The sequence below is a fragment of the Saccharothrix mutabilis subsp. mutabilis genome, from assembly GCF_039521145.1.
GTDB lineage: Bacteria > Actinomycetota > Actinomycetes > Mycobacteriales > Pseudonocardiaceae > Actinosynnema > Actinosynnema mutabilis.
Window position 1 is genome coordinate 1 of sequence record NZ_BAAABU010000012.1, and the last position, 56,360, is coordinate 56,360.

Here is a 56,360-nt window from a genome sequence, read left to right on the forward strand (position 1 = left end):
CCACCCGATCACTCTAGCCTCAACGCCTCCGCCGCCCCTGGCCACAGTCGATACGTCGGACCTTCCGATCATCATGCCGCTTAAGTAAGCGGCATTGGCCCGAAGGGCTACCGCACTTTCCCGGGGTTGGGCCAAAAAGTTTTGCGAGGAACGAGCAAAAGTTTTTCGACCAACCCCGGGAAAGTGTGGTCGGCTGTGCCAGGTCATGCGGCGGGGGAACCGACGCTCTTCCCCCCACTGGAGGCCTCCCCAGCCGCTTTTGGCTTGAGAGCGCGCCAGCGCGTGGCTTGAGAGCGCGCAGCGCGTCTGTTCGAAAAGCTTGAAAAAGCTTGAAAAGATTAAAAGAGCCTCGCCGGCGGGCAGGCCGCCAAAGATGACACAAAAGCAAAGAAAGAGCGGGGGCTTCTTGCTTGTGTCATCTCCGTATGGCCTGGCGGAGCCAACCACAGATTTCCCCGGGTGCCGCTAAAATTTTTGCTCGTTCCTCACAAAAATTTCGGCTGCACCCGGGGAAATCTGTGGTAGCCCTTCGGGCAGGCCATACGGAGATGACACAAGCAAGAAGCCCGGGTTGGGTTGTGACCCGGCGGGGCCCGCGAACGGGGCGGGGCCCCGCGAACGGGGCGGAGCCCCGCAATGGGATGGGGCCCCGCCGGTCGGTGTCAGAGCTTGACCGGGTAGTGGGGCTCGGGCACGACGGGGCGGATTCGGCCCTCGATGAAGATGCCGTGCCAGATCATGAAGACCAGCAGTGCCCAGATGCGGCGGCTGTTGTCGGCCACGCCCGAGCGGTGTTCCTCGATGACGCGCAGCACCGCGTTCTTGTCGATGTACTGGTCGGTCTGGCTCTTGTGGACGTGGTCCACCGCCCAGTCGTGCATCTCGTCCTTCAGCCAGTGCCGGATCGGCACCGGGAAGCCCAGCTTGCGGCGGTTGAGCACGTGCGGCGGGACGATGTCGCGGATCGCCCGGCGCAGGGCGTGCTTCGTCGTCTCCTTCGTCAGCTTCAGCTCCGACGGGACCTGCGAGGCGATGCGGAAGACCTCCGGGTCCAGGAACGGCACCCGCAGTTCCAGGGAGTTGGCCATCGTCATCTTGTCGGCCTTGACCAGGATGTCGCCGCGCAGCCACGTGAACAGGTCCACGTGCTGCATGCGGGTCACCGGGTCCCAGCCCTGGCTCTCGCGGTACGGCTGGGCCGTCACGTCCTGGTGCGACACGTTCGGGTCATAAGACCGCAGCACCTGGCGGAGCTGGTCGTCCAGGAAGATGCGGGCGTTGCCGTAGTAGCGCTCCTCCAGGGTCAGCGCGCCCCGGCGCAGCAGGTCCTTGCCGCGCACGCCCTGGGGGATCTTGGTCGAGACCTTGCCCATGGCCTTGCGCAGGGCGCCCGGCACCTTCTCGAACGGGGCCAGCGACAGCGGCTCGCGGTAGATCGTGTAGCCGCCGAACAGCTCGTCCGCGCCCTCACCGGACAGGACGACCTTCACGTGCTCGCGCGCCTCGCGGGCGATGAACCACAGGGGGACCAGCGCCGGGTCGGCCACCGGGTCGTCCAGGTACCACGTGATGAGCGGCAGGGCGTCCATCATCTCCTGCGCCGTCACGGCCTTGACCACGTGCTTCACGCCGATCGCCGCCGCCGACTCGGCCGCCACGTCGATCTCCGAGTAACCCGCGCGCTCGAAGCCGGTGGTGAACGTGATGAGGTCCGGGTTGTGCTCCTTGGCCAGGGCCGCGACCACGGTCGAGTCGATGCCGCCGGAAAGGAACGAGCCGACCGTCACGTCCGCGCGCATGTGCTTGGCGACGGAGTCGCGCAGCGCCTCGGTGATCTCGTCGTAGAGCCGGTTCGCGTCGGCGTCGCCGTGCACCGCGCGGGGGCGGAACGTGGCCGGGAAGTACCGCTCGACCACCGGGCGGCCACCCGGCGTCACCGTGAACGACGTGCCCGACTCGACGCGGTGGATCTGGGTGTGCAGCGACTCCGGCTCGGGCACGTACTGCAGGATCAGGTAGTGCTGGAGGGCCTTGCGGTCCAGCTCGGGCCGGATGCCCAGGGTCCGGGTCAGCTCCAGCAGCGACTTCTTCTCGCTGGAGAACGCCACCCCGCCGGGGCCGGTCGCGTAGTACAGCGGCTTGATGCCGAACGGGTCGCGCGCGCCGAAGACCACCTTGCGCTGGTTGTCCCAGATCAGGAACGCGAACATGCCGCGCAGCTTCGCCACGGCCGCCGGTCCCCAGTGGTGGTAGGCCGCGACGATGGTCTCGGTGTCGCCGTCGGTGGCGAACGCCGTGCCGAACTCCTTGGTCAGCTCGGCGCGCAGCTCCAGGTAGTTGTAGATCTCGCCGTTGAAGTTGATGGTGTAGCGACCCGGCGCCTCCGGCGGGCCCCAGTGCAGGGGCTGGTGGGAGTGCTCGATGTCGATGATGGCGAGCCGGTTGAAGCCGAAGACGACCTCGCCGCCCTGCCAGGTGCCCGTCTCGTCAGGGCCGCGGTGGCGCTGGCAGCGCATCGCGTGCGCCACTGCCGAGCGCGCCTGCTCCGCTTCGTTCTCGCCAGGGCAAACCAGTCCAAGCAGGCCGCACACGCCGTCGCACCTTTCGTGGGGTGTGGAGAAGCTCCCAGTATGCCGGGGTGCCTTTGTGTGACCGAAACTGCACCGCTCGGAGGCTCCCCCCGAGGGGTGGGACCCACCGTGCTGAGCTACGCTCCCGCATGATCCGGCGAGGGTGCCGCAACACCCCTGCCTGTGTCTGATGCCGCTCCCTTTGGCGGCGGTGAGCTTTCAACGAGGAGGCGGCGAGCAGTGGGCCTGAAGGAGGGCACCAGGGCAGCGCGGCTGGCCAAGGTCGTCGGGCTGGTCGGCCTGGTCGGCGTCGGGGCCACGGGTTGCTCCACGGAAGAGGTGCTGCGCTTCGGCTGGCCGGTGGCCGTGACGCCGCAGGCGGAGCGGATGCGCGAGCTGTGGACCTGGTCGGTCATCGCCGCGCTCGCGGTCGGTGTGATCGTCTGGGGGCTGATCCTCTGGTCGGTGGCGTTCCACCGCAAGAAGAGCGAGGAGCTGCCCCGCCAGGTTGCCTACAACCTGCCGCTGGAGCTGGTGCTCATCGTCGTCCCGACGGTCATCGTCGCGGTGCTCTTCTACTTCACCGCGGTCACCCAGAACTACGTCACGAAGAAGTCCGACAGCCCGGACGTGACGGTCGACGTGATCGCGTTCCAGTGGAACTGGGAGTTCCGCTACCCGGACTACAAGACCGACCGCGACAACACCCCGGTGAGCACCGTCGGCACGTCCGGCGAGATCCCGCTGCTGGTGGTCCCGGCGGACCGGTCCATCCGGTTCAACCTGGAGTCCACCGACGTCATCCACTCGTTCTTCGTGCCGGAGTTCCACTTCAAGCGGGACGTCTTCCCGGACCCGAAGAAGAACAACCAGGACAACGCGTTCGAGATCACCAAGATCGACCGCCCGGGTTCGTTCGTGGGCCGCTGCGCCGAGCTGTGCGGCGTGTACCACGCGGTGATGAACTTCGAGGTCCGCGCCCTGGAACCGGCCCTGTTCGACCGCTACATGTCGTTGCGCGAGAAGAACAACCCGAAGACGGGTCAGCCCTACAGCGCCGCCGAGGCGCTGGCCGAGCTGAACTGCGGCGAGCTGTGCACGCCGTACGCGGTCACGACCAAGCCCTTCGACACCGACCGGACCGTCCGCGAGGCGTCCGGCGGCGGGAAGTAGGAGGACGCTGCGATGAAGGTCGAAGCCCGCATTTTTGACTTGGTGATGGCGTTCTCGTTCCTGATGGCCGTGGTGTACGGCTACTGGACGTGGGCCGACACGGGCGCCGTCGAGCCGACCGGCACGGTCGCGCTGGCGCTGTCCGGTGGCCTGGCGCTCATCGTCGGCACGTACTTCCGCTTCGTGGCGCGTCGCATCGAGGTGCGGCCGGAGGACAACGCGGACGCCGAGGTGTCCGACGGTGCCGGTGAGCTGGGCTTCTTCAGCCCGGGTTCGTACTGGCCGGTGGGCCTGGCGGCGGCGGCTGCCGTGTCCGGTGTGGCTGTCGCGTTCTGGCACGTGTGGCTGCTGGTGATCGGCATCGTGCTGGTGCTGATCATGGTGGGCGGCCTGGTCTTCGAGTACCACACCGGTCCGAACCACGACTGACCTGCGCTGACGCTGGAGAAGGGCCGTCTCCCGGGTTCGGGGGCGGCCCTTTTCGCGTTGCGGGGTGACGCTGCGTGGTCGGGTGCGCGGGTGCGCGCGGGTGCGCGGTTGCGCGGTTGCGCGCGGGTGCGCGGGTGGGGCAGTGGGGGACGGGCGGCGGGGTTCCCCGTCCGCCCGGGTTCCGTCTCGCGTCAGGCGGCGTCGAGGCCGGCTTCCTGGCTGGCGGACTTCTGGTAGCTGTCGACGTACTCCTGCTCCGACAGCTCCAGGATCCGGTACACGATCTCGTCGGTCACCGAGCGCAGCACCGGCAGCGACTCCTGCATCCCCGCGTACCGCGAGAAGTCGAGCGGCTCGCCGAAACGGATGGTCACCGGACGGATGCGAGGCAGTTTCGCGTCCACCGGCTGGACCTTGTCCGTCCCGATGATGCCCACCGGCACGACCGGGGCGCCGGACTCCAGGGCCATGCGCGCCACGCCGGTGCGGCCCCGGTGCAGGCGGCCGTCCAGGGAGCGCGTGCCCTCGGGGTAGATGGCGAAGGCGTCGCCACGGGCCAGGATCGCCGCCACGGTGTCCAGGGACGCCCGCGCCGCCCTACCGACACCCCGCTGTACCGGAACGTGCCCCAGCGAGCCGAAGAAGTACCGGGAAAGCCGTCCCTTGACGCCCTTGCCGACGAAGTACTGCGCCTTCGCCAGGAAGTACACCCGGCGCGGCACCACCATCGGGATCACGATGCTGTCGATGAACGACAGGTGGTTGGACGCCAGGATCACCGGCCCGTCCGCCGGGATGTTCTCCAGACCCTCGACCCGGGGCCGCCACACCAGCCTCGCCGTGGGCGCGACGACCCGCCTCATCACCGTGTAGAGCATGGGAACAGCATCCCCCGTCGAAGTTACCGCCGGGTCAAAAAGGTGGCTCAGAACTCAGGATTCCGCCAGTTGAGCCTTCAGCTCGGTCGACCGCGCCGCCCACCGCCGCAGCAGCTCGGCCGCCGCGCCGGAGTCCACCGCCGACGCCGCGCGCACCAGCCCTGCCCGCAGGTCCGCGTGCAGGTCGCCGCCGAACCCGGAGTGCGCCGCGACGGCGCCGGCCGCGTTGAGCAGCACCGCGTCCCGCACCGGCCCCGGCTTGCCACCCACCAGCTCGCGCACGACCTCGGCGTTGACCGCCGCGTCGCCGCCCTTCAGGTCCTCCGGGGTGGCCACCGCGATGCCCAGTTCCGACGGGTCGATCCGGTCCTCGCGCACCGCCCCGTCCGACACGACCCACACGGTCGTGGTGGTCGTGGTGGTGATCTCGTCCAGGCCGTCGTCGCCGCGCACGACCAGCGCCGTGCTGCCGCGCCGCGCGAACACGCCCGCCATCAGCGGGGCCGCCGCGGCCCGCGCGCAGCCGATCAGGCCGACCGCCGGCTGGGCCGGGTTGGTCAGCGGCCCGAGCAGGTTGAACGACGTCGGGATGCCCAGCTCGCGCCGGGGGCCCAGGGTGTGCCGGAACGCCGGGTGGAACACCGGCGCGAAGCAGAACCCGACCCCCAGCTCCTCGACGGTCGTCTGCACGCCCAGCGGCGGCAGGTCGATCGCCACGCCCAGGGCCTCCAGCACGTCCGCCGTGCCGCACTTGGACGACGCCGCCCGGTTGCCGTGCTTGACCACGGGCACGCCCGCGGCGGCGGCCACCAGGGTCGCCATGGTGGAGATGTTCACCGAGCCGGAGCTGTCGCCGCCCGTGCCGACGATGTCGGCCGCGCGCCCGTCGACGGTGAACCGGCGGGCGTGCTTGAGCATCGCCGCCGCCAGGCCGTCGACCTCCTCCGGCGTCTCGCCCTTGGCCCGCAGGGCCACCGCGAACGCGCCGATCTGGGCCGGGGTCGCCGCGCCGGACATGATCTGGTCCATCGCCCAGCCGGTGTCCTCCTCGCCGAGGTCGACCCGGTCGATGAGCCGGTTGAGCAGCAGCGGCCAGGTCCGGTCCCCCACCGGGGTCACCCCCGGACCGCGGGCACGCCCGTGGACCGCAGCACCTCGGCGACGGTCTCGGCGGCGGCCAGCGGGTCGAGCGGGTGGACGATGACGGCGTCCGCCTGCGACCACGTGGCCAGCCACCGGTCGTCCTTGCGGCGGACCGCGACGACGATCGGCGGGCAGTCGGTGATCTCGTTCTTGAGCTGGCGGGACAGGCCCATGCCGCCGGTCGGCTGCGCCTCGCCGTCCAGGATCGCCAGGTCGACGCCGCCGTTGTCCATCTCGTAGAGGACGTCGGCCACGCCGCCCGCCTCGACGTACTCCACGCGCGGCAGGTCGGGCGCGGGACGGCGGCCCACCGCGGTGATGATCGTCTCACGCACCTCGGGGCGGTGGCTGAACACCAGGATCCTGGTCGTCTGCGTGCTCATCTGCGCGATCCTCCGGCGGGTCGGGTGCCAGGTGGAAGGTGATGTTATCCGCCCCACTCAGGCGGACCCCTGCGGGACCTGGAGAGCGTCCCAACCGATCCAGTCGCCGCCCAGCCGCTGCGCCAGGCTCGCCATCCGCGACCGCTCCTGCGCGCACGACAGCGCGGTCAGCACCTGCACCCGCAGGGCGTGGGAAACCTCACCGGGAATCAACGCCCAGCCGTCCGGCGCGAGCAGCTCGCGGGCGCGTTCGACCTGGTCAGGGGGCAGGGTGAGGTGGTGGCGCAGCACCGCCGGGTCGGTCGTCCGGAGGTCGGGCGATCGGGCGAGCACGGCCGAGTCGGCCTCCGCGATGTCGAAGGCCTCGGCGACCACCACCAACCCGGGTGAATCGATCTCCAGTGCGGGTTCGCCCTTGCGGGACAGGCGATCACGCAACCGACCCAGCAACCCCATGGCGCCCCTCACCGACCGTGTGACCCAGATGACCACTGCTCTTGCCCCGGACCCGATGGGCGGGGCGAAAACCTGCAAGCAATAATGCGTCGTGTGACAACGGCAGCGCCCTCCATCGGCCCGCGCGTGCACTCGCTGAACCGCCCGAACATGGTCAGCGTGGGCACGATCGTCTGGCTGTCCAGTGAACTGATGTTCTTCGCCGGCCTCTTCGCCATGTTCTTCACGGTGAAGGCCCAGAACGAAGGACCGTGGCCCCCCGCGCCGACGCACCTCAACGTGCCGTACGCGCTGTTCTTCACGATCATCCTGGTGGCCTCGTCGTTCACCTGCCAGTGGGGCGTGTTCGCCGCCGAGCGCGGTGACGTGTTCGGGCTGCGCCGGTGGTACACCGTCACGCTGATCATGGGCGCGATCTTCGTGGCCGGTCAGGCCGGTGAGTACATCAACCTGGTCCACGAGGGCACCACGATCCCCGGCTCGGCGTACGGCACGGTCTTCTACCTGACGACCGGCTTCCACGGCCTCCACGTGATCGGCGGTCTGATCGCGTTCGGCTACCTGCTGGTCCGCACGAAGCTGAGCAAGTTCACCCCGGCCCAGGCGACCTCCGCGATCGTCGTGTCGTACTACTGGCACTTCGTGGACGTGGTCTGGATCGGCTTGTTCGCCGTCATCTACATCGTGCCCTGACCAGGCTCGCACCACCGACGAGCAGCACGAACCCCGAACTCACACCAGCAAGGGTTGCCGCACACATGACCACCAACACCACACGGGCCCGGAAGCGCGGCACCAAGCTGCGCCGGCGGATCTCGGGCCTCCTCGCCCTGGGCTTCGCGCTGCTGTCCGCGGGCTTCCTGTTCAGCGCGCTGGCACCGCAGCCGCAGACCGCGCAGGCGCAGGACGACCCGGCCCAGGTGCGGCTGGGCGAGCAGCTCTACAACAACACCTGCATCTCCTGCCACGGCAAGAACCTGGACGGCGTCGAGGACCGCGGCCCCAGCCTGATCGGCGTGGGCGAGGCGGCCGTGTACTTCCAGGTCTCCTCCGGGCGCATGCCGATGGCCCGCCAGGAGGCGCAGGCCCAGCGCAAGCCCGCCGTGTTCACGGCGGAGGAGATCGACGCCATCGGCGCGTTCATCCAGACCCGCGGCGGCGGCCCGGAGACCCCCGCGGAGCGCGGTGAGCAGCTGCGCGGCGAGAACTCCGCCCGCGGCGGCGAGCTGTTCCGGCTCAACTGCGCGGCGTGCCACAACTTCACCGGTCGCGGCGGGGCGCTGTCGTCCGGCAAGTTCGCACCCGTCCTGGACGGCGTGACCGAGGAGCAGCTCTACACGGCGATGCTCACCGGTCCGCAGAACATGCCGAAGTTCTCCGACCGGCAGCTCACGCCGGAGGAGAAGAAGGACATCATCGCGTACATCAAGTCGGTGACCGACGGGAACAACAACCCCGGCGGCGCCCCCCTCGGCGGCTTCGGGCCGGTTTCGGAGGGTCTGATCGCGTTCATCGTGGGTATCGCCGCCCTGATCGGCGTGACCCTCTGGATCGGAGCCAAGGCATGAGCGGCGAGAAGCCGAACGACCTGCCGAGCGAGGCGGAGCTCGCCGGCATGAGCAGGGACGAGCTGGTCAAGCTCGGCACGAAGCTGGACGGCGTCGAGCTGGTCCACTACGAGGACCGGTGGCCCGTCAAGGGCACCCGGGCCGAGCGCCGGGCCGAGCGGCTGGTCGCCCTGTGGTTCATCATCGCCGCGCTGGGCGGCCTGGCGTTCCTCGCCGCGTTCCTGTTCTGGCCGTGGCGCTACGAGGCCCCCAACACCGAGCACCACTTCCTGTACAGCCTCTACACGCCGGTCATCGGCCTGACCCTGGGCATCGCGATCCTGGGCCTGGGCGTCGGCGCGCTGCTCTACACGAAGAAGTTCATCCCCGAGGAGCTGGCGGTCCAGCAGCGCGGCGACGGCGGCTCGGCGGAGGCCGACAAGGCCACCATCGTCGCCCAGCTGGCCGACGTCGGCGAGCGCTCCACCCTCGGCCGCCGGTCGCTGATCAAGCGGACCGCGGGCCTGGGCGCGGGCGTCATGGGCCTGGGCGTGCTGGCGCTGCCGCTGGGCAGCCTCATCCGCAACCCGCACGCCGACAGCGAGACCAAGGAATCGCTGTGGCACACCGGCTGGAAGTCGGAGAACGGCGAGAAGGTCTACCTGCGCCGCCACACCGGCAACTTCCACGAGGTGGCCCTCATCCGGCCCGAGGACCTCGACGCCGGCGGTTTCGAAACGGTGTTCCCGTTCCGCGAGTCGGAGCGGAACGACGAGCACGCCCTGGTCGCGGCCCTGAAGCGGGCCGACAACCCGGTCATGCTGATCCGCCTGCGCCCGGGCCAGTCCGTGGTCAAGCGGGACGGCCAGGAGGACTTCAACTACGGGGACTTCTACGCGTACTCGAAGATCTGCACCCACCTGGGCTGCCCGACCTCGCTGTACGAGCAGCAGACCGGTCTGCTGCTGTGCCCGTGCCACCAGTCGCAGTTCGACGTCTTCCACTACGGCAAGCCCCGGTTCGGCCCGGCGACCCGTGCCCTGCCCCAGCTTCCGATCACGGTGGACGAGGACGGATACTTGATTGCCCGCAGCGACTTCACCGAGGCTGTGGGTCCGGCGTTCTGGGAGCGTAAGTCATGAGCGGCATCACCACGCCGACAAAGCGGCAGAACGCCGCCGCCCGCGTGGCGGGTGGTGCGGCGAAGTGGGCGGACGACCGGTACCACATGGCCAAGGGCCTGCGGCACCAGATGAACAAGGTCTTCCCGACGCACTGGTCGTTCCTGCTCGGCGAGATCGCGTTGTACAGCTTCATCGTCCTGCTGCTGTCGGGCACGTACCTGACGCTGTTCTTCGACCCCTCGATGGAGGAGGTCGTCTACCAGGGCGCGTTCGTCAACCTGCAGGGCATCGAGATGTCCCGGGCGTTCGAGTCGACCCTGGAGATCTCGTTCGAGGTCCGCGGCGGCCTGTTCGTGCGCCAGGTGCACCACTGGGCGGCGCTGCTGTTCATGGCCGCGATCGTCGTGCACATGTTCCGGATCTTCTTCACCGGCGCTTTCCGGCGTCCGCGTGAGGTCAACTGGGTCATCGGCATCCTGCTGTTCATGCTCGGCGCGATCGAGGGCTTCCTTGGCTACTCGCTGCCCGACGACCTGCTCTCCGGCACCGGCCTGCGGGTCATGGCGGCCCTGCTGATCTCGTTCCCGGTCATCGGCACCTGGCTGAACTGGCTGCTGTTCGGCGGCGAGTTCCCCGGCACCGAGGTCATCCCGAGGCTGTACTCGCTGCACATCCTGCTGATCCCGGCCATCATCCTGGCCCTGGTCGCGGTGCACCTGGGTCTGGTCTGGTACCAGAAGCACACCCAGTTCCCGGGGGTGGGCCGCAAGGAGACCAACGTCGTGGGCGTCCGGATCATGCCGGTGTTCGCGGCCAAGGGCGGCGGCTTCTTCGCCATCGTCGTCGCGGTCACCGCGATCATGGGCGGCATCTTCCAGATCAACCCGGTGTGGAACTTCGGCCCGTACAACCCGGCGCAGGTCTCGGCGGGTTCGCAGCCCGACTGGTACATGGGCTGGACCGACGGCCTGGTCCGCATCTGGCCGGCGTGGGAGCTCTACCTGGGCGACTACACGGTGCCCGCGCCGTTCTGGCCGTTCATGCTGGGCCTGCCGCTGCTGACCGGCATCGCGGCGGTGTACCCGTGGATCGAGCGCAAGATGACCAAGGACTACGCGCACCACAACCTGCTGCAGCGCCCGCGCGACGTGCCGGTCCGGACGTCGCTGGGCATGATGGCGATCTCGTACTTCATGGTGCTGCTGGTCATGGGCGCGAACGACATCTTCGCCTACCAGTTCGACATCTCGCTGAACGCGACGACGTGGATGGGCCGCATCGGCCTGCTGGTGATCCCGCCGATCACGTACTTCATCACCTACCGGATCTGCATCGGCTTGCAGCGCGGCGACCGGGAAGTGCTGGAGCACGGCGTGGAGACGGGCATCATCAAGCGCCTGCCGCACGGCGAGTTCATCGAGATCCACCAGCCCCTGGGCCCGGTCGACGACCACGGCCACCCGCTGGAACTGGCCTACCAGGGCGCTCCGGTGCCCAAGAAGATGAACAAGCTCGGCTCGGCCGGCCACCCGGTCCCGGGCAGCTTCCTCACCCCGGACTCGCCGGAGGAAACCGCGGCCCTGGCCCGGGCCCGCGGCGAGCACGGCGGCCCGAAGGACGCGCTGACGGCGGAGAACAAGCCGTCGGGCGAACTGGCCGGGAAGCCCTCCCAGCCGGAGGACTGAGCAGCACGCAGTGGAAGGCCCCGCACCACCCGGTGCGGGGCCTTCCGCTTTTAGCGCGCAGCGCCTGCTTTCCGGGCGCGCAGCGCCCCCGCTTTTCGGGCGCGCAGCGCCCCCGCTTTCCGGGCGCGCAGCGCCCCCGCTTTTGGGCTTTTCCGTCCTCCCCGTATGGCCTGCCCGAAGGGCTACCGCAGATTCGCCTGGGTGCAGCCGAAATTTTTGTGAGGGACGAGCAAAAATTTTAGCGGCACCCAGGCGAATCTGTGGTCGGCTCCGCCAGGCCATACGGGGAGGACGGAAAAGCCCCCTCTTTTGCTCTTCCTCCCCGGCGGCCTGCCCGCCGGCGAGGCTCTTTTATCTTTCAAGCGCTTCAAGCGATGCGCTGGCGCGCTCTCAAGCCACGCGCTGGCGCGCTCTCAAGATCAAAAGCTTAAAAGCGGCTGGGGAGGCCTCCAGTGGGGGGAAGGGCCTGCGTGTTCCCCACCGCATGACCTGGCGGAGCCGACCACAGATTGCCGGGGTCGGTCGAAAAACTTTTGCTCGTTCCTCGCAAAACTTTTTGGCCCGACCCCGGAAATCTGTGGTAGCCCTTCGGGCAGGTCATACGGTGGGGAACACGAAGGCCCCTTGTGGCTGGGAGCCCAAACCAAAAGCACGCCGCTGCGCGGCGGGGCCGCGCTTTGCGCGGAGTGGTGCGCGGCGGGGGTTGCTAGGCGTCTTCGAGACCGACTTCGAAAGCGGCCTCGGTGTCCCGCTTCGAATAAGACCGGAACGAGATGTGGGTGTCCGTGTTCAGCACGCCGGGGACCTTCGAGATGCGGCCCGGCACCAGGTCGGCCAGGTCCTCGTGCTTGGCGACCTTCACCAGGGCGATCAGGTCCACGTCGCCGGCGCACGAGTACACCTCCGTGACGCCCTCGATGTCGGCGATCGCCTGTGCCGCGTCCGGGATGGTCTCGGCGGCGGCCTGGATCAACACGATCGCGGTGATCACGGCGGTCCTCCTGGTCATGTCGACGGTGGTCCACATGCTAGTGGGCCGGGTCTCGGTAGAGATCTCGGCCGGCTTCCGCGCGTTCCACCCACGCGCGCCACGTCGCCGCCGCCTGGGCGGGGGACGACCAGGGCTGGTCGCAGTACACGAGCCGGGTGCCGGGGCGGTCCAGCCAGCGGAGGATGACGCCGGTTTCCTCCGGGGGCGCGCCGTGGAGGGGGCCTTCGCCGGGGACCACCGTCTCCGCCGCTGCCACCAGGGCGTCCACTACCGGCATCGGGCGGATGCCGCGCTTGGCCACGCCGGCGGATGCGAGCCTGCCGTGGCGGACCACCGCGAACTGCCAGCCGCCCTCGCCGTCCGGGCGCGCGGCCACCAGTTGGGGCAGAGCGGCCAGGCCGGCCAGGCGTTGGCCTCGGTCCAGGGCCCGGACCAGGCCTGCCAGGCGGTCGCGGTGGGTGGCGGCGTCCTCGAAGCGGTGGACGTCGGAGAGCACGTCCAGGTGGGTGGCCATCACCCGCAACGGGGCGGTGTCCCGGCCCGCGACCAGCGCGCGCAGGGCGGTCACGGCCGGGGTGTACTCGTCCACCGACTGGAGGCCGGCGCACGGGGCCTTGCAGCGACCCATCTCGAAGCGGGCGCACGGGGTGCCGGTCGGGCGGCGGGCGGAGATGCGTTGGGAGCACGAGCGCAGGGGGACCGCGTCCAGGAGGGCGTCCAGCGCCGTCTCGGCCTGCCGGCGGGAGCGGAACGGGCCGATCGCGCCCGCGCGCGGCGTGCGGACCAGGGACAGGCGGGGGAACGCCTCGTCGGTCAGGGTCAGCCACCACGAGCCGGCCTGGTTCTTGGACTTGCGGTTGTACGCCGGCTTGTACGCGGTGATCAGGCGCAGTTCGCGGACCTCCGCCTCCAGCGGGTGCGCGCACACGATCCCGTCCACCCGGACGGCCAGCGCCACCATCTCGCGCAGCCGCCGGCGGCCCTCGGAGGCGGTGAAGTACTGCCGGACCCGTCTTCGGAGGTCGGACGCGGTGCCGACGTAGAGGACCTCCTCGCTCGGCCCCCGGAACAGGTAGACGCCCGGTTCGGACGGCAGGTGCGCGGCCATGTGCCGCTTGCGCCGCTGCTCGGGCGTCACCTCGGGCAGGTAGGCGAGCAGTTCCTCCAGCGAGTGCACGCCGAGGTTGCCGACGCGCTCCAGCAGGTGGTGCAACACCTCGACGGTGGCCTGGGCGTCGGTCAGCGCCCGGTGGTTGGGGATCGTCGAGACGTTGAACAGCTGGGCCAGCGCGGAGAGCCGGCAGCTCGGGGCCTCGTCGCGGGACAGCACCCGCCGGGCGAGCTTCACCGTGCAGACCACGGTCGGCTTCGGCCACCGGTACCCGTGCCGCTCGCAGGCGGCCTTGATGAACCCGACGTCGAAGCCGGAGTTGTGGGCGACCAGCACCGCGCCGGCGGCGAACTCCAGGAACGCGGGCAGCACGGCCGCGAGGCGCGGCGCGCCGGTGACCATGATCTGGGTGATCCCGGTCAGGGCCACGACCTGCGGCGGGATACCACGTTCGGGATCGACCAGGGTGGAGAAGGTGCCGAGCACTTCGCCACCCCGCACCTTCACCGCGCCGATCTCGGTGACGGCGTCCTCGGTGTTGCTGCCCCCCGTGGTCTCCAGGTCGAACACCACGAAGGTGGTGTCGCGCAACGGGGTGCCCAACTCGTCGAACGAGAGCTGGGACGGGGCCGTGGTGGTCATCGGAAGGCACCCTAGCGGTGGGGACCGACAGAAAATGACCACTCGGCGGAGTCGCAGGTGAGACGCGGTCGGTGCGTGGTCGGGCGGGGCCATACCCTGTACGGGTGCAAGACCCGATAGCGCCCGCCGACGAGCCCGTCACCGGGGAGACCGGAGAGCCGGACGCGCCCGTCGAGTCCACTGTGGACTGGGGGGTGCTGCCGGAGCCGTTGCGCGCCCGGCTGGCGGAGCTCAGCGCCGACGCGCTCGGCGACCTGGCGAAGGTCGACGTGCCGCAGCAGCTGCGGGCGGTCGCGCGGTTCGCGCCGACCAAGCGGGCCCGGTTGGGGGCGGCGGTGCTGCTCAGCGGGCTGAAGAACTCGTCGACCTTCCGCGCCGCCGTCGTGGAGTGGTTGCAGCGCAACCGGCCGGCCGCGCTGGAGACCACCGCGCCGGACCCGGTCGCGGCGGGCGCGGCGGCGATCCTGCAGAACGAGGAGGTCGCGCCGCACTACGTCGAGCTGGTCACCCGCCGCGCCACCGAGGCGCACCTGCGGACCGAGCGCGACACCGCCGTGCAGCGCGCCGAACGGCTGGAGCAGGAGCTGGAGCGGCTCAAGGCCGAGCGCGCCGAGTCGACCGGGATCGCGGACAAGATCCGCGAGGAGGCCGACGTCGAGCTGGAACGGCTGCGCAAGCGCCTGCGCGAGCAGGGCGTGCGGCTGCGCGAGGCCAAGGACGCCGCCGAGGCGGCCAAGGCCCAGGCCGAACGGGTGCGCGCGGCGGCGGAGGACGAGGTGCGCAGGCTGGCCGCGGAACGGGACCGCGAACGCGAGCGCGCCGAGACCGAGCGGGCCAAGGCGCAGCGGGCCGAGGCCGACGCCGAGGTGGCCCGCCAGTCCGCCAAGGAGGCCCGCCAGGCCGACGAGGTCCGGCTGGCGCTGCTGGTGGACACCCTCGACGGCGCGGTCAACGGCCTGCGCCGGGAACTGGCGCTGGGCGGCGCGGGGCCGCGCCCGGCGGACCTGGTGCGGGGCGCGAGCGCGGCGCAGGGCGCGGTGGGCCGGGTGGAGGACCCGGCGGCGCTGGACCGGCTGCTGGCGCTGCCCGCCGTGCACCTGATCGTGGACGGCTACAACGTCACCAAGACCGGCTACCCGGAGCTGTCGCTGTCCGACCAGCGCGACCGGCTGGTGCACCAGCTCGCCGTCCTGGCCGCGCGCACCGGGGCCGAGGTGACGCTGGTGTTCGACGGCGCGGGCGTGGTGGCCGTGCCGACCAGCGCGCCGCGCGGGGTGCGGGTGCTGTTCAGCGACCCCGGCGTGCTGGCCGACGACGTGATCCGCGCGCTGGTGACGGCCGAGCCGGAGGGCCGTCCGGTGGTCGTGGTGACCTCCGACCGGGCGGTGGCGGACTCCGTCCGGCGGCGGGGCGCGCACCCCGTGCCCTCGGCGGTGCTGCTGGCCCGGTTGGGCCGGGTGTGACACGCGTCGTGTTTTTCACACCACGGGCGGTCACACCCCGAGGTCAACGGTGGGCCGTTCGGGGAAATCGGTCAAGGGGAACGGTTTTCCGGACCCCGTGGCTGGACGTGGGGCCTCACCTTTCGTAACCTGGCCGAGATCTCGCGGCGGGCAGCCGTCCAGCCTGGCCGGCGACGCGAGTTCACCGCCGAATCGGCCTGTCGGGGTGCCGAGCCGGTCCAAGCGAGTTCGGGACTGTCGGGTAGCCGCGCGTGCGCGCGCCCGTCCGGTAGGCGGTTGAAGACCCGTTAGGAGTGACACGCGACTGTGGCGTCGCAACGACTCAAGCGCGGTGTGCGCGGGGCGATCGCGGCCACGGCGGTGGCCGCCGCTGCGGTGGGCCTCACGGCACCCGTTCCCGCCGGTGCGCAGCCGAACACGGCTTCCGACGCGCTGAAGAAGTACAACGAGCTGGCCGAGGAGGCCACCAAGCTCAACGAGGAGCTGCTGCGGGCCGAGGAGACGCGCGAGAAGAACCAGGCCGCCCTCGACCAGGCCAACGCGCAGCTCGCGCAGGCCGCCGCGGCCGGTGACCAGGCCCGCAAGGACGAGGAGGCCTTCCGCGTCCAGGTCGACAAGCTGACCGAGGCGTCGTTCGAGGGCGCGCGGTTCAACCAGCTCTCGGCGTTGCTGGTCAGCGACTCGCAGCAGGACTTCCTCAACCGCATGTCGGCGCTGGGCGTGCTGGCGGCGGACAACAACGAGGCCCTGGGCAAGCTGTCCGGCGCGGTGCAGGCGGCCGAGCAGGCGCGCTCCAGCGCCGCCGACGCGCAGGCCAAGGCGCAGCACGCGACCGACGAGGCCGCGAAGATCGCCGAGGACGTCAAGAAGCGCCAGGAGGCGCTGGAGGGCCAGATCACCGAGGTCAAGGCCCAGCTCAACCGCTTGACCGCCCAGGAGAAGGGCGTGCTGCGCAACCCCGGCGACATGTCCAACATCGCCGTGCCCGCGGGCGCGGCCGGTCAGGCGCTGGCGTTCGCGCTGGAGCAGCGCGGCGACATGTACCGCTACGGCGCGACCGGCCCGGACCTGTGGGACTGCTCGGGCCTGACGTCCAAGGCGTACGCGTCGGCGGGCGTGACGATCCCGCGCACCTCCAACGGCCAGGCGGGCGCCGGCCGTCCGGTGAGCCGCGGCGAGGTCACCGCGGGCGACCTGATCGTCTACAACGGCGGCAACCACGTCGCCATGGCGGTGGACAACGCCCGCGTGGTGCACGCGTCCACCGACGGCGTGCCGGTGAAGATCGTGAACCTGGAGGACCCGGGCTCGATCTACGCCATGCGCCGCATCGCGGGCTGACAGGCGAGGCCGCGTCGGCTTGTCGCGGTGCCTTTCCCACCGATCAGCTCTTCCAATCGGCGGGAAAGGCACCGCGATGGGCCGACTTCCAGGCGGCCTCGCCGCGACGCCGGAGGCGGCGCTATGCACACAGTGGGGCGCTTTCGGGTGCTGTTGGCCATCGCGGTGGCGATGACCTTCCTGACCGGGCTCGGGCTGGCCGTGACCCCGGCGGAGACGCCCGCGCCGCCGGTTGCTGTCGCCGACCCGCGTGAGCAGGCCGTCCGCGACCTGCTGGAGCGGCGGGCGCGGGCCGTGCTGGAGCGGGACGAAGCCGCGTTCGCCGCCGACCTCGACCCGGAGGCCGACCCCGACTTCGCGCGCCGGCAGCGGGAGCTGTTCCGCAACCTCGCCGCCGTGCCGCTGGGGGAGTGGGAGTACCGGCTGGAGGGCGAGACGAACCTGGCCGGCATCACCCCGCCCGCCGCCGACCAGGTGTGGGCGCCGGACGTGCGGCTGGCCTACCGGCTGCGCGGCGTGGACGTCGTGCCCAGCACGCAGCCGATGGCCTACCTGTTCACCCGGCGCGGGGACCGGTGGTTCCTGCACTCCGACACCGCCCTGGAGCCGCTGGGCAAGCGCACCTGGCGCGGTCCGTGGGAATTCGGGCCGTGCCACGTGCTCACCGGCACCGGCGGGTTCGTGCTGAGCCACCCCGGCGGCGAGCCGCTGGCCGCGCGGGTGCTGGCCGAGCTGGACACCGCCGTGGACACGGTGACGCAGGTGTGGGGCCCGGCGTGGTCGCGGCAGGTGGCCGTGCTGATCCCGGGGGACGTCGAGGAGATGCGCGCCCTGGTCGGGCCGGGGTTCGCCGACGGGTCCATCGCCGGGGTGGCGGTGGCCGACCGGGTGGACGCCCAGACGCACACCGCGCAGGGCCAGCGGGTCGTGCTGAACCCGACGGGCGCGAGCGTGCTGTCCCCGTTGGCGCTGCGGGTGTTGCTGCGGCACGAGATCACGCACGTGGCCGCGCGCGGCGAGACCGTGGACGGCGCGCCCATGTGGCTGTTGGAGGGTTTCGCGGACTACGTGGGCTACCGGGGCAGCGACGTGCCGCCGCGCAAGGCCGCACCGGCGCTGGCCGCCCTGGTGCAGCGGGAGCTGCCGACCCGGCTGCCCGCCGACGCGGACTTCCGGGGGCCGGGCATGGAACTGGCCTACCAGCAGTCGTGGTCGCTGAACCTGTACCTGGCGCAGCGGTTGGGCGAGCCGGGCCTGGTCGAGCTGCACCGCCGCGTGGCCGGCGCGGGCCGGGTGTCGCCGGAACGCCTGGACGCCCTGGTGCTGGAGGCCACCGGCGAGGACGTGGCGGGCCTGGTGCGGGGCTGGCAGGCGTTCCTGCGCGCGGCCTTCCCGTAACCTGGGGCGGGTGCGTCGGACCCTGCTGGTGACCAATGACTTCCCGCCCCGGCCCGGAGGCATCCAGGCCTACCTGCACGCCCTGGCCACCCGCCTGCCGGACCTGGTGGTGTACGCGCCGTCGTGGGAGTCGCCGTCCGGTTCCCACCCGGAGTTCGACGCGGCCCAACCGTTCCCCGTGGTGCGCCACCCCGGGACCCTGATGCTGCCCACCCCGGACGTGCTCAAGCGGGCGTCGGACATCATGCGCGCGGAGCGGTGCGAGGCGGTGTGGTTCGGCGCGGCGGCGCCGTTGGCGCTGCTGACGCCGTGGCTGCGCAAGGCGGGCGCGGCGCGGGTCGTGGCGTCCACGCACGGCCACGAGGTGGGCTGGTCGATGCTGCCGGCCGCGCGGCAGTCGTTGCGCGCCATCGGTTCCTCGGTGGACGTGGTCACCTTCGTCAGCCGCTACACCAGGTCCCGCTTCGCGGCGGCGTTCGGCCCGATGGCGGCGCTGGAACACCTGCCGTCCGGTGTGGACACGTCGGTGTTCGCCCCGGACCCCGTGGCCCGGTTGGAGATCCGCGCCCGTTACGGGTTGGGCGACCGGCCGGTGGTCGTGTGCGTGTCCCGCCTGGTGCCGCGCAAGGGGCAGGACGTGCTGGTCCGGGCACTGCCCGAGATCCGGCGGCTCGCTCCGGACGCGGCGCTGCTGCTGGTGGGCGGCGGGCCGTACCGGAAGTCGTTGGAGCGCTTGGCGAGTTCGGTCGGGGTCGAGGAGCACGTGGTGTTCACGGGGTCGGTGCCGTGGGCCGAACTGCCGGCGCACTACAACGCCGGTGACGTCTTCGCCATGCCTTGCCGGACTCGGGGGCGCGGGTTGGACGTCGAGGGGTTGGGGATCGTCTACCTGGAGGCGTCGGCGACCGGGTTGCCCGTGGTGGCGGGGCAGTCGGGTGGGGCGCCGGAGACCGTGCGCGACGGGGTTACCGGGGCTGTGGTCGACGGGCGGGCGGTGTCCGTGGTGGCTGCTGAGGTGGGGCGGTTGCTGGCTGATCGGTCGTTGGCCGCGAAGATGGGTGAGGCGGGGCGGGAGTGGGTGACCCGGGAATGGCGTTGGGACGACCTCGCCTCCCGGTTGGCGGGCCTGATCGGCGGCTGACGCGTTTGGCGCGCGTTCAAGATCAAGAGCGAAGAGTGAAGAGCGGAGAGCTAAGAGCGAAGAGCTAAGAGCTGAAAAGCGGCGCTCGCCGCGCGGCAGGCCCCCGGGGGGTGGAAGGGCGTCGGTTCGTTCCCCGTACGGCCTGCCGGAGGCAACCACCCTTGGGTCTTGTTTGCAACCGGTGAAGCGTGGTTGCAAACAAGACCCAAGCGCGGTTGGGCTGCGCCCAGGCCGTACGGGGAACGAACCGAGGCCCTTCCTGTGCTTGGCAGCCCTTTGAAGTGCTTACCGCGGCTCGGTCAGGGGTGGGTGGTCAGGGTTAGGAGGGTGGTTGCCAGTTCGGTTCGGGCGGCTGCCTCGATGAGTTTCAGGCCGTGGGTGGTGGCCAGGGCTACCGCTCGGGTTGCCAGGGCCTTGGCTTCCACGGGTTCGCCGCGCAGGCGTCGGACGCCGGCCAGGCCGACCAGGGCGTTGGCCTCGCCGAAGCGGTAGCCGATGTGGCGGGCCTTGGTCAGGGCCTGTTGGTACTGCTCGTCCGCGGTGCGCAGGTCGTGCTTGGCCCGGCTGATCGCGCCCAGGACGACCAGGACGTTCGTGGTCGTGCGCTGGTCGCCGTCTTCGGCCAGTTCGGCGAGGGCGCGGTTGGCCAGGGTCAGGGCGGTGTCGGGTGCGCCCAGGTCCAGGTGGACCGCGGCCTGGTTCTCCAGGGCTCGGGCGGTCGCTTCGCGGAAGCCCGCCTCGGTGCTCAGGCGCAGGGCCTCGTCCAGGTGGGACAGGGCCTGGTCGAGGTTCCCGCGCAGTCGGTGCGTCAGGCCGAGCAGGGTCTCGGACGAGATCCGGCACGCCTGGTGGCCGCGTTCGGTGCTGATGGCCAGGGCCTCGGTCAGCAGGTCCTCCGCCTCGGCCAGTTCGCCCGTGTCGATCGCGAGCACGCCCAGGCCGGTCAGGACCGCCGCCTCGCTCTTCGGGCAGCCGGCCTCGCGGGTCAGGGCCAGGCACGTCTCCAGGTCGTTGCGGGCGCCCGCCAGGTCGCCGGCGTCCAGTCGCACCAGACCGAGGTTGCCGCGCACGCCCGCTTCCGAGATCGGGTCGCCCGCCGCCCGGTGCAGCTCCACCGCCCGCGTGTAGTGGGCGATCGAGGTGGGGAAGTCGCCCAGGCGCCAGTGCAGGGTGCCCAGGTTCTGGTGCATCGCGGCCTGGCCCGCCCGGTCGTGGTGGGCGGAGGCCGCGTCCAGGCCGTAGCGGGCGGCGGTGAGCCACTCCGTGACGTGCTTGCCGATCCACAGGTAGCCGCGCAGGCCGTCGGCCAGGCGCCAGGAGACGTCCGCGGGGCCCTGTTCGGCGGCGGAGCGGATGGCGGCGGTCAGGTTCGCGCGTTCCGCGTCCAGCCACGTCCTCGCCTGGGCGGCGGTCTCGATGCGGGGCAGGTGGACCGGGGTGTCGTCGGCCGGCGGGAGGCGCATGAGGTCCGGGTAGAGCAGTTCGGCGCAGTGGTCGACCGCCCGCACGTAGAACCGGAGCAGGCGTTCACGGGCCGCTCGGACGTCCTCGGCCGGGAGCGGGTGGCCGGTCAGGGCCTCGTGGCGGCGGTACCGGCCGGCGTGGGCCTGGACCAGGCGGGCGGCGGCGAGCTGGTTGAGCAGGGTGGCGGCGGCGTCCACCGGGAGGTCGGCGGCGTTCGCGACGGCCTCGGCGGTGGTGTCCGGGCCGGGGACGACGGCGAGCAGCCCGAACAGCCGGCGCGCGGCGGCGGGCAGGGCGTCCAGGGCGGCCTCGACCGGGTCGCGGTCGCCCAGGCGGGCCAGGAACCGGGGCGCGGGACCGGCCGCCGCCGCCACGCGCAGGGTCAGCGGCAGGCCGCCGCAGCGCTCGGCCAGCTCGCGCGCGGCCGGGCCCGTGTCGCCGAGCAGTTCCAGGGAGTCCTGCGGGGACATCACGTCGAGGGCCACGCGGCGGGCGCCGTCCACGGCGATCAGGCCGCGCAGGTCGTCGCGGCTGGTCACCAGCACCGGGCAGTCGGCCGTGCCGGGCAGCAACGGGCGGACCCGGTCGGGGGCGGCGGCGTCGTCGAGGACCAGCAGCACCCGGCGGCCGGCCAGCAGCGTGCGGAACAGGGTGCCCTGCTCGTCGGGGTCCACCGGGATCTGCTCGGGCGGCACGCCCAGGGCGCGCAGGAACCGGGTCAGCACGTCCGCCGTCGCCGGTCCCCGGCCGGACCCGCGCAGGTCCGCGTACAGCCGCCCGTCGGGGAACCGGTCGCGCAGCCGGTGCGCCACGTGCACCGCCAGCGCGGTCTTGCCGACGCCCGCCGGACCGGTCACCGCCACCACGGGCACCGCCGTGCCGGTCGGGGCGATCAGGTCGGTGACGCGGGCGACGGCGTCGGCGCGGCCGGCGAAGTCCGGCACGTCCGGCGGCAGCTGGTCGGGCACGTCCGGGTCGGCCGGCGTGCTCGGGGCGGCCAGCGCCGGGTCGCCGACCAGGATCGCCCGGTGCAGCGCGCGCAGCTCGGGACCGGGGTTGGGGGCCTGCCGGAACGCCTCCAGCGCCTCGGCCTGCCGGCTGCACCGGTAGAGCGCGGTCATCAGCTGCGCCCGGAACCGGTCGCGGTGCGGGTGGTCCGCGGTCAGCGCGCGCAGGGCCGGCACCAGGCGCTCGTGGTGGCCCAGCGCCAGTTCGACGTCGTTGCGACCTTCGTGGACGGTCAGCAGCCGCTCGGCGAGCCGGGTCGCCTCGTCGCGGCGCAGCGCCTCGGAGGGCACGTCGACCAGCGCCGGCCCGCGCCACAGGGCGAGCGCGTCGGCGTAGAGGTCGGCGGCGCGGGCGGCCTCACCGGCCAGCGCCGCGCGGCGCGCGAGGTCGGCCGCGGTGGTGAACCGGTGCACGTCGACCCGCTCCGGCGGCACCACCAGGCGGTAGCCGTCGGCGGTCGTGCGGATGAGCGAAGCGTCCCCCAGCAGTTGCCGCAGGCGCATGACGTAGGTCTGGAGGGTGCCCCGGGTCCGGGCCGGCGGGTCGTCGCCCCACAGGAACCCGACCAGCTCCGCGACGCCCACGACCCGACCCGCACGCAGCGACAACGCCGCGAGCAACGCCCGGTGCTTGCCGGCGCGCACCGGCACGGGTCGATCGCCGATGCGCACGTCGAGGGGGCCGAGCAGCCCGAACCACGGACCAGACCCGACAGCCATCCCGTCCGTTCCCCGCCCTCCGCGCGTGGCCGCTGACGGCACGAGTCATCGCCGCGTCAGCGAAACGACAGCGCGCTCCGGCAGTCTTGAGCACGTCCCGGTTGGGGGACCGGGACAACAGAACTTCTCGAATCCGCGCCAGCGGATAACGAACACTGGGGGTCGAGTGGCCCGCACCGGGCTCGGTGCGGGCCACTCGTCTGTTCCCGGGCCACTGTAGCGCCGATCACACCGCCACAGTCTCAATTGGCACAACTCCCGACCACGGTCCCGCCCACCTCGTGCAGTCGACGGGACCGGTGGGCCGGTCAGGCCGAGTAGATCGCTTCGATGTCCTGCTTGTACGTGCTGGCGACGACCGCGCGGCGCAGCTTCAGGCTCGGCGTCATCTCGCCGCCGGCCTCGGTGAAGTCCACCGGCAGGATGCGGAACTTCTTGATCGCCTCCGCCTTGGACACCGCCTGGTTGGCCTCGTCCACCGCGGCCTGGATCGTCCCGCGCAGCGTCTCGTCGTCGATCAGGTCCGCGACCGTGGCCGACGCCGGCTTGCCGTTCTGCTCCTTCCACGCCGGGAAGAACTCCGGGTCGATGGTGATCAGCGCGCCGATGAACGGCTGCGCGTCGCCGACGACCATGCACTGGCTGATCAGCGGGTGCGCCCGGAGGCGGTCCTCCAGCACGGCGGGGGAGACGTTCTTGCCGCCGGCCGTGACGATGATCTCCTTCTTCCGGCCGGTGATCTTCAGGTAGCCCTCGTCGTCCAGCTCGCCCAGGTCGCCGGTGTGGAACCAGCCGTCCTCCAGGGCCTCCGCGGTCGCGGTCTCGTTGTTCCAGTAGGACCGGAACACGATCTCGCCCTTGATCAGGATCTCGCCGTCCTCGCCGATGCGCACCGACGTGCCGGCGACCGGCCGGCCGACCGTGCCCACCCGGAACGCCGTCTCGGTGTTCACGCACGCCGCCGCGCTGGTCTCGGTCAGGCCGTAGCCCTCCAGCACCGGCACGCCGACGCCGCGGAAGAAGTGCGCCAGCCGCTCGCCCAGCGGCGCGCCGCCGGACACCGCCGCGATGCACCGGCCGCCCAGCGCCGCCTGGAGCTTGGAGTAGACGAGCTTGGAGAACAGCGCGTGCTTGACCTTCAGGCCCAGGCCCGCGCCGCCGCCCGACTGCGCCTGGCTGTAGGCGACGGCGGTCGCCTCGGCGGCGTCGAAGATCTTGCCCTTGCCGGCCGCGTGCGCCTTCTGCTTCGCGCCGTTGTAGACCTTCTCGAACACGCGCGGCACGGCCACCACGAAGGTCGGCCGGAACGACTGGAGGTCCTCGACCAGGTTCTTCACGTCCGCGGTGTGGCCCAGCGTCACGCGCGTGTAGACGCCGCACAGGGCGATCGCGCGGGCCAGGATGTGCGCCAGCGGCAGGAACACCAGCAGGGAGCTGCCGGCCTGCATGAGCTGCGGGAACGCCGCGATGTCGGCGCGCACCTCGGACAGCAGGTTGCGGTGGGTCAGCTCGCAGCCCTTGGGCTTGCCGGTGGTGCCGGAGGTGTAGACGATCGTCGCCGTGTCGTCCGCGCCGACCTCCTTGCGCCGCGCGCGGGCGTCGTCGTCGGTCACCGACGCGCCCAGGCCGGTCAGCTCGTCGATCGCGCCCGCCGAGTCCGCGTTCGGGCCGTCGACGGTCCACACGTTGCGCACCTCGGGCAGGCCCGCGACGACGGAGTCGACGGTCGCGCGGTGCGCCGGGGTCTCCACGATCACGGCCTTGGCCGCGGAGTCGGACAGGATCCACTCGACCTGCTCGGCCGAGGAGGTCTCGTAGATCGGCACGGTCACGCCGCCCGCCTGCCAGATGGCGAAGTCGAGCAGGGTCCACTCGTAGCGGGTCTTCGACATCAGACCCACCCGCTCGCCGGGCTGGAGGCCCGCCGCGATCAGGCCCTTCGCGACCGCCAGCACCTGGGCGGCGAAGTCGCGGGCGGTCACGTCCACCCAGGTCCCGTCGACGCGGCGGCGGAAACTGACGGCGTTGCCGAAGCGCTCCGCGTTGGCCCACACCATGTCGGTGAGGTTCTCCTCGGCGGCCACGGTCGCTGTGGCCGGGACGCTGAACTCGCGCACGTCAACCTCCGGACGGTTGTTTGTTACCGGTGAGGCAACTTAGCGTGTGATTCCGGCGATAAACAGGCCGGCGGACTGTTCCGTGACCGTGTCGTGGCACTCTTCCCACCCGTGCCGAGCGTTGACGTGGTGGACGAGACGTTCCTCGCAGTGCCTCCCGAGGTGGTCGTGGGGGCCTTCGCCGACCCCTCCGACTGGGCGCGGTACTGGCCCGACCTCATTCTGGACGTTTACCTCGATCGGGGCATCCAGGGACTGCGCTGGACGGTGGCGGGGGCGTTGGTCGGAACGATGGAGGTGTGGTTGGAGCCGGTGCTCGACGGGACGCTCCTGCACTACTTCCTGCGTGCCGACCTCCGCGGCGAGGCGTCGCCCAAGCGGGTCCGGCAGGAGGTGCGCCGCCGCCAGTTGGCCGCCAAGGAGGTCTCGCTGGGCCTCAAGCTGGCCCTGGAAGGCGGCCGGCCGCCCGGGGTGGCGCCGGCGCTGCCGTAAATTCGGTGGTTGTGCGGGTACATGTCGTCTCGGACGTCCACGGCAACGCCGAGGCCCTCGCCCGGGCGGGCGACGGCGCGGACGCGCTGGTGGTCCTGGGGGACCTGGTCGACTTCGTCGACTACTACGACCACGGCAAGGGCATCCTCGGCCGGGTGTTCGGGCCGGAGAAGGTCGAGGTGTTCGCGCGGCTGCGGCGCGGCCGGATGGGCGTGGAGACCGTCCGGTACATGCGGTCGCTGTGGGACAGCCTGGACGACGCGGAGTCCGTCGTCCGCGAGGCCGTGCTGGAGCAGTACACCGAGCTGTTCGCGGCGATGAGCGCCCCGACCTACGCCACGCCGGGCAACGTCGACAGCCCCGACCTGTGGCCGTCGTTCGCGCGCGAGGGCGTGCACGTGCTCGACGGCGAGTCGGTGGAGATCGGCGGGCTGCGGTTCGGGTTCGCCGGCGGGGCGATCATGTCGCCCGGCTACGTGCGGCGGCCGGGCGCTCCCTGGTACCCGTACCTGCGCACGGACGACGAGTTCGGGGCGGCGCTGGCCGGGCTGGGCGAGGTGGACGTGCTGTGCACGCACGTGCCGCCGGCGGTGGCCGAGCTGACCTACGACGTGGTGGCGCGGCGGCCCGAGCTGGGGTCGGTCGCGCTGCTGGGGCTGATCCGCGAGACCGGGCCGCGGTGGTCGGTGTTCGGGCACGTCCACCAGCCGATGGCGAAGCGGGTCCGGGTGGGGTGGACGGAGTGCGTGAACGTCGGTCATTTCCAGCGAAGCGGCACGCCCCACGTGTTGCGATGGTGAGCAGAGCTTCCGGGTAGCCTGCCCAGCATGGCCGACGAGTCCACCCAGTCCATCGTGATCGACGCTGATCCCGCGAAGATCGTCGCGGTGATCGCCGACTTCGCCGCCTACCCCGAGTGGGCCAACGGCGTGAAGCGCACCGAGGTGCTGGAGACCGGGGCGGACGGGTACGCGGCGCAGGTCAAGTTCAACATCGACCAGGGGCCGATCAAGGACGAGTACGTGCTGGCCTACGACCAGTGGTCCGAGCAGCGGGTCTCGTGGCACCTGGTCAAGGGGCAGATGCAGAAGTCGCAGGAGGGCAGCTACGCCTTCACGCCGCGCGGCGGCTCGACCGAGGTCACCTACACGCTGTCGGTGCAGCTGGTCGTGCCGATGATCGGGCTGTTCCGCCGCAAGGCGGAGAAGATGATCATGGACACCGCGTTGAAGGAGCTCAAGCGCCGGGTGGAAAACGCTGGATGAGCGCACGCCTGCTGCTGTTCACCGGTAAGGGCGGGGTCGGCAAGACGACCCTGGCCGCCGCTACCGCCGCCGCGCTGGCCGCCGGCGGGCGCAAGGCGCTGGTCGTGTCCACCGACCCGGCCCACTCGCTGGGCGACGCGTTCGGCGTGCCGCTGGGCGGCGCGGTCGCCGAGGTGGACGGCGGGCTGCACGCCGCCCAGATCGACCCCCGGGCGCTGGTCGACGACGCGTGGCGCGAGCTGCGCGGGCACCTGCGCACGGTGCTCGCGGGCGCGGGCGTGGACGAGCTGGCCGCCGAGGAGCTGACCGTCCTGCCGGGCGTGGAGGAGCTGCTGGCGCTGGCCGAGGTGCGGCGGCTGGCCGCGACGGGGCCGTGGGACGTCGTGGTCGTGGACTGCGGGCCGACCGCCGAGACGCTGCGGCTGCTGGCGTTGCCCGAGGCGCTCGGGTCCTACCTGGAACGGCTGTTCCCGACGCACCGGCGCGTGGTGCGCGGGCTGCTGGCGGGCCTGGCGGGCAGCACGTCGGTCGAGCGCTGGGACGCCACCGCGGACGCGCTCGGGCGGCTCGCGGAGAGCCTGGAGCAGCTGCGCGGGCTGCTGACCTCGCCCGCCACGAGCGTGCGGCTGGTGCTCACGCCCGAGCGGGTGGTCGCGGCCGAGACGCGGCGGACGGTGACCGCGTTGGCGTTGCAGGGCATCCGGGTGGACGGCGTGGTGGCCAACCGGCTCGTGCCGCACCCCGGCGCGGCGCGCGGCGCGGCGGCGACGTGGCTGCGGACCCGGCGGGCCGAGCAGGACGCCGTGCTGGCGACGCTGGCCGACCTCGGCGCCGTGCGGACGGTGGAGCACCGGGCGGGCGAGCCGGTCGGGCTGCCGGCGCTGCTGGAGATCGCCGCCGCCCTGTACGGGGACGGCGACCCGTTGGAGGGCGCGGCGGCGCAGGGGCCGCTGGTGGACGTCGTGCGCGTGGACGACGAGTACGAGCTGCGGCTGGCCGTGGCGGTGGGGGATTCGGACCTGGAGCTGGTGCGCGTGGGCGACGACCTCGCGGTGACCGTGGACGGGCGGCGCAAGCTGGTCGCGCTGCCGTCGTTGCTGCGGCGGTGCGTGGTGGTCGGCGCGGAACTGGACGACACCGGGTTGGCGGTGCGGTTCCGCCCCGACCCCGACCTCTGGATGCGGTGATGGACCCCAAGCTCGCCGAAGAACTGCGCCTGCTGCTCGACGCCGCCGCCGAGCGCGCCCAACCGTGGCTGCACCGGCTGTCCGGGGAGGCAGGCGAGCACGACCCGGGCACGTGCGGGTGGTGCCCGCTGTGCAACGCGGTGGCGTTGGCGCGCGGGGAGCGGTCGGAGCTGGCGGCCAAGGCCGCCGAGCACGTGGCCGGGTTGATCGCGGTGCTGCGGGCGGCGTTGGCCGAGCCCGAGCCCACGCCGCCGGAACAGCCCGCCGAGAGCGGACCGCGGGTGCAGCGCATCCCCGTGGTGCGGAAGTCGTCGCCTTGCTGACCGTCGGCGTCGACGTCGGCGGGACCAGCGTGCGGGCCGGGGTGGTCGACGGCGACGGGGACGTGCTGGACACCGCGCGGGCCGCCACGCCGTCGGGCGAGGAGGCGTTGGAGGAGGCGATCGGGGCCGCGGTCGCCGAGGTCGCGTCCCGGCACAAGGTCGCCGCGGTCGGGCTCGCGGTGGCCGGGTTCGTCACGCCGGACCGGCGGACCGTGCGGTTCGCGCCGCACCTGGCGTGGCGGCAGGCCCCGGTGGCGGACCGGATCGCCCAGCGGGTCGGGCTGCCGGTGGTGCTGGAGCACGACGCCAACGCGGCGGCGCTGGCCGAGCACCGGTTCGGCGCGGCGCGAGGCGCTCGGATCGCGGCGCTGGTCGCGATCGGGACCGGCATCGGCGGCGCGCTGCTGATCGACGGCGAGGTCTTCCGCGGCGCGCACGGCGTCGCGCCGGAGCTGGGCCACCTGCGGCTGGTGCCGGACGGGCGGCCCTGCCCGTGCGGCAAGAACGGGTGCTGGGAGCGGTACTGCTCCGGGACGGCGCTGACCACGACCGCGGTGGAGCTGCTGGCGCGGCACCCCGGGGTCTCGACGCTGATGGCGCGCGAGGCGTTGGGCGACTCGCGGGCGGTGACCGGTCGGCGGGTGGCGGCGGCGGCCCGCGACGGCGACCCGCTGGCCAAGCGCGCGATGGCCGACCTGGCGCGGTGGCTGGGCGAGGGCCTGGCGCTGGTGGCCGACGTCTACGACCCCGAGGTGGTCGTGATCGGCGGCGGGGTGTCGGAGTCCGCGCCGCTGTTCCTGGACGACGCGCGCGAGCGGTACGCGGCGGTGGTGACCGGCGCGGGGCATCGGCCACTTGCCCGAATCCGGACGGCGCAACTGGGCGACGACGCCGGCATCGTCGGGGTGGCGACGTTGGCCCGGGAGTTGGCACCTGCCCGTTCGACGCGCAACGGCAGGCGCTGACGCGGTTCGGCGCGCCGGGTCCGGGGAACGCTTTACAAGACCGCCCCGTCGTCCCACCCGGAGTCCTGCGGAGGGCCGTTGCGGATGCGGAGCACCAGCCAACCGGCGCCCGAACACAGCACGACCAGGGCCAGCGGGGTGCCGATGCCGGCCGTCAGGCCGAACAGGCCGGGTGCGACCAGGAGGACCACGCCGAGCAGCATGAGCAGGAGGGCGGCGATCGTGCCGGCGCGCAGAGCGGGCAGCGGAGGGGGTTCCGGCGGCACGAAGTGGTCGTCCGGGTCGTCGTCCTCTTCGTCGTCGTCGGCCGTGGCCACGGCCGGCTGCCCCTCGGGCCGCGTGGGCTTCGCGGGTTCGGCTTCGGCCTCGTCGGCGTCGAACGCGTCGTCGTCGGGCTCGGACCACGTCCGGCCCACGCCTTCGCGTTCGAGCCCGGCCACGATCTCGGCGAACGCGGCGTCCACGTCCTCCGGGCCGTCCGTCGAGTCCCGTCGGGAGTTCATCGGCGTGTTCCAACCCCTCCAGGCGCGTCCTCTGCCAGGGTTCATCGTCCCACGAGCCCGTTGTGTTGCGGATTACGGCGACCGGTGGGACTTGCGACCGTACCGCCTGAACGCGGGTCTTCGTTGTGCCTGGTGCGGTCGCATCCGTACGCTGGCCGCCGGGGAAGAGAAGCACGTCGAGGAGGCGCTCCCAGCGGTGCTCTACTGGTTGATGAAACACATCTTTCTCGGGCCACTGTTGAACCTGTTCTTCCGACCGAAGATCATCGAGGGCGCCGAGAACATCCCGAAGGAGGGCGGGGCGATCCTCGCCTCCAACCACCTGGCGGTCTCCGACTCGTTCTTCCTCCCGCTGAAGCTCTCCCGGCGGGTCACGTTCCCCGCCAAGATCGAGTACTTCACCGGCAAGGGCTTCAAGGGCGCCTTCCAGCGCTGGTTCTTCTCCGGCGTCGGCCAGGTGCCGATCGACCGGTCCAGCGCGTCGGCCGCCCAGGCGGCGCTGGACACCGGCGTGCGCATCGTCCGCGAGGGCAAGCTGCTGGGCATCTACCCCGAGGGCACCCGCTCGCCCGACGGCCGCCTCTACAAGGGCAAGGTCGGCGTCGCGTGGATCGCGCTGGAGTCCGGCGCCCCGGTCATCCCGGTCGCGATGTTCGGCACCGACAAGGCCAACCCCATCGGCTCGAAGATGTGGAAGCCCTACCCGATCCGGATCAAGATCGGCAAGCCGCTGGACTTCTCCCGCTACGCCGGGCTGTCCGCGGACCGGTTCGTGCTGCGCTCGATCACCGACGAGATCATGTACGCGCTGATGGAGCTGTCCGGCCAGGAGTACGTGGACGTCTACGCCGCCAAGGCCAAGGAGCAACCGGCGCCCGACGCGGACCGGCTGCCCGAGGCGAAGGCGGGCTGATCGAGCCGGGCTCATGGTCGCCGGCGGGCACCCCTAAGGTTGGCGGGTGCGGTTCTTCTACGACTGTGAGTTCATCGAAGACGGGGTGACCATCGACCTCGTCTCCATCGGCGTCGTCGACGAGGAAGGCCGCGAGTTCTACGCAGTCTCGACCGAGTTCGACCCGGACAAGGCCGGGCCGTGGGTGCGGGCGAACGTGCTCAACCAGCTGCCGCCGCCCGCGGACAAGGCGTGGCGCAGCCGCGAGCGCATCCGGCGCGACCTGCTGGAGTTCCTCGGCGGCCCCAAGGCCAACCGGGACGACGTCGAGCTGTGGGCGTGGTTCGCCGCCTACGACCACGTCGCCCTGGCCCAGCTGTGGGGCCCGATGCCGGCGCTGCCGCGCTGCCTGCCCCGGTTCACCCGGGACCTGCGGCAGCGCTGGGAGGACGTCGGCAAGCCCCGCCTGCCGCAGGCGCCCGCCGACGCCCACGACGCCCTCGCCGACGCCCGCCACAACCTCGCCCGCTGGAAGGTGATCGAGGCCGAGCGACTGCGCCGCGGGTTCGCCGTCCGCTAGGTGGACCCTGCCTTGCTGCACCGATCCAGGTCGTGTCAGTCTTGGGTGACCCACGCCACGAAGAGATTGGTAAGCAAATGCGCATCGGTGTGCTCACCGGCGGTGGTGACTGTCCCGGGCTGAACGCGGTCATCCGCGCGGTCGTCCGCAAGGGCATCGAGGTCCACGGCTGGGAGATCGTGGGGTTCCGCAACGGCTGGCAGGGTCCCGTCGAGGGCCTGTCCAAGCCGATCGGGCTCGCTGACGTCGAGGACATCCTGACCCGGGGCGGCACCATCCTGGGTTCGTCGCGCACCAACCCGTACAAGATCGAGGGTGGTGTCGACCAGATCCGCAAGGTGCTCGCCGACCAGGGCGTCGACGCGCTGATCGCGATCGGCGGCGAGGACACCCTGGGCGTGGCCAAGCGGCTGACCGACGACGGCATCGGCGTCGTGGGCGTGCCGAAGACCATCGACAACGACCTCGGCGCGACCGACTACACCTTCGGCTTCGACACGGCGGTGCACATCGCCACCGAGGCCATCGACCGCCTCCGCACGACCGCCGAGTCCCACCACCGGGCGCTGGTCGTGGAGGTCATGGGCCGGCACGCGGGCTGGATCGCGCTGCACTCGGGCCTCGCGGGCGGCGCGAACGTGATCCTGGTGCCGGAGCGGGAGTTCAGCGTCGAGAAGGTCGTCGAGTGGGTGGAGCGGCGGTTCGAGCGCCAGTACGCCCCGATCATCGTCGTCGCCGAGGGCGCGGTGCCCGAGGGCGGCGCCGAGGTGCTGCACTCCGGCGAGAAGGACGCGTTCGGCCACGTCCGGCTGGGCGGCGTCGGCACCTGGCTGGCGGAGGAGATCGCCGAGCGGACCGGCAAGGAGTCCCGCGCGGTCATCCTGGGCCACACCCAGCGCGGCGGCATCCCGACCGCCTACGACCGGGTCCTGGCCACCCGCTTCGGCCTGCACGCGGTGGACGCGGTGGCCGAGGGCGACTTCGGCGTCATGGTCGCGCTCAAGGGCACGGACATCGTGCGGGTGAAGCTGTCCGAGGCGACGGCGGAGCTGAAGACGGTGCCGCTGGAGCGGTACGCGGAGGCCGAGGTCTTCTTCGGCTGAGCCGGTCTTGAGAACGGTTCCCGGACGGACCGCCGATCCGTCCGGGAACCGCTTCTTTCCGGGTCAGAACGCTCCGAGGGACAGGTAGGCCGCGAACGTGCCGAGCCAGTGCTCGGCGTAGTACCCGTGGCCGAAGACGTACCGCAGGCCCGCCTCCCGGTGCTCCTCGGCCGCCGCCAGCGCCGCCTCCCGGTACCGGTGCCCGGCGGGCAGCGCCTCGCCGATGGCCCGCCAGCACCACGCCCGGGACAGGGCGAGCCCGACCAGGTGCGAGCCGTACGGGTCGCCCGGGTCGTCCACCGGGACCGGTTCGCGCAGCACCTTCCAGCGCGCCTCCCCGAGGTCCGGCAGGAACGCCTCGAACCACGCCGGGAAGTCGGGCAGGACCCGGCGTACCAGGTCCGCCTCGGTCAGCGCCGGGGACAGGAAGTCCGCCGCGTCCGGCTCGAAGCCGCCGTAGCCGCGGTCCTCGCGGTGCCAGCGCAGCGCGGCCTCCGCGCAGGCCCGGGCGAGTTCGGTGTCGCCGACCGCGCGGGCGGCGTCCAGCACGAGACCGGTCGCGAAGGCGGTGTTGGTGTGCGTGCCGGCGCGGATGGGCAGCCGCGCGTGGGACACCCATTCGAGGAACCGGTCGCGGATGACCCGCGACAGCGGCTCCAGGCTCCACGGTGCCGCCCCCCACGTGCGCAGCTCGGCGTCGAGCACCAGCAGCCACGCCCACCCGTAGGGCCGCTCCCAGAAGCCGCCCATCGGCCCGGCGAAGAAGTCCGCCTCGGTCCGGCAGCCCTCGGGCGTGATCAGGGTGTCCAGCGCGTGTCGGGCCTGGTCGGCGCCGGTGAGCGAGGGGCGCAGGCGCAGCAGGCGCACCATCAACCACGTCTGGTGCACGCACGAGTGCCAGTCGAACGACCCCGCGAACACCGGGTGCAGGACCCGCTGCGGGACCAGGCCCGCGTCCGAATCGATCACGTGCGTCCAGTGGACGGGGTGGTCGCGCAGGACGTTCTCGGTCGCGGTCGACAGGAGGCGCTCCGCCGTGTCGTCGTCCACCAGGTGGTCATCCGCAGGGGTGACGGGCATGACGCTCATCATGCCGAGGGCGACCCGCCCCCGTCTCTCAGTGTGGACGGCCTACCCTTAACACGTGAACTGGACTGTGGACGTGCCCGTGGACACGCTTCCCGAGCTGCCGCCGCTTCCGCCCGAGCTTCGCAAGCGACTGGACGACGCCCTGGGCCGCCCCGCGGCGCAGCAGCCCGAGTGGCCGGACGCCGAGCAGGTGCGCCGGGTGCGCGCGGTGCTCGAAAGCGTGCCGCCGATCACCGTGCCCGCCGAGATCGACCGGCTGCGGGACAACCTGGCCGAGGTCGCGCGCGGCGAGGCGTTCCTGCTCCAGGGTGGCGACTGCGCGGAGACGTTCGCGGACAACACCGAGCCGCACATCCGCGCCAACGTCCGCACCCTGCTCCAGATGGCCGTCGTGCTGACCTACGGCGCGAGCCTGCCGGTGGTGAAGATCGGCCGCATCGCGGGCCAGTACGCCAAGCCGCGCTCGTCCAACATCGACGCGCTGGGCCTGCCGTCCTACCGCGGCGACATCGTGAACTCGCTGGTCACGACGCCCGAGGCGCGCATCCCGGACCCGTCGCGGATGATCCGCGCGTACGCCAACGCGGGCGCGGCGATGAACCTGCTCCGCGCGATGACCAGCGCCGGCATGGCCGACCTGCACCGGCTGCACGAGTGGAACAAGGACTTCGTGCGCACCTCGCCGGCCGGCGAGCGGTACGAGGCGCTGGCCGCCGAGATCGACCGGGGCCTGCGGTTCATGTCGGCGTGCGGCGTGGACGACTCGTCGCTGCACACCACGGAGATCTTCGCCTCCCACGAGGCGCTGCTGCTCGACTACGAGCGGGCGCTGCTGCGCATGGACACCACCGGTGAGCAGCCGAAGCTGTACGACCTGTCGTCGCACTTCCTGTGGATCGGCGAGCGCACCCGCCAGCTCGACGGCGCGCACATCGCGTTCGCGGAGCTGCTGGCCAACCCGATCGGCCTGAAGATCGGCCCGACGACCACGCCGGAGATGGCGGTCGAGTACGTCGAGCGCCTGGACCCGTACAACCAGCCGGGCCGGTTGACGCTGATCAGCCGCATGGGCAACGGCAAGGTGCGCGACGTCCTCCCGGCGATCGTGGAGAAGGTCACGGCGTCGGGCCACCAGGTCATCTGGCAGTGCGACCCGATGCACGGCAACACCCACGAGTCGTCCACCGGGTACAAGACCCGGCACTTCGACCGGATCGTGGACGAGGTGCAGGGCTTCTTCGAGGTGCACCGGCGGCTGGGCACGCACCCGGGCGGCATCCACATCGAGCTGACCGGCGAGGACGTGACCGAGTGCCTGGGCGGCGCGCAGGAGATCTCGGACATCGACCTGGCCGGCCGCTACGAGACCGCCTGCGACCCGCGGTTGAACACGCAGCAGTCGCTGGAACTGGCGTTCCTGGTGGCGGAGATGCTGCGCAGCTGACGCGCTGAGGCTCGACCGAGACGCCCCGGCCGGTCCTTCGGGACCAGCCGGGGCGTTCCGCGTTCAGACCACCTGAGCCGGCCGCCGGCCGAGCGGGGCTTGCGCGGACTGCGTGTCGAGTGCCGCCGCCAAGCTGGGCTTGCGCCGCCGCCGAGTCGAGCGAGCGCCGGGCAGCCCAAGTGCCGCCCGGCGCTCGTCGTGCGTCAAACGGCGATCAGGACGATCTTCGTGCCCCTCGGCACGCGTTCGCCGCCCCGGATCGACTGGTTCACCACCGTGGCCCGGTCGCGGTTGTTGAACTGGATCTCCACGTCCAGGCCGGCCTTCTGCAGCTCTTCCTTGGCTTCCTTGACCTTCTTGCCCTCGACGTTGGGCACCAGCACGCCCCGGTCGGCCGCGATGATCACGGTCACCCGCTTGTCGCCGGTCAAGGTCGTCCCGGCCGCCGGGGTGGTGCGGACCACCCGCCCGCCGTCCACCTCGCCGGACGGCTCCTGCGGCCCCTCCACCGGCTCGAAACCCGCCGCCGCCAACTCGGCGAAGGCCTCGTCCTTCGTCTTGCCCTTCACGTCCGGCACGGGCTTGGGCTCGACGCCCTTGCTCAGCACGATCGTCACCGTCGTGCCGATCTCCACCGGCGTGCCGGGCGCGGGCTTGAGCGTCACCACCTTGCCCTTGGGCACGCGGTCGCTGAAGGCGTCGTCGGCCGGGTTGAGCTGGGACTTCAGGCCGGCGGAGGCGATCTCCCGCTCCGCCGCCGCGGTCTCCGAACCGGCCGTCACCTGCGGCACGACGGGCTTGCCGCGCGACACCACGACCTTCACCAGGTCGCCCCGGGTCAGTTCGGTCCCCGCCGGCGGGTCGGTGCGCAGCACCTGGCCGTTGGGCACGTCGTTGCTGTTCTCCGTGCTGACGGCGGTCTTCAGGGCCGCGTCCTCGATGATCGAGGTGGCGACCTCCTGCTCCTTGCCGACCACGTCCGGCACCGCGGCGACCTTGCCGATGGACAGCCACCACGTCGTCAGGCCGATCACAATCGCCGCCACGACCACGATGCTCAGCCACGTGATCAGCTGCTTCTTGCCGCGCGCCCGCATCTCCTCCTGGATCTGCTCGGGCGTCTTCTTGCGCGGCGGGCGCTTGGGTCGCGGCTTGGGACCACCAGGACCACCAGGACCGCCGGCACGACCGGGACCACCGGGACCACCGGGACCACCGGGAACGGGCGGGGTGCCGCCGGGCGGGGTGCCGGTGGCGGGGTCGGCCAGCAGGCCGCGTGGCATCGCCATGGTGCCCTGGGGACCGGCCGTCTCCGGACGGCGGACCGGGACCGTCGGTTCGGCGAACGCGACGGCCGTCGTGGCGCCCACGCCCACCGGCTGCACGCGGACCGTCGCCGGTTCCGCGGCCGGGTTCAGCGGGGCGATGGCCGTGGCCTCCGCCGAGGGGTCCGGCGCACCGGACGCGCCCGGGAACGCGGGCGGGGCCGGGGCCACGGTCGGCACGTCCACCGCGGCGATGCCCAGCGTGGCCCGCGCCGTCTCGACCTCCGACAGGAACGACTCCGCGTCGGCCGGCCGCAGGAACGGCTCCTTGCGGGTCGCCCGGCGGACCAGCTCCGCCACCTCGGCGGGCACCCCGGGCACGGGCGGCACCTCGTCGTTGACGTGGCGGTAGGCCACCGAGATGGCGTTCTCGCCCACGAACGGCGGCGTGCCGGTCAACATCTCGTACAGCAGCACGCCGGCCGCGTAGACGTCGCTGCGGGCGTCCGCCGAGCCGTTGGTCACCTGTTCGGGCGACAGGTAGGCGACGGTGCCCAGGATGGTCGTGTTGTCGCTGGTGATGCCCGGCGCGGACACGGCCCGGACCAGGCCGAAGTCCGCGACCTTCACCGCGCCGCCGCGCCCGATGAGGACGTTCTCCGGTTTCACGTCCCGGTGCACCAGGTCGGCCCGGTGGGCCGCGGCCAGGGGGGAGAGGACGCGCTCCAGCACCGAGAGGGCCAGCGGGACGTCCAGCTTGCCGCGCTGGTTGAGCAGGTCGCGCAGCGTGCCGCCCTCGACCAGCTCCATCACGAGGTACACGCGGTCCTCGTCGACGCCCTGGTCGTGCACCGCCACCACGCCGGGGTGGTGCAGCCCGGCCGCCGCCCTCGCCTCGCGCTCGAACCGCGCCACGAACTGCGGGTCGGAGGAGAACTGGGGGTCCATGACCTTGATCGCCACCGGCCGTTCCAGGCGCGTGTCGACACCCCGGTACACGGTGGACATGCCGCCGCGTGCCACCAGGGCGCCCACTCGGTAGCGCTGCTCTAGCAGCCCGCCGATCACGTTCGTCGCCGACCTTTCCACAGCCGTGGATCGTACGGTGGGGTGGAACCGACCGATGCCGTGCGCTGCGAGCATCCCGACCCGCGTGTGGGATCCGTGTCAAAGTCGCACGAAACAGGGGGTGTCCGGCAGGCGACCCGCGGGTGTACCGCGACCACCCGGTTGGCGCAGGGCGTTGCTCCTCGCGTTGTGGCATCGTGGCGCCTGTGAGTGCGATTCCTGCCGCTGCGGATGTGCTGGCTCCCGACCTGGAGGTGCTCGACCTCCCGCAGGTCGCCGAGCGTCTCGGCTTGCCGATCAACCGTGTCCACCAGTTGCTGCGCGACGGCCAGTTGCTCGCCGAGCGCCGCAACGGTGTCCTCGTCGTCCCCGCCGCATTCCTCGCCGCCGGAGGCGTGGTGAAGGGGCTGCCCGGCACCATCACGGTGCTGCGCGACTCCGGTTACTCGACCGATGAGATCCTGCGTTGGCTGTTCACCGAAGACGACACCCTGCCGGGCACGCCGATCGAGGCGTTGCGCGGCGACCGCGGCCGTGAGGTCAAGCGCCGCGCCCAGGCCATGGGTTTCTGACACTCAACGGTTCTCGTCCGGGCGGTTCCACGCGAGCCGCCCGGACCCGGCTCGCGCCGCCAGGGCCGAGAAAAGGCCTGGCAGCGCCACCGCGGCGCGTCTCGTGCGGGGCACGACGACGCGCTTGTCCAGCACGTTGTAGTCGGCCGCCGCGATCTGTTCCAGGATGTCCCGGTAGAGCACCAGCGCCGTGCGCACGCACGGCCGCGCGGGCGGCTGGAGCAGCTTGATCCCGCCCTCGGCCTCCCGGTAGGTGGCCAGCGTCACGGCCATGACGTGCCGCACGGCCCGGCGGATGCGCTGGTCGGGGCGTCCGGTGCGGCGCGACCACGCGAGCAGGTCCCGGTCCACGTCGTGGGCGCTCAGCACGTCCATCGGCAGGTAGACCCGGCCGCGGTCGAGGTCCTCGCCGATGTCGCGCAGGAAGTTGGTCAGCTGGAACGCCCGGCCCAGGGCGGCGGCGGCCGGTTCGGCGTGGGCGGGCGGGGCGACGGTGCCGAAGACCGGCAGCAGTTGCAGGCCGATGACCGCCGCCGAACCGTGGACGTACCTGTCCAGCTCGGCGAACGACGCGTACTCGGTGACGTGCAGGTCCATCCGCATGGACGCCAGGAAGTCGGTGAACAGCACCGGGTCGATGCGGTGGCGGCGGGCGGTGTCGGCCAGCGCGGTGAGCACCGGGTGGCCGGTGCGGCGGCCCGCCAGCTCGTCGGCGAGCAGGCGTTCGAGGGCGTCCAGGTCTGCGGCCGGGTCGGTCGCGGCGCCGCTGTCCACGATCTCGTCGGCGAGCCGCGCGAAGCCGTACAGGGCGTGCACGGCGGGCCGCTGCGACGGGGGCAGCAACCGCGTGGCCAGGTAGAACGTGCGGCCGTGGCGGGCGTTGAGGGCTCGACAGCGGGCGTAGGCGGCCCGCAGGTCGCTCACGTGTACCTGCTGGACAGCTTGAGCGGGTCGGGCTTGACCAGGGTCACGCACGCCAGCGCGGACACCGCCACGGTCAGCACGAGGTAGCCCCACGAGTACAGGGCCGTGTCGCCGTTGGGGAAGGTCACCAGGAGCAGGAAGACGGAGAAGAACGTCACCTTCTGCAGGCTCTTCGTGGTCCACGCCAGGCCCGCGCCCAGCACCAGCGCCCAGCTGAAGTACCAGGGCAGCGTGGCGGGGGAGAGCAGGGCCACGGCGAGCATGGTGATCGCCGCGCGGCGCACCGCCTCGGGGCCGCCGTCCTCGGCCACCCGCCACTGCCGCCACGCGATGTAGACGAGCAGGAGCGACCCGAGGCCGCGCGCGATGGTCATGAACCAGCCCGGCTCGACCCGCACGAACGCGCTGACCACCGTGTGCGCGAAGTCGCCGACCGCGCTGGGCAGCGAGAGCCAGTTGACGATGGTGGACGACGAGCTCAGCGCCGGGATCCAGCCCAGGTCCAGCCCGGACACCAGCGTGGTGCTCGCGAAGACCACGGTGAACGTCACCAGGCCGCCCGCGATGGCCTTGCCGAGTCGGGCGGCGCGCGTGCCGTCCAGCCGCCGCGCCCACACCAGCACCAGGAACGGCAGCGCGACCACGGCGGTGGCCTTGACCGCGAACGCCAGGGTCACCAGGGCGATGCCCAGCACGTGCTTGCGGTCCAGGACGAACAGGCAGCCCGCCGCCAGCAGCCCGACCATCAGCAGGTCGTTGTGCGCGCCGCCGATGAGGTGGACCAGCATCAGCGGGTTCGCGGCGGCCAGCCACAACGCGACGGCCGGCCGCCCGCCCAGGTGCCGCGCGAGACCCGGAAGCGCCCACACGAGCATCCCCAGGCCGAGGGCGAGCACCAGGCGCATCAGGACGACGCCGCCGATGACGGACGCGTTGGTGACGCCCACGACGCCCATGGCGAGCATCAGGAACAACGGGCCGTAGGGGGCGGGCGTGTTCTGCCACACCCAGCTCACGTTGTCCGACAGCGGGCTTTGCAGGACCGCCGGGCCGACCCGGTAGGGGTCGAGGCCGTTGAGGGCGATCTGGCCCTGGGCCAGGTAGCTGTAGATGTCCTTGCTGAACAGCGGCGGCGCGAACAGCAGCGGCAGGGTCCAGGCGACCACGGCGGTCAGCACGGCCTGGCTGCCCACGTGCCGGTTGCGGACCATGCGGCCCAACCGGACCCAGGCCCAGATGACCATGCCCAGGCCGAGGTAGAGGACGGCGGTGGCCAGGTCGTGCCCGTGCCCGTAGCGGATCCAGCTCAGCGAGGTGTCGGTGAGCAGGGGATCGCGCTTGAGGATGGCGCCCGCGCCCGTGCCGCCCAGCGCGACCAGCATGACGCCGGCGACGCCGAGCAGGATGGTCCGGATGGGTATGCCACCGGGATCCGGCGCCTGGGTAGCACCGGACCGCACCGGCTCGACAGGTGCGGCGCTCGATCTGGGGAGGGACGGGGTCGCGGCCATCGCGGCAACATCGTTGCACAACGCGAGCGCGCGTCGGCACGCAATGGCGGACACGCGTGACACGGACGTAACAGCCTGACGGATCTTCGCATGGCCGGGTCACACGAGCGAGTGACCACTTGGAGTAAGTGACCCTTCCCAAGGGTTGTTCGCGGGGTGACAATTCAACGCATGGCCAATTCGGTGGCCGTCAGCGTCGACGGCTTGCGGGTCGTGCGGGGCGGGCGGGAAGTCGTCCGCGGGGTCGCCTTCGAGGTGCCGGCCGGCACGGTCGTCGGGCTGCTGGGGCCGAGCGGGTGCGGCAAGACGACCGTCCTGCGGGCTGTGGTCGGCGTGCAGGTCGTGGCCGGTGGTTCGGTGACCGTCCTCGGGCACCCGGCGGGCAGCGCGGCGCTCAGGGACCGGATCGGCTACTCCACGCAGAGCCCGTCGGTCTACGCGGACCTGACCGTGCGCGAGAACCTGCGCTACTTCGCGTCCATCCTCAAAGCGCCCGCCGCCGACGTGGACCGCGTGGTCGACGAAGTGGGTCTGAAGGGTCAGGTCGACCAACTGGTCGCCACACTCTCGGGTGGTGAGCGCGGTCGGGCGAGTCTCGCCGTCGCGTTGCTGGGCCGGCCCGAGCTGATCGTGCTGGACGAGCCGACCGTGGACCTGGACCCGGTGCTGCGCGAGGAGCTGTGGACCCTCTTCCACGACCTGGCCGACCGCGGCGCCGCCCTGCTGGTGTCCAGCCACGTCATGGACGAGGCCGCCCGCTGCGACCGGCTGCTGCTCATGCGCGACGGCGGGCTCCTGGCCGACGACACCCCGGCGCGGCTGCGCGAGCGGACCGGCGCGCGGGACCTGGAGCAGGCGTTCCTGGCGCTGGTGCGGGGGACGGCATGAACACCCTGGCCACGGCCCGCCGCATCCTGACCCAGTTGCGGCACGACCACCGGACCGTCGCGCTGATGGTCTTCGTGCCGTCGGTGCTGCTCGTGCTGCTGCGGTACGTGTTCGACTCGGAGCAGGCGTTCAGCCGGGCGGCGCCGGCGCTGCTGGGCGTCTTCCCGTTCGCGATCATGTTCATCGTCACGTCGATCACCACGCTGCGCGAACGCCTCACCGCCACGCTCGAACGGCTGATGACCCTGCCGATCGGCAAGCTGGACCTGCTGCTGGGCTACGCGCTGGCGTTCGGGCTGGTGGCGGTCGTGCAGGTGGCGGTGGCGGCGACGGTCTCGTTGACCTGGCTGGGCCTGGAGGTCGAGGGCTCGGTGGCGTTGCTGGTGCTCATCGCGGTGCTGGACGCGTTGCTGGGCATGGCGCTGGGGCTGTTCGCGAGCGCGTTCGCCCGGACGGAGTTCCAGGCGGTGCAGTTCATGCCGGCGATCGTGATGCCGCAGGTGCTGCTCTGCGGGCTGTTCGTGCCGCGCGACGAGATGGCGACCGTGCTGAACTGGATCTCCGACGCCCTGCCGCTGTCCTACGCCGTCGACGCGCTGACCCGGGTCACCCGGTCCTCCGAGGTGGACGGGACGCTGGTGCGCAACCTGCTGGTCATCGCGGGCTGTGCGCTCGCGGCCTTGCTGCTCGGCGCCGCGACCCTGCGCCGACGGACCCCGTGATCCGCTGGGCGGCGAGCCGCCCGGAGATCAGCACCGGCGGCACGCCCACGCCCGGCGTCGTGCCGCACCCGGCCAGCACGGCGTTGTCCAGCACGAGGTTGCGCGGCCGGAACGGGCCGGTCTGGGCGAACGTGTGCGCGGCGGAGAACGGCGTGCCGGCGGCCAGGCCCAGCGCGGCCCAGTCGCGCGGGGTGACCAGCCGCTCCACCTCGATCGCGTCGCCGAACCCGGTCAGGCCGCGCTGCTCCAGGGTCTGCACGAGTTCGTCGCGGTAGGCGGGGCCGACGCGTGGCCAGTCGATCGGGCCCAGCCGCAGGTTCGGCGCGGGCGCCAGGACGAACATCCCCCCGCCGGGCGGCGCGGTGACCAGCAGCGACGGGTCGGTCATCAGGCTGCCCCGGCGGGTCAGCTCGTCGAACGTCCGGTCCCAGGCCCGGCCGAACAGCAGCGTGTGGTGCGCCAGTTCGGGCCACGTGCGGTCCACGCCCGCGTGCAGCACGACCGCCGAGGGCGCCCACGTGATCGGCACCGGCCGGCGCGGGCGGTGCCCCAGGAGGCGGTAGGACATCGGCAGGTCCGGCGTGAGGACCACGGCGTCGCACGGGATGCGCTCGCCCTGCGCCGTGCGGACGGCGGTGACGCGGCGGCCGATGCGTTCCAGCCACGCCACCTTGGTGCGGTAGCGCAGGTCGGCGCCGGCGTCCTGGGCGGCGGCGGCCAACGCGTCCGGCAGGGCGCGCATGCCGCCACGCGGGTAGTAGACGCCCGCGATGGTGTCCATGTACGCGATGACGCCGTACGCGCCGAGCGCCTTGCGTGGCGGCACGCCCGCATAAAGCGCCTGGAACGAGAAGATGCGCTGGAGCCGTTCATCGGTCAGGAACCGCGCGACCTGCGGGCCGAGGCGGGCGAACCCGCGCAGCGCGGCCAGCTCCGCCAGGCGCGGGGTGAGCAGGTCCAGCGGGGAGTCGAAGTTCGCGCCGATGAACGCGTCGCGCTGCACCCGGTACAGCTCGGTCAGCCACGCCCGCAGCGCCCGGTAGCCCCGCGCCTGCGCGGGCCCGGCGAACCGCCGCACCTCGGCCTCCATCGCCTCGGCGTCGGCGTGCACGTCCAGCACCGAGCCGTCGGCGAACCGCGCCCGGTAGGCGGGGTCCACGGGCCGCAGGTCGAGCCGGTCGGCCAGGGACTCGCCGACCGCGGCCAGCGCCTCCTCGACCAGCTCGGGCATGGTCAGCACGGTCGGGCCGGTGTCGAAGCGGAAGCCGTCGAGGTCCAGCCGCCCGGCCCGGCCGCCGGGCACCGCGTCCCGCTCGACCACGGTGACCCGCCGGCCCGCGCCGAGCAGGTGCAGGGCGGCCGAGAGGCCCGCCAGGCCCGCGCCCACCACGACGACGTGGTCGGTGCGGCCGGTGACCGTCCTCATGTCACGAGGTCCGCTTCGTCGCGCTGACGGCGAGCTGGGCGAGCCGCTCGCGGGCGGCGGGTTCCTCGATCGGCGCGCGGTCCAGGGCGGCCAGGGCGGACCCGGTCAGCTCGGCGATCCGCTCCTCCACGGCGTCCACCGCGCCGACCTCGACCAGCTTGGCGCGCACGACGTCCACGGTCGCCACGTCCAGGTCCGGCTTGCCCAGGGCGTCGTGCAGCACGTCCGCGCCGAACTCCATGCCCAGCGCCACCAGCAGCGTCCGCTTGCCCTCGCGCAGGTCGTCCCCGGCGGGTTTGCCGGTCACCGCCGGGTCGCCGAACACGCCCAGCAGGTCGTCGCGCAGCTGGAACGCCACGCCGATGTCGGTGCCGAAGCGGCGCAGGCCGTCCACCAGCTCGGGGCTGCCGCCGCCGATCGCCGCGCCCATGTGCAGCGGTCGTTCGACGGTGTAGGCGGCGGTCTTGAGCCGGTCGATGCGCAGCGCGGCGTCCGGCGAGGCGTCGCCGCGCGCCTGGGTGAGCACGTCGAGGTACTGCCCGGCGAGCATCTCGGTGCGCATGTCGCGCCACGGGATGCTCAACCGCTGGAGCGCGTCGGTGGGCAGGCCGGCGGCGAAGAGCATGTCGTCCGCCCACGCCAGCGCGATGTCGCCGATCAACACCGAAGCGGCGAGCCCGAAGCGTTCGGGCGCGCCGAGCCAGCCCTGCTCGCGGTGCCACCGCGCGAACCGGACGTGCACGGTCGGCATGCCGCGCCGGGTCTCGGAGGCGTCCATCAGGTCGTCGTGGATCAGGGCGCAGGCCTGGATCAACTCCAGCGAGCTGACCGCCGTGAGCACGGCCCCGGCCGCGGGGGAGTCCGGGTCGCCGCCCGCCGCGCGCCAGCCCCACCACGCGAAGGTGGGCCGAACCCGCTTGCCGCCGCCGAGCACGAAGTCCGCCAGCGCGTCGACCACGCCCCCGAAGTTCTCCTCGGTGCGCGCACCCTGGGTCTTGCGGTCGGCCAGATAGCCTGCGAGGGCTGCGTCGACGTGCTTGGGCAGTTCCAGGTCCAACGGGTGGGGCGGCACCCTCCTATCGTCACCTCTCGCGTCGGAGCGGCTCCCACCGGGGGGCTCGTTCCACCCAGTGAAAGGGCTCTCCCACTGAGCGGACCTACCTCTAGGCTGGGGGACATGACGTCGGTCGTCGAACGCATCACCACGGGCCGCCCCGTGTTCTCCGTGGAGTTCTTCCCACCCCGGGACAACGATGACGAGCGCGTGCTGTGGAAGGCGATCCGCGAGCTGGAGGCGCTGGACCCGGCGTTCGTGTCCATCACCTACGGCGCGGGCGGCTCCACCCGCGACCGGACGATCCGCACGACCGGCCGGGTGGTCCAGGAGACGACCCTGGTGACCATGGCGCACCTGACCGCCGTGGACCACTCCGTGGCCGAGCTGCGCAACGTCATCGGCTGGTACGCGGCCGTGGGCGTGCGCAACATCCTGGCCGTGCGGGGCGACCCCAAGGGCGACCCCAACGGCGAGTGGGTCCGCCACCCCGAGGGCCTGACCTACGCCGAGGAACTGGTCCGGCTGTGCCGTGAGCTGGGCGACTTCTGCGTGGGTGTGTCGGCGTTCCCGTACGGGCACCCCAGGTCGGCGGACCTCGACACCGACACCAAGTACCTGGTGCGGAAGCTGCGGGCGGGCGCGGACTTCGCGATCGCGCAGCTGTTCCTGGACCCGGACGACTTCCTGCGGCTGCGCGACCGGCTCGCGGCGGTGGGCTGCGACACCCCGCTGATCCCGGGCCTGATGCCGCTGACGACGCCGCGCACGCTGGCGAAGTCGGTGGAGCTGTCCGGCGCGCCCCTGCCGGCGTCGGTGGCGGCCCGCCTGGAGCACCTGGCCGACGACCCGGTGGCGTTCCGCAAGGCCGGCGTGGACCTGGTGACGGAGATGGGTGAGCGGCTGCTCGCGGAAGGCGTGCCGGCGCTGCACTTCTACACGTTCAACCGCTCGAAGGCGACGCGCGAGGTGGTCGGGCGGCTGGGCCTGGTGCCGGCGCGCACCTGAGCCGTTCCCGGCACGGGGCGTGAAGGGTCGGGCGGGCCGCGGGCAAGTAGAGGCGTGACGAGACTGACCGCGCAAGCGCCCGACCCGCACCCGCCACCCCCGCCCTCACCCGGCCCGCCCCTGCCCGACCCGGACCCGGCCGGCCCGCCCCTGCCCGCCCCGCCCCTGCCCGACCCGGACCCGGCCGGCCCGAACCCCGCGGGCCCCGACCCGGCGTCGGCGTTCGGCCTGCTCTTCGACGAGCACGCCGAGTCGCTGCACGCCTACCTGGCCCGCCGGGTCGGCGCCCAGGCCGCCGACGACCTGGTCTCGGAGACCTTCCTGGTCGCGTTGCAGCGGCGGCACACCTACGACCCGGCCCGCGCCGGCGCGCGCCCGTGGCTGTTCGGCATCGCGAGCAACCTGCTGCGGCGGCACGTGCGGCAGGAGGTCCGGGGCTGGCGGGCCCGCGCGCGGCTGGTCGGGGCGGACCGGGCGCAGGAGTCGCCCGAGACGCGCACGGCCGAGCGCGTGACCGCGCAGCAGCGGGTCCGCCGGTTGGCCGGCGCGCTGGCCGCGCTGGAGCCGGGCGACCGGGACGTGCTGCTGCTCACGTCGTGGGGCGGGCTCAGCGCGAGCGAGGTGGGCCAGGCGCTGGGCATCCCGGTGGGCACGGTCCACTCCCGGCTGCACCGGGTCCGCCGGTGGTTGCAGTCACACGGTCCGGTCGCGAGCGAGGGGACGGAGGACGGCGATGCGTGAGGTGTGGACCGACGACGAACTCGACCGGGCGCTCGACGCGCTGTACCGGGAGGTCGAGACCGACCGGCGCGGGCTCGCGGAGGTGCGGGAGACCGTGGTGACGGCCGCACGCGCGCTCGACCGGCCACGACTGGCGGTGGTCGAGCCGGGCTCGGGCAAGCCGGCTGCGGGCAAGGGGGTTGCGGGCCAGGGGGTCGCGGGTCGGCGGCGGCCCGTGCGGCGGTGGTTGGCCGCGGCGGCGGTGGTCCTCACGCTGACCGCCGGGGTCGTGGTGGCGCAGGTCTCCGCGAACACCGCCACCGCCCAGGCGCGGGCGGCGCTGACCGGCGCCGCCGACCTCGCCGCCCGCGCCCAGGACCCGGTGGTCGCACCCGGCCGGTACCGCTACGTCGCCACCCACGCGTGGTGGCTGCGCACGATCGGCTCGGAGACCCGGAGCTTCACCTTCCTCAACGAGAACCTCGTCGAGACCTGGATCCCCGCCGACCCGTCCGGCGAGTGGCTCCAGCGCCGCCGCGAGACCGGCAACCGCAAGTGGGTCGTGGGCACCGAAGCCGAAGCCCGCGCCGCCGGCGTCGCGGTCGAGGAGACGCCGTGGCCGGAGCGGCGCGCGAAGGGCGGCGAGTTCTCCGGGAACCTCCCCGAGCACGGCGGCTGGCAGTTCCCGAAACCGGAGTTCCTGGCCGGCCTGCCGACCGACCCCGAGCAGCTCTACCGGCGGCTGAGCGAGGACAGCGGCGGCGGCAAGCAGGCCCTGGTCTACGTGGCGGACGCCCTGCGCACCGGCCTGGTGCCCGCCGCGACCCGGGCGAACCTGCTGCGCGCGCTGGCCCACCTGCCGGGCCTGGACGTCACCGACGACGCCGCCGACCTCGACGGCCGCACGGGCGTGGCACTGGGCGTCACGGAGGACGGGGAGCGCCAGGAGATCATCCTCGACCCGGCCACCGGCCAGGTGATCGGCGAGCGCAAGGTCTCCGACTCGATGTTCGCCGGCGTCCCCAAGGGCACCGTGACCTCCTACTCGGCCATCACCACGGCGGTGGTCGACCACCTCGGCTCGACCGGCTGAGGGCTCAGGCCACCTGGCTGCGGCGGTGCGCCACGATCGCCAGCACGACCACGATCAGGGCCGCACCGCCGGTCAGGCCGGCCAGCAGCATCGTCCACCCGAAGTAGGACGGCGAGTTCTCGCCCGCGTACCGCACGGTCGCCTGGAGCATCGAGGCCTGCCCCGGCTTGGGCGACCAGGCGATCGTGGACGACTCCTCCTCCCGCCCGTTGGTCTCCACGACGTCACCGGGGAAGCTGATCTTGACCTGGATGTCCGCGCGCTCCGGCGGCACCTGGGTCAGGTCCACCGAGCCGCTCATGGTCACCAGGTCGCCCGACCGGCGGAAGTTCAGCTGGTACCGGCTGGACGACGCGCTGGTGGCCGCCGCCAGGGCGCGCACCTCGTCGAAGGTCAGGCCGCTGAAGAACAGCTGGGTGCCGGTGTAGTTGTCGGCCGCGTACGGCTTGGTGGTGACCCGGCTGGCCAGCTCGTTCGGGACCCGCAGCTGGGGGCCGGGGTCGTTGTCGCGGGTGGGCGGGGTCGCGGCGACGATCTCGCCGGAGACGCGGTCGTCCTGCGACAGCGCCATCGCGGCGTGCAGCCGGACGCACCCCGTCAGCGAGAACACCGCGAGGAGCAACACCGGCACGAGCAGCGCTGTGGCCCTGGACACCCGGCCATCCTGCCGGCCGGGTCAAAAGTTGACCGCCCGAGACCGGTCGTTCGGACGGCTAATTACCTGTCGGGGTGACGCGACGCGCAGGTAACGTGCGGCTCATGGCAACCTCTCCGGCCGGCGTGCACGGCATCAGCAACCAGTTCGTGGTCGACTACGCCGCGGCGGACCCGCTGACGGCGACGTTCATCGGGACTCCCGGCCACGACGACCAGCTGACCGACTACTCGCCGGACGGCCACGCGGCCCGCAGGGAACTCGCGCAGCGCGCGCTCGCCGCCATCACCGCCGCCGAGCCCGCCGACAAGTCGGAGGCCGACGCCAAGGCCGTGTTCCTGGAGCGCGTCGGCCTGGAGGTCGAGATCCACGAGGCCGGTCTGTGGGAGGGCCAGCTCAACGTCATCGCGGGTCCCGTGCAGAGCCTGCGCGAGGTCTTCGACCTGATGCCGACCGAGAACGCCGACCAGTGGGCCACCGTCGCCAAGCGGCTCGCGGCCATGCCCGAGGCGATCGCGAACCTGCGCGCGGGCCTGGCCGGCGCCGCCGACCGCGGCCAGGTCGCGGCGCTGCGCCAGGTGACCCGGGTCGCCGAGCAGTGCGACACGTACTCGGGCCGCAGCAACGGCAAGTCCTACTTCGCGAACCTCATCGCGAACGCCGACGTGGACGCGTCCCTGCGCACCGACCTGGAAGCGGGCGCGAAGGCCGCCGCCGAGGCCTACGCCGACTTCGCCGAGTTCCTGCGCTCCGACCTCGCCCCGAAGGCCCCGAAGAAGGACGCCGTCGGTGAGGACACCTACCGCCTGTGGTCGCGCTACTTCACCGGCGCCCGCCTGGACCTCGCCGAGGCCTACCAGTGGGGCTGGGACGAGTTCACCCGCATCGAGACCGAGATGAAGCAGGTGGCCAACCGGATCAAGGCCGGCGCCACGCTCGCCGAGGCCGCCGCCGCGCTGGACGCCAACCCGCGCTACCTGGTGCACGGCCAGGACGGTTTGCAGCAGTGGATGCAGCAGCTGTCGGACAAGGCGCTGCTCGACGTCCGCGACGTGCACTTCGAGCTGCCCGACGAGCTGATGAAGCTGGAGTGCCGCATCGCGCCGCCCGGCGGCGGCGTGGGCGCGTACTACACCGGCCCCACCCCGGACTTCTCCCGCCCCGGCCGCATGTGGTGGTCGGTGCCCGCGGACAAGACCGAGTTCTCCACGTGGCGCGAGGTCACGACCGTCTACCACGAGGGCGTCCCGGGCCACCACCTCCAGGTCGCCACCGCCGTCTACCAGGCGGAGAAGCTGAACAACTTCCAGCGCCTGCTGTGCTGGGTGTCCGGCCACGGCGAGGGCTGGGCCCTCTACGCCGAGCGCCTGATGCGCGAGCTGGGCTACCTGGAGGACGACGGCGACCTGCTCGGCATGCTGGACGCGCACCTGTTCCGCGCCGCCCGCGTGATCATCGACATCGGCATGCACCTGGAGCTGGAGATCCCGAAGGGCACCGGCTTCCACGAGGGCGAGCGGTGGACGCCGGAGCTGGGCCTGGAGTTCATGCTCACCCGCACCATCACCGACCCGCACCACGTGCGCGACGAGATCGACCGCTACCTGGGCTGGCCGGGCCAGGCCCCGTCGTACAAGCTCGGCGAGCGGCTGTGGCTCGCGGCCCGCGACGAGGCCCGCGGCCGGCACGGCGACGCGTTCGACCTCAAGAAGTTCCACAAGGACGCCCTGGAGATGGGCGCGATGGGCCTGGACACGCTGCGGGAGCGCCTGGCCGAGCTGTGAACCGTTGATGAAAGGTGCCCCGGTGACCGCCTTTACGGCGGTGTCACCGGGGCACCTGTTGCATATGCTGGGGCACCGACTTTCCAGGGGGACGCCATGTCGAGACGAGTCGCGCGGTCCGCTGCCGGGTTCGCCGCGGTGGGCGCGCTGCTGTTCGGCGCGGCGCCCGCGCTGGCGCAGGACGAGGTCGTGGACCCGGCGCAGTGGCGGGTGCGGCAGGAGATCGTGGACTACGCGTTCAGCCAGATCGGGGCGCGCGAGGACGGTCCCAACGGCTACCCGCTGAAGTACCAGGCGATCGACCCGGCTATCCGGCGTCCCGTCGAGTGGTGCGGCATCTTCGTCAACTGGGTGTGGACCAAGGCCGGCGTGAAGGACAAGCCGGCCATGGCGCCCGCGCCCGGCGCGCCCGGCGTCGACCAGGGCCACTGGGCCACCTACTGGCAGAAGTGGGGCCAGCAGAACGGGAAGTGGCGTCCGTTGTCCTCCGGCGAGGCCGAGATGGGCGACGTGATCGTCTACGGCGAGTACCCGTCGATGTTCGCGCACGTCGGCGTCGTGGTCGAGGTCGCCTACGACCGGACCGGGCGGCACGCCACGCACATCCGGACCGTCGAGGGCAACGTCAGCGACCGCGTCGTCTACACCAAGTGGCGCAAGATCAGCGACCTGGCCAACGGCGCGGGCCTGAAGGTCAGTGGGTTCGTCTCGCCGTTCTAGTCCAGCGGGAGCGTCCGGCCCAGCACGGCGAACGGGCGCGGGTCGCCGGTGAACTGGTAGTGCCGCAGCACGTCCACGAACCCCAGCCGCCGGTACAGCCGCCACGCCTTGCTCGGGCCCTCGGGCGTGGACAGCAGCACGCGCGAGGTCGTCACGCCGCCCAGCAGGCTGCGCAGCAGGCCCTCGCCGATGCCCCGGCTCTGCGCGCGCGGCAGCACGTGCAACTCGGTCAGCTCGAAGTAGTCGTGCATCCACTCCTCGACCGCGCGCGGCCCGGCCACGGCGGTCAGGCCGTGCCGCACCTGCTCGTGCCACCACTGGCCGACCGCGCCGCGGTAGCCGTAGCCGATGCCGATCAGCTCGTCCTGCTCGCCCAGCGCCACCACGCACCGCCAGCCGTCGCGCAGCATGTGCGCGAGCCACATCGGGGCGCGCTGCTCGGCGGTGCCCGGCGGGTAGTTCATCGCGCTGACGTAGAGCGCCAGGGCCTCGCCCAGCCGGGAGTTCAGCTCGCGCGCGGAGACCTCGACCAGGCGCTGGGAGGGCGCGGCGGTCATCGGGCCACCCGCGCCGGTGTGCCGCCGGTCAGCTCGACCAGGCCCGCGTAGGTGGTGGGGAAGACGGCGTGCGGGTGCCCGGCGGCGGCCCACACCACGTCGTACCGCTCCAGGTCCACGTCCACGAAGGTCTGGATCGGGGCGGGGTGGCCCAGCGGGGAGACGCCGCCGATCACCTGACCGGTGTGCTCGCGCACGAAGTCCGGCTTGGCCCGCTCGATCCGCTCGGCGCCGGCGAGCGCGGCCAGCAGGTCGGTGTCCGCGCGGTGCGCGCCCGAGGTCAGGACCAGCAGCGGGCTCGCGACGCCGTCCCGGACCGCGGCGAACACCAGGCTGTTCGCGATGGCCCCGACCGGCACCCCCACGGCCTCGGCCGCCGCGGCGGCGGTGCGGACGGCGTCGGCGAGGACGACGATGCCGTCGGCGGCCTCGTGGTGGCCCGCTTCGGCCAGGGCCGCCGCCACCTTTCGGATACCGGGGTGGTCAAGTGCGCTCACCTGTTCATGAGACCACGTGCGGGCGGGTTGAGGAGTAGCGGGTTTCCGGGTTACGCTGACCCGGCTCGAACATGTGTTCGAGCTATGCCTTGGTGGTGGGGCGGGGGAAGCGCCCCACCACCAAGTGCCGCCGTCTCCCCGCGGCGGTCGTCGATGTCCCGACGCCGCGAGGAGGCCGCACATGACAACCGCGACCGACTTCCCCTCCATCCCGCTCCCGCTGCCCCCGGCGTCCGCCGTCAGCCTCCTCGCGCAGGCCCGGGAGTGCCTGCGCGAAGCCGAACACGCCACCGAGCCCGCCGACCGCTTCGCCGCGGCCTACCTGGGCGCGCTGCGCTGCGCGGCGGCCGTGCTGGCCCTGCGCGGCCGGCCGCACCGGGGGCGCGCCAGGCCGACCAGCGTGTGGGTGCTGCTGCCCGGCCTGGCGCCGGAGCTGGCCGAGTGGGCGGCGTACTTCGCGTCCTGCTCCCCGGCGCGGGCCGCCGTGCTGGCGGGCATCACCAGGCAGGTCGATCCCCGCAGCGCCGACGACCTGGTCCGGCAAGCCGGGCAGTTCGCCGACCTGGTCGAGTCGCTCATGCACACCCGCGAGGACAGGCTGTGACCAGGGGACTTCTCGACTACGCCCAGCTGATCGAGGTAATCGCCACCGAAGCGGAGCTGCTGGCCGCGTCCGCCGAGGGCCAACGCCCCGAGCGCCAGGTGCCCGCGTGCCCGGGTCTGAACCTGGGGGAGACCGTCCGACACGTCGGCAGCCTGTGCCGGATGGCCGCGCAATGGGTCCGCGACGGCCTGCAACCCATGACCTGGCAACAGGACCCGCTGCCGGGCGAGTCGTTGTCGGACTACGTGCGCGCGGCCGTGGGACCGTTGGTGGAGGCGCTGTCGGCGCGTTCGGCGGACGACCCGTGCGAGACGTGGTGGCCGGAGGACCGCACGTGCGGCTTCTGGGCGAGGCGCGTGGCGCACGACGTGACCGTGCACCGGATGGACGTCCAGGCGGCGGCGGGCCTGGAGGTCACCCCGGTCCCCGACGACGTGGCGGAGGACGGTGTCGACGAGGTGCTCACCCTCTGGCTCGGCCACCGCCTGGACGTGCTGGGGGTGCGCGGGACGCGTGACTCGACGGTGGCGATCCGCGTGGGCGGTCGGGTGTGGCTCACGAGGACGGGCCCGAACCCCTCCCGGGCGTGGCGCGCCACAGCGGAGGAGGCGGAGTCGGCGGACGCGGAGGTGACGGGCAACGCGATGGCGGTGTACCGCTGGCTGTGGGGCCGCATCCCGGACCGCGAGGTGCGGCCGATGGGCGACCACGACGCGATCGCGCAGCTGTGGGCGCTGCTGCGGTTGGCGACCAAGTGACTACGAACGTGTGACAGGCGTTGCCGGGGCTTTGAGCTGCGATGATGGTGCGGTCGGGGGGTCGGTGTGAGGATCCCACGATCGAGTGACATGCGGGATCGGGAACCAACTCGGCACTCGCGCGTCCCGTGAATTGGAGGAGGGGGCGGCGCGGCGGACGGGTCGGCACGGGCTGGCACGGGTTGGTACGGCGGACGGGTCGGCGCGGCGAGTCCGGGAGGCGTCGGCGGCGGGCGGTCCACGGCGGCACGTGCTGAGGTCGCTCGCGGCCGGCGGCTGGCCAGCCTCACCCGCCCTCGCGCTCACCGCCCGGGCACTCGCGCTCCGGCCCTAGCACTCCGGCCCTCGCCCACTCCCCTCGCCCTGGACCCGCCCTGCCGGCTCGCGTGTTCGCCCGCCCTGCCCGCTTTCCGCCTGCCCGCCCCGCCCCGCCTCGCCCGCACCGCCCCGCCTCGCCCGCCCCGCGCCGCCTTGCCCGCCCCGCCTCGGCCCGCCTTGCCCGCCCCGCCGTGCCTGCCCGCCCCGCCTGCCCGCCCCGCCTGCCCGCCCCGCGTCCGCCCGTGCGGCTGTCTCGCGTGCTCACCCGCGGCCGGGGCGGGGGTCGGCGCTCGGTGTTGTGTTCGGCGTCGTCGGCCCCGCGGGCTGGCTAGTCCTGGGTGTGGTCGTGGGCTGGGGGTTGGGGGGAGTTTTCCGGGTTGCTCGGGAAGGAGAGGTTGGCTGTGGTGGTCAGGCCGGTCGGGCCGGCGGTTTGCAGGTGGTAGCGGGCGGTTCGGGTGGAGACGTCCAGGAGGGCCACCGAGTTGCCGAAGTGGGGGCCGCTGATCTTGCGCCAGCCCACCGGGTCCGGGGAGACGCCCGCGCGGTCCGCGCGCCGGCGGAGGAAGCGGGCCAGTGGTTTGGACCAGGACAGGGCGAAGATCGGGCGGAAGAACCACGGGGGGTCGTTGTGGACCGGTGAGCACACCAGTTGCAGGACTTCCGAACGGGTCGGCTGCGGGAACTCCGCTCGCGCCGCGTAGCTGTGGTGCACGTCGCCGGACAGGACGCAGATCGTGCCCGGCGCCTGCGCGCCGCTGCCGATGCGGTGGATCAACCCCGCCAGCCGTTCGAACGACGCGCGGAACGCGGGCCAGTGCTCCAGGTCGCCCACCTGGCGGACCTTCTCGCCTACCCGGCCGCGCCACCCGGGTCTCGCCGCCGCCTTCTCGTTCAACGACTGGAAGTGGCTCAGCGCGTGCGGCATCAGCCACGGCAGGGACGAGCCGATCAGCAGGTGGTCGTAGTCGCCCTCGGCGTTGCGCTCGATCCAGTCGAACTCCTCGTCACCCACCATCAGCCGCTCGGGACCGTCGAGGATGCGGCCCGCCCGCGTGTCGATCACCAGCAGCCGCACCCGGCCGAAGTCGCGGCGGTAGCTCCAGCGCGTCGGTTTGCGGCCGTCGGCCTCGCGGTCGGCCTGCTCGGCGAAGTCCTCCAGCAGTTCCTGCACGTCCCCGCCGGCGGTGCGCACCTTCGCCCACAGCTCGTCGCGCGCCAGCTCGTCCAACCCCAGGTTGCCCAGGTGCTGGTACACCCAGTACGACGCGAGCCCCGCCCGGATGCGCTGCCCCCACCACGGGTACTCCGTCATCTCCGCGCGCCACACCCGCGAGGTGTTCCAGTCGTCGCGGATGTCGTGGTCGTCGAAGATCATCGACGTCGGCAGCACGGACATCAGCCACCGGATCTCCGGGTCCGCCCACGACTCGTGGTACAGCTCGGCGTACTCCCGGAACGACACCACCTCGCCCTCGGGCTCCGGCCGCCGCTCGGCCAGCCACCGCTTCACCTTCGGCGTCGGCTCGTCCGCGTACACCTGGTCGCCGAGCAGCAGCAACGCGTCCGGCCACTCCTCCTCCGGCCGGTCCTTGAGCTGCGTGCCGAACGCGTCCAGCGCGTCGGGACCCAGCTTGTCGTGCCCCGGACCGTGGTGGCCCTTCGCGGCCCGGCACGACCCGAACACCATGCTGCGAACACCCCGGGTCCGGATGCGCGGCGCCGGGAAGGAGTAGTCCCGCGGCGGCCACACCTCGTGGTCGTCCAACCGCACCGTGTAGAACGTCGTCGTGTCGGGCGCCAACCCGTCCAGGACGACCAGCGCGAAGTGCTGTTCACCCACTTGGAAGGTCGGGGCGCGGTGACCCGCGACCTCCACCTCGCACGCAGCGTCGGTCTCCACCCACACGGTGGCCGACGTCGTGTCGACGTGCCGCAGCACCGGACCGAGCACCAGTTCCGCCATGCGCGCAGACGTTACCTTCGCCGCATGGCAACCAGGTTGTACGACGTCGTGGTGGATTCGGCGGACCCCGTCGCGCTGGGCCGGTTCTGGTCCGCGTTGCTGGACCGGCCGATCACGGGGGAGAGCGCCGACGAGGTGGACGTGGCGCTGGACGAGGGTGCCGAGCTGGTGTTCGTGCCGGTGGGGGACGAGAAGCGGGTCAAGAACCGGCTGCACCTCGACCTGGCGTCGACGTCGGCGGAGCACCAGGCGCAGTTGGTCGAGAAGGCGAAGTCGTTGGGCGCGCGTGAGGCGGACATCGGTCAGCGGTCCGTGCCGTGGGTCGTGCTCGCGGACCCCGAGGGCAACGAGTTCTGCGTGCTGGAGCCGCGCGCGGAGTACCTGGGCATCGGGCCGGTCGCGGCGGTCGTCGTGGACGCGCTGGACCCGGTCGCGCTGGCCGGGTTCTGGGCGCACGCGACCGGGCTGCCGGTGACGCGGTCGCACCCCGAGTACGCGTCGCTGCGCCGGGACTCCGGGTTCTGGGTGGAGTTCGTGCGGGTCGCGGAGCCGAAGTCGGTGAAGAACCGGCTGCACTTCGACGTCGTGCCGCCCGCCGACGGCGACCTGCCGCTGGAGGTCGCGCGGCTGGAGGCGCAGGGCGCGGTGCGGGCCGACGTGGGCCAGCGCGACGTCGAGTGGGTCGTGCTGGCCGACCCGGAGGGCAACGAGTTCTGCGTCCTCACGCCACGCTGAGGCGTCTGTGGAGAATTGACCACCATGCCCCACGATCGCGTGTGCCACGCACGACTCATCGAGACCGTCGCCGCTCCGCTCGCCGCCGGATCGGCGGACGCCCCGGACATCACGCACGGGCTGCTGGTGCAGCGCGGGGACGCCGAACTGGTCGTCCGGGGCGAGACGGAGGTCCGGTTCCCCGCGCCCTGGCCGCGCCGTTACGGGTCGGTGGCCGTGTCGCCGGCGGCGGACCTCGTGGTGTTCGCGGGCGTGCACGCGCTGCGGGCCGTGGACGCGGCGGGCGCGGTGCGGTGGGAGGTCCGGCACGGCTGCTGGTCGGCTGCCGTGTGCACGCGGAACCACGCCTCCTTCGCCGAGTACGCCGACGACCCCCGCCACGAGCGCGCGGACACCGGCTCGGCCGCGTTCTCACCGGACGGCAAGTTCGTGTGGGCGCACGTCCGCAACTACGACGGTGCCGAGATCCGCGAGGAGTGGCTGGTCCTCGACCCGGCGGACGGCGCGGTGCTCGCCCGGACGGACACCGGCACGGTCGGCTCGGGTTCGTTCCACTTCCCCCTCCCCGACCCGGCGCGCATGGCGTTGACGGTCGGCGAGGGCGAGGAGGACTCGCCCGTCCTGATGGGGCGGCTGGACGGCGGGCGACTCGCCGTCGAGCGGTTCGTGGAGGAGGTGTTCCTCGCGATAAGCCCGTCCGGGGAGCGCTTCCTCACCACGGACCCCGGCCAGTGGTCGGTCTACGTCCACCGGACGGCGGACGGCGCGGAACTGGGCGAGTGGAAGTGCGACTCCGCCGTCCCGCCGCCCGCCGGGAGCGACCGGGTGTTCTGGGACTTCGAGGCGGCGTTCCCGCACGAGGACACCGCCGTGCTGGGCACCGAATCGCACG

General features: G+C 72.4%; 52 protein-coding genes (1 of these 52 running past the window's edge). 32 read left to right on the forward strand and 20 right to left on the reverse strand.

Annotated elements, in window-relative coordinates:
• Positions 1 to 662 precede the first annotated feature (662 nt).
• Positions 663 to 2,591, reverse strand: a complete 1,929-nt coding sequence (gene asnB / locus ABD126_RS23815; protein WP_343936107.1) for an asparagine synthase (glutamine-hydrolyzing) — start codon at positions 2,589 to 2,591, stop codon at positions 663 to 665.
• 219 nt (positions 2,592 to 2,810) lie between these two features.
• Here asnB and ctaC point away from each other — a divergent pair, with 219 nt between their 5' ends.
• The gene (ctaC, locus tag ABD126_RS23820) at positions 2,811 to 3,743 is read left to right on the forward strand and encodes an aa3-type cytochrome oxidase subunit II (protein WP_343936108.1); all 933 of its coding nucleotides are present in this window, start codon (positions 2,811 to 2,813) and stop codon (positions 3,741 to 3,743) included.
• A gap of 12 nt (positions 3,744 to 3,755) precedes the next feature.
• Positions 3,756 to 4,172, forward strand: a complete 417-nt coding sequence (locus ABD126_RS23825; RefSeq protein ID WP_343936109.1) for a cytochrome c oxidase subunit 4 — start codon at positions 3,756 to 3,758, stop codon at positions 4,170 to 4,172.
• A gap of 191 nt (positions 4,173 to 4,363) precedes the next feature.
• Here the strand turns inward: ABD126_RS23825 and ABD126_RS23830 are convergent, their stop codons facing one another.
• Genes ABD126_RS23830 through ABD126_RS23845 form a run of 4 tightly spaced genes read right to left on the reverse strand, consistent with a single transcriptional unit; the run spans position 4,364 to position 7,032 of the window.
• Positions 4,364 to 5,050, reverse strand: a complete 687-nt coding sequence (locus tag ABD126_RS23830) for a lysophospholipid acyltransferase family protein (protein ID WP_343936110.1) — start codon at positions 5,048 to 5,050, stop codon at positions 4,364 to 4,366.
• Between the two features lie 54 nt (positions 5,051 to 5,104).
• Positions 5,105 to 6,160, reverse strand: a complete 1,056-nt coding sequence (gene trpD, locus ABD126_RS23835; protein WP_343936111.1) for an anthranilate phosphoribosyltransferase — start codon at positions 6,158 to 6,160, stop codon at positions 5,105 to 5,107.
• Positions 6,161 to 6,165: 5 nt separating this feature from the next.
• Complete coding sequence (locus ABD126_RS23840; RefSeq protein ID WP_343936112.1) at positions 6,166 to 6,576, reverse strand: amidohydrolase family protein; 411 nt, start codon at positions 6,574 to 6,576, stop codon at positions 6,166 to 6,168.
• Between the two features lie 57 nt (positions 6,577 to 6,633).
• On the reverse strand, positions 6,634 to 7,032 hold the full coding sequence (locus tag ABD126_RS23845) for a hypothetical protein (protein WP_343936113.1): 399 nt from the start codon (positions 7,030 to 7,032) through the stop codon (positions 6,634 to 6,636).
• 84 nt (positions 7,033 to 7,116) lie between these two features.
• On the opposite strand from ABD126_RS23845, the gene ctaE reads away from it, so the two are divergent.
• The 4 genes from ctaE to qcrB all read left to right on the forward strand — a co-directional run bounded on the left by ctaE (position 7,117) and on the right by qcrB (position 11,388).
• A complete protein-coding gene (gene ctaE, locus ABD126_RS23850; RefSeq protein ID WP_343936114.1) occupies positions 7,117 to 7,725 on the forward strand; it encodes an aa3-type cytochrome oxidase subunit III in 609 nt (202 codons plus the stop codon).
• Positions 7,726 to 7,790: 65 nt separating this feature from the next.
• Positions 7,791 to 8,600, forward strand: coding sequence for a cytochrome bc1 complex diheme cytochrome c subunit (gene qcrC / locus ABD126_RS23855; protein WP_343936115.1), 810 nt, complete (start codon positions 7,791 to 7,793; stop codon positions 8,598 to 8,600).
• Complete coding sequence (gene qcrA, locus ABD126_RS23860) at positions 8,597 to 9,721, forward strand: cytochrome bc1 complex Rieske iron-sulfur subunit (protein WP_343936116.1); 1,125 nt, start codon at positions 8,597 to 8,599, stop codon at positions 9,719 to 9,721. The genes qcrC and qcrA overlap by 4 nt, the downstream gene beginning before the upstream one ends.
• Positions 9,718 to 11,388, forward strand: a complete 1,671-nt coding sequence (gene qcrB / locus ABD126_RS23865) for a cytochrome bc1 complex cytochrome b subunit (protein WP_343936117.1) — start codon at positions 9,718 to 9,720, stop codon at positions 11,386 to 11,388. Before qcrA ends, qcrB begins: the two co-directional genes overlap by 4 nt.
• 706 nt (positions 11,389 to 12,094) lie before the next feature.
• Here qcrB and ABD126_RS23870 read toward each other — a convergent pair.
• Positions 12,095 to 12,379, reverse strand: coding sequence for an Lrp/AsnC family transcriptional regulator (locus ABD126_RS23870; protein ID WP_309112925.1), 285 nt, complete (start codon positions 12,377 to 12,379; stop codon positions 12,095 to 12,097).
• 37 nt (positions 12,380 to 12,416) lie between these two features.
• Positions 12,417 to 14,132 (reverse strand): DEDD exonuclease domain-containing protein, encoded by a 1,716-nt coding sequence (locus ABD126_RS23875; RefSeq protein ID WP_343936118.1) that lies wholly within the window; start codon positions 14,130 to 14,132, stop codon positions 12,417 to 12,419.
• Positions 14,133 to 14,236: 104 nt separating this feature from the next.
• Between ABD126_RS23875 and ABD126_RS23880 the strand changes: the two genes are divergently transcribed.
• The 4 genes from ABD126_RS23880 to ABD126_RS23895 all read left to right on the forward strand — a co-directional run bounded on the left by ABD126_RS23880 (position 14,237) and on the right by ABD126_RS23895 (position 19,475).
• Complete coding sequence (locus ABD126_RS23880; protein WP_425542869.1) at positions 14,237 to 15,595, forward strand: NYN domain-containing protein; 1,359 nt, start codon at positions 14,237 to 14,239, stop codon at positions 15,593 to 15,595.
• A gap of 306 nt (positions 15,596 to 15,901) precedes the next feature.
• On the forward strand, positions 15,902 to 16,936 hold the full coding sequence (locus ABD126_RS23885) for a C40 family peptidase (protein ID WP_343936119.1): 1,035 nt from the start codon (positions 15,902 to 15,904) through the stop codon (positions 16,934 to 16,936).
• A gap of 147 nt (positions 16,937 to 17,083) precedes the next feature.
• Positions 17,084 to 18,334, forward strand: coding sequence for a hypothetical protein (locus ABD126_RS23890; RefSeq protein ID WP_343936120.1), 1,251 nt, complete (start codon positions 17,084 to 17,086; stop codon positions 18,332 to 18,334).
• A gap of 10 nt (positions 18,335 to 18,344) precedes the next feature.
• Positions 18,345 to 19,475, forward strand: a complete 1,131-nt coding sequence (locus tag ABD126_RS23895; RefSeq protein ID WP_343936121.1) for a glycosyltransferase family 4 protein — start codon at positions 18,345 to 18,347, stop codon at positions 19,473 to 19,475.
• 299 nt (positions 19,476 to 19,774) lie between these two features.
• On the opposite strand, the gene ABD126_RS23900 is transcribed toward ABD126_RS23895, so the two are convergent.
• Together ABD126_RS23900 and ABD126_RS23905 are read right to left on the reverse strand one after the other, a co-directional pair.
• Positions 19,775 to 22,666: an AfsR/SARP family transcriptional regulator gene (locus ABD126_RS23900; RefSeq protein WP_343936122.1), complete on the reverse strand. Its 2,892-nt coding sequence runs from the start codon at positions 22,664 to 22,666 to the stop codon at positions 19,775 to 19,777.
• A gap of 308 nt (positions 22,667 to 22,974) precedes the next feature.
• On the reverse strand, positions 22,975 to 24,783 hold the full coding sequence (locus tag ABD126_RS23905) for an AMP-dependent synthetase/ligase (RefSeq protein ID WP_343936123.1): 1,809 nt from the start codon (positions 24,781 to 24,783) through the stop codon (positions 22,975 to 22,977).
• A gap of 111 nt (positions 24,784 to 24,894) precedes the next feature.
• On the opposite strand from ABD126_RS23905, the gene ABD126_RS23910 reads away from it, so the two are divergent.
• The 6 genes from ABD126_RS23910 to ABD126_RS23935 are packed head-to-tail and all read left to right on the forward strand — an operon-like array spanning position 24,895 to position 29,015.
• Positions 24,895 to 25,275, forward strand: coding sequence for a polyketide cyclase / dehydrase and lipid transport (locus tag ABD126_RS23910; RefSeq protein ID WP_343936124.1), 381 nt, complete (start codon positions 24,895 to 24,897; stop codon positions 25,273 to 25,275).
• An 11-nt stretch (positions 25,276 to 25,286) separates the two neighbouring features.
• Complete coding sequence (locus tag ABD126_RS23915; protein ID WP_343936125.1) at positions 25,287 to 26,075, forward strand: metallophosphoesterase; 789 nt, start codon at positions 25,287 to 25,289, stop codon at positions 26,073 to 26,075.
• Positions 26,076 to 26,102: 27 nt separating this feature from the next.
• On the forward strand, positions 26,103 to 26,540 hold the full coding sequence (locus ABD126_RS23920) for an SRPBCC family protein (RefSeq protein ID WP_343936126.1): 438 nt from the start codon (positions 26,103 to 26,105) through the stop codon (positions 26,538 to 26,540).
• On the forward strand, positions 26,537 to 27,727 hold the full coding sequence (locus ABD126_RS23925) for an ArsA family ATPase (protein ID WP_343936127.1): 1,191 nt from the start codon (positions 26,537 to 26,539) through the stop codon (positions 27,725 to 27,727). Before ABD126_RS23920 ends, ABD126_RS23925 begins: the two co-directional genes overlap by 4 nt.
• Positions 27,727 to 28,050, forward strand: a complete 324-nt coding sequence (locus tag ABD126_RS23930) for a hypothetical protein (RefSeq protein ID WP_343936129.1) — start codon at positions 27,727 to 27,729, stop codon at positions 28,048 to 28,050. The genes ABD126_RS23925 and ABD126_RS23930 overlap by 1 nt, the downstream gene beginning before the upstream one ends.
• Positions 28,044 to 29,015 carry an ROK family glucokinase gene (locus tag ABD126_RS23935; protein WP_343936130.1) on the forward strand — a complete coding sequence of 324 codons (972 nt, stop codon included), beginning with the start codon at positions 28,044 to 28,046 and terminating at the stop codon, positions 29,013 to 29,015. The genes ABD126_RS23930 and ABD126_RS23935 overlap by 7 nt, the downstream gene beginning before the upstream one ends.
• A 32-nt stretch (positions 29,016 to 29,047) precedes the next feature.
• On the opposite strand, the gene ABD126_RS23940 is transcribed toward ABD126_RS23935, so the two are convergent.
• A complete protein-coding gene (locus ABD126_RS23940) occupies positions 29,048 to 29,518 on the reverse strand; it encodes a hypothetical protein (protein ID WP_343936131.1) in 471 nt (156 codons plus the stop codon).
• Positions 29,519 to 29,714: 196 nt separating this feature from the next.
• Here ABD126_RS23940 and ABD126_RS23945 point away from each other — a divergent pair, with 196 nt between their 5' ends.
• The 3 genes from ABD126_RS23945 to ABD126_RS23955 all read left to right on the forward strand — a co-directional run bounded on the left by ABD126_RS23945 (position 29,715) and on the right by ABD126_RS23955 (position 32,093).
• Complete coding sequence (locus ABD126_RS23945; RefSeq protein WP_343936132.1) at positions 29,715 to 30,431, forward strand: lysophospholipid acyltransferase family protein; 717 nt, start codon at positions 29,715 to 29,717, stop codon at positions 30,429 to 30,431.
• Between the two features lie 46 nt (positions 30,432 to 30,477).
• Positions 30,478 to 30,990, forward strand: coding sequence for a polyadenylate-specific 3'-exoribonuclease AS (locus tag ABD126_RS23950; RefSeq protein WP_343936133.1), 513 nt, complete (start codon positions 30,478 to 30,480; stop codon positions 30,988 to 30,990).
• A gap of 77 nt (positions 30,991 to 31,067) precedes the next feature.
• Positions 31,068 to 32,093, forward strand: coding sequence for a 6-phosphofructokinase (locus ABD126_RS23955; protein ID WP_343936134.1), 1,026 nt, complete (start codon positions 31,068 to 31,070; stop codon positions 32,091 to 32,093).
• Positions 32,094 to 32,156: 63 nt separating this feature from the next.
• Here ABD126_RS23955 and ABD126_RS23960 read toward each other — a convergent pair whose 3' ends face one another.
• A complete protein-coding gene (locus tag ABD126_RS23960; RefSeq protein WP_343936135.1) occupies positions 32,157 to 33,173 on the reverse strand; it encodes a DUF2891 domain-containing protein in 1,017 nt (338 codons plus the stop codon).
• A gap of 64 nt (positions 33,174 to 33,237) precedes the next feature.
• Here ABD126_RS23960 and ABD126_RS23965 point away from each other — a divergent pair, with 64 nt between their 5' ends.
• The gene (locus ABD126_RS23965; protein ID WP_343936136.1) at positions 33,238 to 34,626 is read left to right on the forward strand and encodes a class II 3-deoxy-7-phosphoheptulonate synthase; all 1,389 of its coding nucleotides are present in this window, start codon (positions 33,238 to 33,240) and stop codon (positions 34,624 to 34,626) included.
• 203 nt (positions 34,627 to 34,829) lie between these two features.
• Here the strand turns inward: ABD126_RS23965 and ABD126_RS23970 are convergent, their stop codons facing one another.
• Positions 34,830 to 36,980 (reverse strand): Stk1 family PASTA domain-containing Ser/Thr kinase, encoded by a 2,151-nt coding sequence (locus ABD126_RS23970; protein WP_343936137.1) that lies wholly within the window; start codon positions 36,978 to 36,980, stop codon positions 34,830 to 34,832.
• Between the two features lie 185 nt (positions 36,981 to 37,165).
• Here ABD126_RS23970 and ABD126_RS23975 point away from each other — a divergent pair, with 185 nt between their 5' ends.
• A complete protein-coding gene (locus ABD126_RS23975; protein ID WP_309112905.1) occupies positions 37,166 to 37,531 on the forward strand; it encodes an Rv2175c family DNA-binding protein in 366 nt (121 codons plus the stop codon).
• Between the two features lie 3 nt (positions 37,532 to 37,534).
• On the opposite strand, the gene ABD126_RS23980 is transcribed toward ABD126_RS23975, so the two are convergent.
• Both ABD126_RS23980 and mptB read right to left on the reverse strand, forming a co-directional pair.
• The gene (locus tag ABD126_RS23980) at positions 37,535 to 38,455 is read right to left on the reverse strand and encodes a phytoene/squalene synthase family protein (protein ID WP_343936138.1); all 921 of its coding nucleotides are present in this window, start codon (positions 38,453 to 38,455) and stop codon (positions 37,535 to 37,537) included.
• Complete coding sequence (mptB, locus tag ABD126_RS23985) at positions 38,452 to 39,915, reverse strand: polyprenol phosphomannose-dependent alpha 1,6 mannosyltransferase MptB (protein WP_343936139.1); 1,464 nt, start codon at positions 39,913 to 39,915, stop codon at positions 38,452 to 38,454. Before mptB ends, ABD126_RS23980 begins: the two co-directional genes overlap by 4 nt.
• A gap of 222 nt (positions 39,916 to 40,137) precedes the next feature.
• Between mptB and ABD126_RS23990 the strand changes: the two genes are divergently transcribed.
• Positions 40,138 to 40,854 (forward strand): ABC transporter ATP-binding protein, encoded by a 717-nt coding sequence (locus ABD126_RS23990; protein WP_343936140.1) that lies wholly within the window; start codon positions 40,138 to 40,140, stop codon positions 40,852 to 40,854.
• Positions 40,851 to 41,576 carry an ABC transporter permease gene (locus ABD126_RS23995; protein WP_343936141.1) on the forward strand — a complete coding sequence of 242 codons (726 nt, stop codon included), beginning with the start codon at positions 40,851 to 40,853 and terminating at the stop codon, positions 41,574 to 41,576. The genes ABD126_RS23990 and ABD126_RS23995 overlap by 4 nt, the downstream gene beginning before the upstream one ends.
• On the opposite strand, the gene crtI is transcribed toward ABD126_RS23995, so the two are convergent.
• Together crtI and ABD126_RS24005 are read right to left on the reverse strand one after the other, a co-directional pair.
• Positions 41,509 to 43,002, reverse strand: a complete 1,494-nt coding sequence (crtI, locus tag ABD126_RS24000; RefSeq protein WP_343936142.1) for a phytoene desaturase family protein — start codon at positions 43,000 to 43,002, stop codon at positions 41,509 to 41,511. The genes ABD126_RS23995 and crtI overlap by 68 nt on opposite strands.
• Position 43,003: 1 nt before the next feature.
• Entirely contained in the window at positions 43,004 to 44,074 is a 1,071-nt protein-coding gene (locus ABD126_RS24005; protein WP_343936143.1) for a polyprenyl synthetase family protein, read from the reverse strand.
• Between the two features lie 105 nt (positions 44,075 to 44,179).
• On the opposite strand from ABD126_RS24005, the gene ABD126_RS24010 reads away from it, so the two are divergent.
• The 3 genes from ABD126_RS24010 (at position 44,180) to ABD126_RS24020 (ending at position 46,877) form a co-directional block, all read left to right on the forward strand.
• Positions 44,180 to 45,064 (forward strand): methylenetetrahydrofolate reductase, encoded by an 885-nt coding sequence (locus ABD126_RS24010; RefSeq protein WP_343936144.1) that lies wholly within the window; start codon positions 44,180 to 44,182, stop codon positions 45,062 to 45,064.
• A gap of 150 nt (positions 45,065 to 45,214) precedes the next feature.
• Positions 45,215 to 45,805: an RNA polymerase sigma factor gene (locus tag ABD126_RS24015; RefSeq protein WP_343936302.1), complete on the forward strand. Its 591-nt coding sequence runs from the start codon at positions 45,215 to 45,217 to the stop codon at positions 45,803 to 45,805.
• The gene (locus ABD126_RS24020; RefSeq protein ID WP_343936145.1) at positions 45,798 to 46,877 is read left to right on the forward strand and encodes a CU044_5270 family protein; all 1,080 of its coding nucleotides are present in this window, start codon (positions 45,798 to 45,800) and stop codon (positions 46,875 to 46,877) included. Before ABD126_RS24015 ends, ABD126_RS24020 begins: the two co-directional genes overlap by 8 nt.
• 4 nt (positions 46,878 to 46,881) lie before the next feature.
• On the opposite strand, the gene ABD126_RS24025 is transcribed toward ABD126_RS24020, so the two are convergent.
• A complete protein-coding gene (locus ABD126_RS24025) occupies positions 46,882 to 47,532 on the reverse strand; it encodes a DUF3153 domain-containing protein (protein ID WP_343936146.1) in 651 nt (216 codons plus the stop codon).
• A gap of 104 nt (positions 47,533 to 47,636) precedes the next feature.
• Here ABD126_RS24025 and ABD126_RS24030 point away from each other — a divergent pair, with 104 nt between their 5' ends.
• Together ABD126_RS24030 and ABD126_RS24035 are read left to right on the forward strand one after the other, a co-directional pair.
• Positions 47,637 to 49,316, forward strand: a complete 1,680-nt coding sequence (locus ABD126_RS24030) for a DUF885 domain-containing protein (protein WP_343936147.1) — start codon at positions 47,637 to 47,639, stop codon at positions 49,314 to 49,316.
• Positions 49,317 to 49,412: 96 nt separating this feature from the next.
• Positions 49,413 to 50,036 carry a CHAP domain-containing protein gene (locus ABD126_RS24035; RefSeq protein ID WP_343936148.1) on the forward strand — a complete coding sequence of 208 codons (624 nt, stop codon included), beginning with the start codon at positions 49,413 to 49,415 and terminating at the stop codon, positions 50,034 to 50,036.
• Here ABD126_RS24035 and ABD126_RS24040 read toward each other — a convergent pair.
• Entirely contained in the window at positions 50,033 to 50,593 is a 561-nt protein-coding gene (locus tag ABD126_RS24040; RefSeq protein WP_121221863.1) for a GNAT family N-acetyltransferase, read from the reverse strand. The genes ABD126_RS24035 and ABD126_RS24040 overlap by 4 nt on opposite strands.
• The gene (locus ABD126_RS24045) at positions 50,590 to 51,090 is read right to left on the reverse strand and encodes a YbaK/EbsC family protein (protein ID WP_343936149.1); all 501 of its coding nucleotides are present in this window, start codon (positions 51,088 to 51,090) and stop codon (positions 50,590 to 50,592) included. Before ABD126_RS24045 ends, ABD126_RS24040 begins: the two co-directional genes overlap by 4 nt.
• Before the next feature lie 181 nt (positions 51,091 to 51,271).
• On the opposite strand from ABD126_RS24045, the gene ABD126_RS24050 reads away from it, so the two are divergent.
• Positions 51,272 to 51,694 carry an SAV_6107 family HEPN domain-containing protein gene (locus ABD126_RS24050; protein ID WP_343936150.1) on the forward strand — a complete coding sequence of 141 codons (423 nt, stop codon included), beginning with the start codon at positions 51,272 to 51,274 and terminating at the stop codon, positions 51,692 to 51,694.
• Entirely contained in the window at positions 51,691 to 52,452 is a 762-nt protein-coding gene (locus tag ABD126_RS24055) for a maleylpyruvate isomerase family mycothiol-dependent enzyme (RefSeq protein WP_343936151.1), read from the forward strand. The genes ABD126_RS24050 and ABD126_RS24055 overlap by 4 nt, the downstream gene beginning before the upstream one ends.
• Before the next feature lie 646 nt (positions 52,453 to 53,098).
• On the opposite strand, the gene ABD126_RS24060 is transcribed toward ABD126_RS24055, so the two are convergent.
• Positions 53,099 to 54,733 (reverse strand): alkaline phosphatase D family protein, encoded by a 1,635-nt coding sequence (locus ABD126_RS24060; protein ID WP_343936152.1) that lies wholly within the window; start codon positions 54,731 to 54,733, stop codon positions 53,099 to 53,101.
• A 24-nt stretch (positions 54,734 to 54,757) separates the two neighbouring features.
• Between ABD126_RS24060 and ABD126_RS24065 the strand changes: the two genes are divergently transcribed.
• Both ABD126_RS24065 and ABD126_RS24070 read left to right on the forward strand, forming a co-directional pair.
• Positions 54,758 to 55,468 carry a VOC family protein gene (locus ABD126_RS24065; protein ID WP_343936153.1) on the forward strand — a complete coding sequence of 237 codons (711 nt, stop codon included), beginning with the start codon at positions 54,758 to 54,760 and terminating at the stop codon, positions 55,466 to 55,468.
• Between the two features lie 24 nt (positions 55,469 to 55,492).
• On the forward strand, positions 55,493 to 56,360 hold the 5' portion of the coding sequence (locus tag ABD126_RS24070; protein ID WP_343936154.1) for a hypothetical protein. The gene runs 167 nt beyond the window's last position; only the first 868 of its 1,035 coding nucleotides appear in the window; its start codon is at positions 55,493 to 55,495; the stop codon falls past the right edge of the window.

Bases quoted from the DNA above. Each gene is read 5' to 3' on its own strand.
- ABD126_RS23825 (WP_343936109.1), top strand. From the start codon at position 3,756: ATGAAGGTCGAAGCCCGCATTTTTGACTTGGTGATGGCGTTCTCGTTC.
- ABD126_RS23830 (WP_343936110.1), bottom strand. From the start codon at position 5,050: ATGCTCTACACGGTGATGAGGCGGGTCGTCGCGCCCACGGCGAGGCTG.
- ABD126_RS23840 (WP_343936112.1), bottom strand. From the start codon at position 6,576: ATGAGCACGCAGACGACCAGGATCCTGGTGTTCAGCCACCGCCCCGAG.
- ABD126_RS23845 (WP_343936113.1), bottom strand. From the start codon at position 7,032: ATGGGGTTGCTGGGTCGGTTGCGTGATCGCCTGTCCCGCAAGGGCGAA.
- ctaE (WP_343936114.1), top strand. From the start codon at position 7,117: ATGCGTCGTGTGACAACGGCAGCGCCCTCCATCGGCCCGCGCGTGCAC.
- qcrC (WP_343936115.1), top strand. From the start codon at position 7,791: ATGACCACCAACACCACACGGGCCCGGAAGCGCGGCACCAAGCTGCGC.
- qcrA (WP_343936116.1), top strand. From the start codon at position 8,597: ATGAGCGGCGAGAAGCCGAACGACCTGCCGAGCGAGGCGGAGCTCGCC.
- qcrB (WP_343936117.1), top strand. From the start codon at position 9,718: ATGAGCGGCATCACCACGCCGACAAAGCGGCAGAACGCCGCCGCCCGC.
- ABD126_RS23875 (WP_343936118.1), bottom strand. From the start codon at position 14,132: ATGACCACCACGGCCCCGTCCCAGCTCTCGTTCGACGAGTTGGGCACC.
- ABD126_RS23900 (WP_343936122.1), bottom strand. From the start codon at position 22,666: ATGGCTGTCGGGTCTGGTCCGTGGTTCGGGCTGCTCGGCCCCCTCGAC.
- ABD126_RS23920 (WP_343936126.1), top strand. From the start codon at position 26,103: ATGGCCGACGAGTCCACCCAGTCCATCGTGATCGACGCTGATCCCGCG.
- ABD126_RS23925 (WP_343936127.1), top strand. From the start codon at position 26,537: ATGAGCGCACGCCTGCTGCTGTTCACCGGTAAGGGCGGGGTCGGCAAG.
- ABD126_RS23930 (WP_343936129.1), top strand. From the start codon at position 27,727: ATGGACCCCAAGCTCGCCGAAGAACTGCGCCTGCTGCTCGACGCCGCC.
- ABD126_RS23940 (WP_343936131.1), bottom strand. From the start codon at position 29,518: ATGAACTCCCGACGGGACTCGACGGACGGCCCGGAGGACGTGGACGCC.
- ABD126_RS23955 (WP_343936134.1), top strand. From the start codon at position 31,068: ATGCGCATCGGTGTGCTCACCGGCGGTGGTGACTGTCCCGGGCTGAAC.
- ABD126_RS23960 (WP_343936135.1), bottom strand. From the start codon at position 33,173: ATGCCCGTCACCCCTGCGGATGACCACCTGGTGGACGACGACACGGCG.
- ABD126_RS23990 (WP_343936140.1), top strand. From the start codon at position 40,138: ATGGCCAATTCGGTGGCCGTCAGCGTCGACGGCTTGCGGGTCGTGCGG.
- ABD126_RS23995 (WP_343936141.1), top strand. From the start codon at position 40,851: ATGAACACCCTGGCCACGGCCCGCCGCATCCTGACCCAGTTGCGGCAC.
- crtI (WP_343936142.1), bottom strand. From the start codon at position 43,002: ATGAGGACGGTCACCGGCCGCACCGACCACGTCGTCGTGGTGGGCGCG.
- ABD126_RS24010 (WP_343936144.1), top strand. From the start codon at position 44,180: ATGACGTCGGTCGTCGAACGCATCACCACGGGCCGCCCCGTGTTCTCC.
- ABD126_RS24020 (WP_343936145.1), top strand. From the start codon at position 45,798: ATGCGTGAGGTGTGGACCGACGACGAACTCGACCGGGCGCTCGACGCG.
- ABD126_RS24030 (WP_343936147.1), top strand. From the start codon at position 47,637: ATGGCAACCTCTCCGGCCGGCGTGCACGGCATCAGCAACCAGTTCGTG.
- ABD126_RS24035 (WP_343936148.1), top strand. From the start codon at position 49,413: ATGTCGAGACGAGTCGCGCGGTCCGCTGCCGGGTTCGCCGCGGTGGGC.
- ABD126_RS24040 (WP_121221863.1), bottom strand. From the start codon at position 50,593: ATGACCGCCGCGCCCTCCCAGCGCCTGGTCGAGGTCTCCGCGCGCGAG.
- ABD126_RS24050 (WP_343936150.1), top strand. From the start codon at position 51,272: ATGACAACCGCGACCGACTTCCCCTCCATCCCGCTCCCGCTGCCCCCG.
- ABD126_RS24060 (WP_343936152.1), bottom strand. From the start codon at position 54,733: ATGGCGGAACTGGTGCTCGGTCCGGTGCTGCGGCACGTCGACACGACG.
- ABD126_RS24065 (WP_343936153.1), top strand. From the start codon at position 54,758: ATGGCAACCAGGTTGTACGACGTCGTGGTGGATTCGGCGGACCCCGTC.